Raw genomic sequence first — 53,870 nt, 5'->3', positions numbered from 1 at the left:
TCGGCAAGACCGGCGTGGTCGGCACGGTGCGTGTCGGCAACAACCCGCGCGCCATCGGCCTGCGCGCCGATATGGACGCGCTGCCGATGGACGAGCACAACACCTTCGAGCATCGCAGCCGGCACCAGGGCCGCATGCATGCCTGCGGGCACGACGGCCACACCACCATGCTGCTGGGCGCGGCGAGGTATCTCTCGGCGACGCGCAATTTCGACGGCACGGTGCACTTCATCTTCCAGCCGGCGGAGGAGGGACGCGGCGGCGCCGAGGCGATGGTCAAGGACGGGCTGTTCGACAAGTTCCCGTGCGAGCAGATCTTCGGCATGCACAACAGGCCCAAGCTCGACGTCGGCAAGTTCGCCATCCGCTCGGGCCCGCAGATGGCGGGCGGCGGCCTGTTCGACATCAAGATCACTGGCAAGGGCGCGCACGGCGCGCGGCCGGAGAGCGGCATCGATCCGGTGATCATCGGCACGCAGATCATCTCGGCGCTGCAGAGCGTGGTGTCGCGCAACGTGGCGCCGCTCGATTCGGCGGTGATCTCGGTGACGCAGATGCACGCCGGCGACGCCTACAACGTCATCCCGCAGGAGGCGGTGCTGCGCGGCACCATCCGCGCCTTTCGCAAGGAGACGATGGCGTTGGTCAAGGAGCGCATCGAGACGATCTCGAGGGGCATCGCCCAGACCTTGGGCGGCAAGGCCGAGCCCGACGTTCGCGTCGTCTTCCCGCCGCTGGTCAACGACCGCGACGCCGTCAAGTTCATCGCCGACGTGGCGGCCGAGATCGTCGGCGAGGAGAACATGAACCGCGAGGGGCCCTACGTCATGGCCTCGGAGGATTTCTCCTACATGCTGGAGAAGGTGCCGGGTGCCTTCATCAACATCGGCAACGGCGGCGGCGAGGGCGGCTGCGAGGTGCACAACCCGGGCTACGACTTCAACGACGAGATCCTGACGCTGGGCGCCACGCTGTGGTCACGGGTGGTCGAGAAGAAGCTGGCCAGGGACGCAAGATAGCCGATGCCGGCCACGGTCGTTCTGTGGAGCGACTACGTCAGCCCGTACGCCTATGTCGCCAAGGCATGGGCCTACGCGCTGGAGGCGGACTTCGACGTCGCGCTTGAGTGGCGGCCCTACACGCTCGACATCGCTTCCTTCCAGCAGTCGGTGGCCGAACGCGATCCGCATCACTGGCGGCGCGTGCGCTACGCCTACATGGATGCGCGGCGCTGGGCCGGCAAGCAGGGCCTCACGCTGATGGGGCCGAAGAAGATCTACTCTGCGCGTCCCGCCAATGCCGGGATGCTGTGGGCGCAACGGCACGGCGTGTTCCGCGCCTACAACGACCTGGCGTTCGACCGCTTCTGGCGGCGCGCGCTCGATCCTGAAAGCGTCGAAGCGGTCGACGCCGTGCTGGGCGAGGCCGGTGCGCCCGCCGGATTTCGCGCCTTCTACGACGGCGCCGGCGGCGCCGAGCACGACCGGCTGCGGAACGAAGCGGAGGCGTCCGGCGTTTTCGGGGTGCCGACCTTCGTCTTCGACGGCGAGCTGTTCTGGGGCGGCGATCGCATCGGATTGCTGCGCGAACGGCTCGGGGAGAAAGGCATCGGAATCCGCGTCCGAGAACAGGAGCCGACATGACCCGTTCGACCAGCAACAAGGCCGTCATGAAGCCGCGCCGCCGCGCCAGGCTGCCGGAGGCGCCTCGCCTGGCACGCAGGGCGCGCAAGACGCTGATCGTCGTGGCCGACAGTGCGCGGGCGCGCTTCTTCGAGCCCGGCGAGGGCAAGCTCGTTGTCGCGACGCGGTCGGAAATGACGGCGCCGCGGGCGCGCAAGCTCACCCGCGAACTCGTCACCGACCGGCCGGGCCGCGCCTATCGTTCGCCGGTCCGCGGCTTCAATCGCCACGCGCTGGAGCCCGCGCACGATCCGCAGAAGGTGGAAAAGCACAAGTTCGTCGCCGAGCTCGCGGGCGCGCTCGACGACGCCGTCGCCCGCTACGACCGTCTGATCGTCGTGGCGCCCCGGCGCACCCTCGGCGAGTTGCGTTCGCTGATGAGCAAGCGCGTCCAGAAGAGCGTGGCGCACGAGCTCGCCAAGGATCTCACCACCTCGACGCCGCAGGCGGTGTGGAAGGCGTTGGCCGCGGCCTTGCCGCTGCCTCTCTAGGCCGCTGCCTCTCTGGGCCGCCGTCGGGCGATCAGGGCTTTTTCGGTGGATCGGGCTGGGCCAGCGTCCGCTCGACCCTCTCGCGCAGGCGCTTGGTCTCGCCGCGCTGCTTGCGCGCGCGCTCCTTGAGCTGGCGGCCGGCACGGCGGAAGGCGTCGCCGACGGCGAACTGCGGGTCGATGAACCGCTCGTCGTCGTCCGACACGTGGTCGACGTTGATGTCGAGATGGCCGGGCAGGGCGAGGTGGATATTCACCGCGTAGCGCCCGCCGTGCGGCGGCACGCGCACATTGACGTGGCAGGCCGTGAGGCGGCCGTGGAACTTCTCGAGCGCCTCGACTTCTTCGGCGATCATCCGGGAGAGTGCGTCACTGGGCTGCGAGCCCTGGAAGCTGATCTTGAGCGGAGTTTCCATGGCAGGGAAAACGGCCCGTTCCGTGCGTGGTTGCTGTCTAGTTCTTCAGATGGGACGGCAGGCCGCGCTCCGCAAGGTAGGCCTCGAGCACGGGCGTCCACAGGCTCGGGGTGGCCGAAATGTAGTGGCCGTTGGAACCGGGCGGCGACGGCGCGAATTCGTGGAACGTGCCCTTGCCGCCGGCCGCCCGGAAGGCGGCGAAGTTCGATCGCGAATGCGACAGCGAATAGAACGAGTCGTTCTCGCCGTAGAGCCAGATCGACGGCAGGGGAAAGGCGGCGCCGCGCTTGAACAGGCTCTGGTTGATCGAGCTGGCGCTGGAGCATCCCGTGCCCATCCAGCCGCCCACGAAGTTGATCGCCGCGCGCGCCACCTGTGGCTGGCGTCCCGTCCAGGCGATGGTGAGAATGCCGCCGCGCGATTGTCCGCCGACGGCGATCCGCGTACGATCGACGAAGGGCTGGGCGAGGATGGCCGCCGTCGCCGCGTCGATGTCCTTCAGCGCGCGGTCAGCGCCTGGAATCGAGAACGGTTCCTCGCAGGTGTAGCCGCGGCCGCGATCGAGCCCGAATCCCTCGTCGTAGGTGCCCTCCGAGCCGCCGCGGCCGCGGCGCGACGGCAGGACGACGGCCCATCCGCGCGCCGTGAACCACTCGGCCAGCGAACGCGGATCGTAGACGCGGGCGAACAGGCCCGGATCGGTGCCGCGGCCGGTCGAGCCGTGATGGAAGATGAGCGTGGGGAAGGGCCCGCCGCCGGGCGGCTTGTAGGTGACGACGGCAAGCCGCAGGCTGGCGCCGTCGATCGTCGCCGCGAGGGTGCTGCGGTCCTGCGCCTGCGCCGGCCATCCCGAGAGGAGCAGCGCGAGGAGCGCTATTCCGCGGCGACCACCGCGGCCGCAGCGTCGTCGGAAGGCCGCACGCGGCGATGAGTTACCATGCGGTGATGCAAGGTGCGGATGGTGTCGCTGCCGCGGGTGAGACAAAGCCACGGAAAAAGACCATGCACGAAACAGGCGAGGGCGCCAACCAGCATGCGCCCGCCGAAGCCGAAGGCCATGCCGAGATGCTGCAGGTAGGTCTCGTCGACCGAGGCGGGATGGTCGGTGAAGCGGCGGAACATGCGGGCAGTATGCGTGGTTCGCCGGGAAGCGGGTTGCTCTGTTGGCGCCGTTCACGCAAACATCGACAATTACTTTGCGGGAGATGGCCCTTGCGTGAAAAAATATTCCTAGATCCGTTCGACCGGAAGATACTCGATTGCCTGCAGCATGATGCGGACATGCCGCTGGCCGAGATCGCCCGCCGCGTCGGGCTCTCCGCCACGCCGTGCTGGCGGCGCATCAATCGCCTGCGTGAGCGGGGGGTGATCCGCGCCAAGGTGGCGCTGCTCGATCGCAAGGCGGTGAATGCCGGGGTGACGGTGTTCGTGGCGGTGCGCACCAACCAGCACACGGCGCAGTGGCTGTCGCGCTTCGCGCGCGCCATCGCCTCGTTTCCGGAGGTCATGGACTGCTATCGCATGTCGGGCGAGATCGACTACCTGATCCGGCTCGCCTTGCCCGACATCGAGGCCTACGACGCCTTCTACAAGCGGCTGATCGCCAGGGTCGAGCTGAGCGACGTGACGTCCATGTTCGCCATGGAGGAAATCAAGTCTACCACCCGGCTGCCGTTGTCGTATCTTCCCTGACGAACAAAGGGGGGCAGGAGAACGATGAGCACGGGCAAGAATCGCAAGAAGGTGTTGATCGTCGGCCGCATGCCGCAGGCCGGAATAGACGTGCTGAAGCGGCGCGACGACGTCGACTACGAGATCCTGACGAACGATTCCGCCGCCTCGCTGCATCCCAGGCTCAAGGACGCCAACGCGGTGACGCTCGGCGCGACGCCGTTCCGCCAGGCCGAGCTCGATGTCGCGCCCGGCATGATGGTCGTGGCGCGGCTCGGCGTCGGCTTTGATGCCGTCGAGATTCCCGCGCTCAACAAGCGCAAGATTCCGCTGATGACCACCGGCATCGCCAATTCGGTGTCGGTCGCCGAGCACGCCATGTACATGCTGCTGGCCTCGGCGCGGCTCAGCCGCAAGCACGACCGCTTCGTGCGCGCCAACACGTGGGCCGAGCGGCTCAGCGATCTGCCGGCCGATCTTGCCGGCAAGGCGATCCTGGTGGTCGGCATGGGCCGCATCGGCTCGCGCACGGTGAAGCGCTGCGTCGCCTTCGAGATGGACGTCTACGTCATGGACCCCAACATCTCCGAGCCGGAGATCGCCAAGGCCGGGGCAAAGAAGGTGACCGACCTCAAGGCGATCCTGCCCAAGGTCGATTTCGTCTCGGTCCACTGCCCCAAGTCGCCGGAGACGGTGAACATGTTCAACGCCGAGACGATCGGGCTGATGAAGCCCGACGCCTTCCTGGTCAACACCGCGCGCGGCGGCATCGTCAACGAGGAGGCGCTCTACACGGCACTGACCAGCGGCAAGCTGCGCGGCGCGGGGCTCGACGTGCTCGACCGCGAGCCGCCCGATCCCAACAACAAGCTGTTCGGCCTCGAAAACGTGATCTTCAGCCCGCACATGGCCGGCGTCACCAAGGAGGCGAGCGACCGTATGGCGGTGACCGCGATCGAGAACATCCTCAGCGTCTTCGACGGCCGGCCCAACGTGGCCAACGTCGTCAACAAGGAGATCTTCAAGTAGCGAGGTCTTCGATCTCGTCGTCGGTCGGAAAACGCCCCGTCTTGCTGCGCGTGTATTTCAGGGCGCCGTCGACGGTGACGTCGAACTGGCCGGACTTGCCGGGGCGCAACTCGATGTCGGTTGCGCCCTTCTTCTGGAGGCTATCCCTCACACGGAGGGCCTGCGGCTTGTAGCCTCAAGCGCCGCAATATTCGATCAGGATCTTCATGGCGGGTAAGGTGGGCGTCTGTGCGTCCGCCAGCAAGGGGAATGGGAATGAAATATGGACCGCTCGGCCGTTCCGGCCTGATCGTCAGCCGCATCTGTCTCGGCGGCAATTCGTGGGGCGCCAAGGGACGGCGCGGCTGGGGCAAGTTCGACGAGGCCGAGGCGCCCGCCTACTTCAAGCGCGCGCTCGACGTCGGCATCACGTTCTTCGACACCGCCGACACCTATAATTTCGGCCGTTCCGAGGAGATCGTGGGCGCCACCCTGCTCAAGATGGTCAAGCGCGAGGAGATCGTGCTGTCGACCAAGGTGGGCATCCGCATGAGCGACGTGGCCAACGACGTCGGCACCGGGCGCAAGCACCTGATGGCGTCGGTCGACCAGCAGCTCAGGCGCCTGCAGACCGACTATATCGACGTCTACCAGGTCCATCGCCTCGACCCGCACACGCCGATGGAAGAGACGATGTACACGCTCGACCAGATCGTCCGTTCGGGCAAGGTGCGCTACATCGGCGGCTCGACCATGCCGGCCTACAAGTTCGCGCAGATGATCATGCTGGCGGACTGGAAGGGCCATGCCCGGCCGATCGCCATGCAGAACCTCTACAACCTCGTCCAGCGCGAGGAGGAGCGCGAGATGAACCGGCTCTGCCACGAGCAGGGCGTCGGCCTGATCCCGTACTCGCCGCTCGCCCGGGGCTTCCTCGCCGGCAACCGCAGCAAGGAGGGCGGCGGCACCACCGAGCGCTCGAAGAACGACGTCAACGTGCAGCCCGGCACCTATCGCGACTGCGACTGGGAGATCGTCGAGCGGCTGAAGAAGGTGGCGGCCGGCAAGAACGTGTCGCCGGCGCAGGCGGCGCTCGCCTGGATGCTGAGCAAGCCCTACATGGCCTCGCCCATCATCGGCGCGACCGGGCTCGACCAGCTCACCTCGGCGGCGCAGGCCACCGACGTCGCGATCACTTCCGAGGAACAGAAGCTTCTCGAGGAGCCCTATCAGTTCCGGGTGTCGCCGGCCAACTGAGCGCGCCTGCCGATCGCCCAGGCGAACCACACGGCGAGCAGCGGCAGGGTGATGGCCGCCGCCATGAAGATCGGCGGCGCGCCCCAGCGGTCGACGACGGGCGCGGCGAGCGGCACGCCGATCGCCTGACCCGTGAACAGGCAGAGCGAGAACAGCGCCAGCGCCGAGCCGCGCATTTCCGGCGCCATCTGCGTGCCGTGCGTCTGCAGCGTGTTGTGCAGCATGTAGAAGGAGACGCCCGAGAGGGCGATGGCGGCGAACGCCACGCCGGCCGACGGCGCGAAGGCCATGGCGGCGAAGGCGATGCCGAGCCCCAGCCCGCCCCACAGGCACAGGCCGCGTTCGCCGAGCAGCCGCACCAGATGCGGCGCGACCGTGACGTAGGCGAAGCCGCCGCCGCCGAAGGCGGCGACGGCGAGGCCGACGGTGGCGATGCTCAGGCCGAAGCGTTGGTGCAAGTCGGCGCCGACGAAGGTGAAGGTGCCCCAGAAGATGCCGCCCTCCAGGAGCACCACCAGGATCACAGTCCGCGCCCACGGCCGGCGCAAGACAGAGGCCATCTGGGCCGCCATCGAGCCGGCCGCGCGCGCCACGGGTCGTGCGAGATCGGTCCGGCTGCGCATCACGGCGAACAAGGCGCCGCCGGCGGCGAGATAGATCACCGCCAGCAGCCAGAAGACCGCCCGCCAGCCCAGCCAGTCGCCCAGAGCGCCGCCCAGCGCCGTGCCAGCCATCAGGCCCAGGGTCTGGCCGGCGAGGAAGCGGGCCAGCGTGGCCTGTCGTCTTTCGTAGCCGACGTTGTCGCCCACCCAGGCCATGGCGAGCGGAATGATGGCCGCGCTCGCGACCCCGGTCAGGAAGCGCGCCAGCGTCAGCATGCCGAGCGTTTCCGACAGGGCGCTCAGGATGCAGCAAAGCGCGGCTCCCAGGCATGCCAGGGCGACAACCGGCATCTTGCCGTGGCGGTCGCCGACGGGCCCGTACAGCAGGACGAACACGCCGTTGGCGAACAGGAAGGCCGTCGCCACGATCGACGCCTGTCCGACGGTGACGCCGAAGCTCGCCGAAAGCTGGACCAGGAGCGGATCGACCACCCGCATGTTGGCGGCCGCGGCGAAGGCGGCCACCGACAGCAGGACGATCGCCAATGTGGGAACGGGCCGCGGCGGCGCGGCGGAAGAGGACATCGTCAGGCGGCTTAGCGGCTGGACCGACCGATGGAAAGGCCCCTTGGCGCGAGGCGGCAATGTCCTATCTATGGGCCCATGGAAAACCTTCTCGCGCTCGCCGCCGATCCCAACGCCTGGGCGGCGCTGGTGACGCTCGTGGTCTTGGAAGTCGTGCTGGGCATCGACAACCTGATCTTCATCTCCATCCTGACCAACAAGCTGCCGGAACATCAGCGCTCGACGGCACGCAGAATCGGCATCGGGCTCGCCGTCTTCTTGCGATTGGGGCTGTTGACGGGCGTTGCCTTCATCGTCCAGCTCACGACGCCGCTGTTTTCACTGTTCGGCCACGGCTTTTCCTGGCGCGACCTGATCCTGATCGCCGGCGGCCTGTTCCTGATCTACAAGGCGACCAGCGAAATTCGCGATCAGGTCGTCGTCGACGAGGAAGCCGAGGCTGATGTTTCGGCGGCGGTCCAGGCGACCATGCTCGGCGTCATCGGTCAGATCCTGATCCTCGACCTGGTGTTCTCGCTCGACAGCATCATCACCGCCGTCGGCATGACCGATCACATCCCGATCATGGTCATCGCGGTCGTCGTCGCGGTCGTCGTGATGCTGCTGGCCGCCGATCCGCTGGCACGGTTCATCCACGACAACCCGACCATCGTCATGCTGGCGCTCGGCTTTCTGCTGATGATCGGCATGGCGCTGATTGCCGACGGCATGGGCGTCCATGTCCCCAAGGGATACATCTATGCCGCCATGGCGTTTTCCGCGCTGGTCGAGGGCTTGAATATGCTGGTGCGACGCGCGCAGCGAAAGCGCCGGCCGCTGCGCAAACGGCCGCGCTGAAACGTCCCGCGCTGACATGGGCGTGGCGGACACGCTAAGCTCGGTCCATGAAACTCAGGGATCGGGTCGCCATCGTCACAGGCGGAGCCTCGGGCATCGGCGCGGCGTCGGCCCGACTGTTCGCCGCCGAAGGCGCCAGGGTCGCGGTGGTCGACCAGGACGACGCGGGCGTCGCCGGAGTGGCCAGGGAGATCGACGGCCTCGCAATCGTCGCCGATGTCAGCAGCGATGCGCAGGCGAAGGACGGGGTCGCCCGGGTCATGCAGCGATGGGGCCGCATCGACGTGCTGCTCACCGCCGCCGGCATCTCGCTCGGCGGCACGGTCGATGCGGTGGAGGAAGCGGCGTGGGACCGGACCTTCGCCGTCAACGTCAAGGGCACCTATCTCTGGATCCATCACGCCATCAAGCCGATGCTCGCCGCGAAGTCCGGCGCGATCGTCACGGTCGGCTCGCAGCTCGCCCAGTCGAGTCCCGGCCGCAACGCCGCCTACGTCGCCTCGAAGGGCGCCATCGCGTCCTTCACCAAGACCATGGCGGTCGACCACGCGGCGCAGGGCATCCGAGTCAACGCGCTGATGCCCGGCGTGATCGACACGCCGATGCCGGCGCGTTCGCTCAAGCGCTACGCCGAGCCCGACGCGATGCGCGCCTATTGGAAGGAGCGCCATCCCATGGGCCGCATCGGGCAGCCGGAGGAGGTGGCGAAGGCCGCCCTGTTCCTCGCCAGCGACGATGCCTCGTTCATTACGGGGCATCTGATGTTCGTCGACGGCGGCTGGACCGCGCACTGACCATGCCCCCGGCGACGTACAAGAAGCTCTCGCCCGAGCAGGTCGCCCGCTACGAGCGCGACGGTTTTATCTGCCCGGTCGACGCCTTCTCCGCCGCTCAGGCGCGTTCCTGGCATGACAGGCTCGAGGCCTTCGAGCGGGCCGAAGGCCAGAAGATGACGCGCGGCCACAATTTCAAGCCGCACCTGCTGTTTCCTTGGGTCGACGAGATCGTCCATGCCCCCGAGGTGCTCGACGCCGTCGAGGACCTGATCGGGCCGAACATCCGGCTCTTCCATCTCACCGTATGGCCCAAGGATCCCGGCTCGGGCGCCTATGTGAGCTGGCATCAGGATGCGACCTACTTCGCGCTCGATCCGGTCTGCCACGTCACCGCCTGGGTGGCGCTGACCGACGCACCGATCGAGGCGGGCTGCATGGAGGTCGTGCCGGGCTCGCACAAGCTCGGCCAGCTGCGCCACGCCGAGATGCAGGATACCGAGAACCTGCTGTCGCGCGGCCAGACGCTGGCGGTCGACGTCGACCGATCGCGGACCGAATTCATGCCGGTGAGGGCCGGCCAGTTCTCGCTGCACCACACCCATCTCGTGCACAATTCGCGGCCCAACCGGTCGCCGCACCGCCGCGTCGGGCTCGGCATCAGCTACATCCCGACCCATGCCCGCTGCACGGCGCGCCGGCGCGTCACGGCGATGCTGGTTCGCGGCGAGGACAGATACGGCCACTTCGACGACGAGCGCCGCCCGCTCGCCGAGGCGGGTCCCGAGGAGCGCGCCTTCCATGCCCGCGCGGTCGCGACCTTCCGGGAGATGAATGCCAGCCTGAACGAGAGCGCCTGATGCACACGATCCGCCTGCCGTACCACGATCGCTACGCCTATTCGCCGATCACCGAGCGCAAGGACTATTCCTGGCCGGGCGGCAAGCGGCTCGCGGTCTATCTCGGGTTGAACATCGAGCATTTCGCCTTCGGTGCCGGCGACGGCCACCTGCTCACCGTGGCGGGCACGCCGCCCGACCCGCGGACCTTCGCCTGGCGCGACTACGGCAACCGGGTCGGCGTCTGGCGCTGCCTCGAGCTGTTCGACGAGCTCGACCTGCCGGCGGCGCATCTCGTCAACACGACGGTGTTCGACTACGCGCCGCAGATCGTGGCGGCGATCAAGGCGCGCGGCGACGAGTTCATCGGCCACGGCCGCACCAATGCCGAGCGTCACGGCCAGATGTGGGAAGCCGACGAGAAGCGGTTCCTCGAGGAGGTGCGCGACGCCATCGAGAAGGCGTCGGGCCGGCGGCCGCGCGGCTGGATGGCGCCGTGGATGAGCTCGAGCCATCGCACGCCCGACCTCCTGAAGGAGGTGGGCTTCGACTTTCTGATGGACTGGCCGGCCGACGACCAGCCGCTGTGGCTGAGGACGCGGTCGGGCCCGATGATGAGCGTGCCCTATCCCATCGAGATCAACGATTCGCCGCAGATCCTCGTGCGTCACCACACGCCCGAGCAGTTCCGCGACTTCATCGTCGGCCAGTTCGAGGAGCTGCTGCGCCAGTCGGCGCGGCAGCCGCTGGTCTGCGGCATCGCGCTCCACACGATGATCGTCGGCCAGCCCTACCGGCTGCGCTGCCTGCGCGAGGCGCTGCAGCACATCGTCAACCACCCGCAGAAGGACAAGGTGTGGTTCACGCGGCCGGGCGACATCTACGACCACTGCGCCGCGCTGCCCCAGGGCACGATGGTGCCGCCGCCGGCCTAGGCTGGCAGGGGACTTGCAGGGCAACGACCATGGCCTCCCGACCTTTTCATCTCGCCTGGTTCCTGTCGCAGGGCTATGGCCCCAAGAGCTGGCGCGGCGACTGGTCGGGCAGCGACACCGCGCGCTGGATGATGCCCGACTTGTTCGTCGACCTGGCGCGCGGCATGGAGCGGGCGTGCTTCGACTACATCATCATCGAGGATTCCTCGAACGTGCCCTACACCTACAGGGGCAGCCACGACACCTACCTCAAGTACGGCGCCAGCACGCCCAAGCTCGATCCCGCGGTGCTGGTGCCCTACCTCGCGCAGGCGACGACGCATCTCGGCCTGGTGCCGACGCTTTCGGTTTCGGAGTATCCGCCCTACCTGCTGGCGCGGCTGGTCAATTCGCTCGACCACGTGACCGAGGGACGCATCGGCTGGAACTGCGTGACCGGCAGCAACGACGGCGCCGCCCAGAACTACGGTCGCGACAGGCACTACCCGCACGACGAGCGCTACGACATCGCCGACGAGTTCGCCGATGTGGTCACGCGGCTGTGGGAGGCCTGGGAACCCGACGCCGTCGTGATGGACCGCGATGCGCCGCTGTTCGCCGACGGCTCGAAGGTCCATCCCATCCACCACGAGGGCAAGTACTTCCGGTGCCGCGGGCCGCTCAACGCGCCGCGTTCGCCGCAGGGCCGGGTGCCGATCTGCCAGGCCGGCGGCTCGCCGCGCGGACAGCGCTTCGCCGCGCAATGGGCCGATACGATCATCACCGAGGGCGGCGGCAGCGTCGCCAGCATGAAGGCCTATCGCGAGGAGGTGCGCCGGCAGGCCCGCGCGCTCGGGCGCGACCCGGACCGGATCAAGCTGCTCTTCCTCGCCTACCCGATCGTCGACACGACCATGGAGGCGGCGCACGAGCGGCGGCGTCTCGAACGTCTGGCGGCGGAGAAGAACATCGACATGCAGCTTTCCAGCATGTCGCGGCTGACCGGCATCGACTTCGCGCGGTTCGACCTCGACGAGCCGCTGCCCGACACGCTGACCACCAACGGCCACCAGTCGGCGCTGGCCAAGTGGATCGGCAAGACGCCGCGCTCGATCGTGCAGACCTATGCCAGCAAGGCCGGCATCGACTTCACCGGCACGGCCGACCATGTCGCCGGCATGATGCAGGAGATCATGCAGGAAGTGGGCGGCGACGGCTTCCTGATCTTCAACACCTACTTCGACCGCCGCTACGTCCTCGAGGTGTGCGACGGGCTGGTGCCCGAACTGCAGCGCCGCGGTGTCGTGCGCACACGCTATGCGCACAGCCACCTGCGCGACAACCTGCTCGAGTTCTGAGCCGGCGCGAACCCATTCGAGGCGCGTGCCAAGCATCTCGGTGTGCTCGCCCGATCGCCTTGCCAGATCGACGATGGCGCTGGCGCCCGAACAATTCTACAGAACGACGACCATGAACGACGCGACGCTGATCCACTGGCTCGCCGAGGGCGGCCTGCGCAACCTGCCGCTCGAGCGGATCGTCGACGGCTATGCGCGGCGGCTGAACGCGGCGGGCGTGCCGGTGGCGCGCGCCTTCGTCGGCACCAGCACCTTGCATCCCATGATCCGGGCCCGCAGCATGATCTGGGAAAGGTCGACCGGGCCGGCGACCCGCTTCGAGTTCCACCATTTCGAGATCGATGCGCCGCAACTCAGGCAGAGCCCCTTCATGCCCATGCTGAGCGACCGCGTCTTCGCGCGGCGCGTCGATCTGGCCGATCCGTCGGCCGTCGCCGGCGTGCCGGTGTTCGAGGAACTGCACGCCGCCGGCATGACGGAGTGGCTGGGACGGGTCTTCCCCTTCGGCGAGCTGACGCCGCGCATCGGCGATGCCGAGCATGTCCAGCATGTCGGTGAGCTGTGGTTCGTCTGCTCCTTCGCGACCGACCGGCCAGGCGGCTTCACCGCGGACCAGATTGCCGCCCTCGACGCCTCGCTTCCGGTGTTCGCCGTCGCCGCCAAGGCGTCGACCATGCTGTCGACCAGCCACGGGCTGCTCGCCGCCTATCTCGGCGACGATCCGGCGGCGCGCGTGCTCGCCGGATCGGTGCGCCGCGGCGAGGTGCAGAGTGTCGAGGCGGTGCTGTTCTTCGCCGACCTCCAGGGCTTCACCGCGCTGGCCGACGCCTTGCCGGGAGCGGCGCTGATCGACCTGCTCGACAGCCATCTCGGCAGCATGGTGCAGCCCGTGGTCGCTCATGGCGGCGAGGTGCTGAAGTTCATGGGCGACGGATTGCTGGCCACCTTCGCCGTCGTCGGCGCCGATCGCGAGGGCGTGTGCGCCGACGCCTTGCGGGCGGCCGGCGACGTCCTCGAGCGGGTCGAGCGGCAGAACGCGGCGCGCGCCGCCGCCGGCAAACCCACCGCCATCGTCGACATATCGCTGCATATCGGTCGGGTGCTCTATGGCAACGTCGGTGGCGAGGCGCGGCTCGATTTCACGGTGATCGGGCCGGCCGTCAACGAGGCGGCGCGCATCGAGGCGTTGTGCGGACCGCTCGACCGTCGGCTGCTGGTGTCGCAGGCTTTCGCCGCCGCCTGCGGCGCGGACCGCAAGCGGCTGGTGTCGCTCGGCCATCATCGCCTGCGCGGCGTGCGCGAGCCGGCCGAGCTGTTCACGCTCGCCTGAGCGGCGGGGTCAGATCACGAGCTGCACCATCGCCAGGGCCAGCCCCAGCGTCGCGATGTTCCAGCTGAAGGTGCGCAGCCACGGCACCCCCCAGGCATAGAGCGGCAGGAAGGCGATGCGGCCGGTGACGTAGAGAAGCGCGCCGGCGGCGCTGAAGTCGCCGGTGCGCCCGAGGACATGTCCCATCAGCACGGCGGCCACGAACACCGGGAAGGTCTCGAGGAAGTTGCGCTGCGCCCGGTCGAGGCGGCCGGCGACTCCCGTCGGCCGAAGATCCCCGTCGCGCGGGCCGACCGTGTAGCGATTGCCGACCTGCGCCTTGAAGGTGAAGGACGCCGCCGTCAGATGGACCAGCGCCAGCACCATGGCGACGAACAGGCATGTCATCTCGACGTTCATGTCGGTTGCTCCCGTTGGACTCCGGTCGGAGCGGTCAGGTGTAGTTGCCGCGCGCGGCGTCCTTGCCGTTGCCCTTGCCGGCTCGCGCCGTTTTCGCGGAAATCTTCTTCGGCTTGGTCCGGAGGAGCTTGCGCATCTCGGCACCCTTGGTGTCCCACCAGTCGGCGAGGATGCGCACGTCCCAGCCGATGCAGAAATGCTTCACGCCCATCGCCAGGTACTTGTCGGCCTGGCTCGGGTCGCGCAGCTCGACCCGCGGGTTCTTGCCCTTCTTCAGCGCCGTCCGGATGGTGTGCATCTCCGCCTCGACGACCTCGGGGTCGGTGTATTGCGCGGGCTTGCCGATGCTCATCGAGAAGTCCGACGCGCCGAACTGCACCATGTCGATGCCCGGCACCCGCAGGATCTCGTCGAGCGAGTCGACGCAGGATTTCTTCTCGACCATGATGGCGATCACCACGTCGTTCAGCGCGTCGACGTAGGCCGGCTGCCCGCCCTGCCGCACGACGCCGACGTCGCGCCGCATGCCGACACCCAGCAGGCCGCGGCCGCGCGCACCGCGCGCCATCGTCGTCTCGGCGCGCACGGCGTCGACCGCCGCCCTGGCGTCGTCGACGCTGCGGATGTCGGCGAACAGCACGCTCTGGAAGCCCGAGCCGATCGCGCGCATCGCCTGGTGCGTGTACTGCGTCTGCTCGATCTTGATCATGCCGCCCAGGCCGGCGACTTCGAAGGCGCGGCCGAGATTGTCGAGGTCGTGCAGGTCGAACGGCGCGTACTCGGCGGTGAACTCGACATAGTCGTATTGCCTGGAATGGCCGATCAGTTCGACCAGGGTCGGCCAGCAGGAGAGGATGTGGGTGCCCAGCGTCGGCTTGCCCTCGTTGAGCTTTTCTCGAAGCAGATTGCGGCGCATGCGGTTCCCTCCCCGGGGTCGATCGGGCTAGTGTCGCACCTCGCCCGAAGGGAGTCCCATGTTTCCGCCAAAAGACAAGCTGACGATCTGCTTTGCACACGCGGCATACCGGATGAAGGACCGGTTCGAGGCGCGCGGGACCGGCATCGGCAACTTCGAGGTCAGGGCCTACAACGACCTGCAGAAGCGCCTGCCGGAGGCCGACGTGCTGCTGGTCTCGGGCATGTGGAAGAACGACCTGATCGCGCACGCGCCGAAGCTGCGTTTCATCCAGTCGATCAGCTCGGGCATGGACCAGTATTCGAAGGAACAGCTCGGCGCCCGGGGCGTGCGGCTGGCGAGCGCCGCCGGCGTCAATGCGCGCGCCGTCGCCGAGCATGCGATGTCGCTGATGCTCGCCCTCGCGCGCCGCCTGCCCGAGGCGCGCGACAACCAGCACAAGAAGGCGTGGCGCGGCATGATCGGCGACCTCACGCAGCGCGAGGACGAACTCGGCGGCAAGACCGTCCTGATCGTCGGCATGGGTCGCATCGGCGCGCACCTCGCCCGCCTTGCCAAGGCCTTCGACATGAAAGTGGTCGGTATCCGCCGCGATCCGGCGCAAGGCGCCAACGGCGCCGATTCGATCCATGCCATGGGCGAACTGGTGAAGCTCGTGCCTCGCGCCGATGTCGTGGTGCTGGCCTGCGCGCTGACGCCCGAGACGACCGGGCTGATGAGCGCCGCCGCCTTCGCCGCGATGAAGCCGTCGGCCTTCTTCGTGAACGTCGCGCGCGGCAAGGTGGCCGACGAGGCGGCGCTCGCGGCCACGATGCAGGTGGCCAGGATCGCCGGCGCCGGCATCGACGTGACGGCCGAGGAGCCGCTGGCGCCGTCGTCGCCGCTCTGGACGATGCCCAACGTCTTTGTCACGCCGCATACCGCGGGCGAGACGCGCCGCTACGAGGACAACGTGCTCGACATTCTCATGGAGAATCTCGACCACCTATGGCGCGACGAGAAGGCCAAGCTGCGCAACCAAGTGCTCTAGAAACCCGAAGAGGAGAACCAATATGAGCGTTGCCGATGCCAACCGGACGATCATGACCGGCGAAAATCCCTTCATTCGACTGAGTGAGAAGGACGGCGATCCCAACTCGACCGATGCCAGCTACTGGCGGATCATCTGGTGTCCGGCCGGCCCCGGCCACGTGCTCTACGTCAAGAGCGAGGTGACCCAGGGCAAGTGGCGCATCTATTCCGACAACATCGCCATGGCGCGCTGGCTGCAGAAGACGGTGCAGGGCATGCTCAACCCGGAGCTGAAGGATCTTTCCATCCCCGTGACCGACGCCGCCTTCGACAAGTCGGGCGATGCGCGCGACTACTGGACGGAGCACGTCTCGGCGACCGACGCGGAGATCGCGCTCACCTGGTACGACATCGGCGAGCCGCTGCTGATCCACACCCAGCCCAACCAGCCGCCCAATCCCAGGCCCTATGGCGTCTGCACCTTGCTGATCCCGGCACTGTCGGCGCGGCTCACCGTGAACGGCACGCAGGCCAAGGGCCAGCCCTGGAAGCGCGAGCGCGAGGGCCGTCCCTTCAGCACCTGTGCCCTCGCCTTTTCGGAAAGCTGGACGGAGCCGCGCTAGTCAGAACGCCTTGGCGAGCTCGCTGTAGCTCTGCCGGCGGGCGTTCTCGTCGTGGGCCCAGGTGACGACGGCCATCTCGTCGACGCCGATTTGTGTCTTGAGCTCCTCGATGCGCGCCATCACCTCGGGCCCGGTGCCGACGAAGGCGCGTTCGCGGATTCTTTTGATGCGCTCCTGATCTTCGGATGCCAGCGCCTTGGCGGCGTCCTCGGGCGAGAGCAACGGCCCGAGCAGGCCCTGGTCGCGGCGGATGCGCGACAGTACGCGCGAAGTGTGATGATGCTGAGCCTCCTCCATGGTCGGTGCGGCCAACGCCCAGACGCAGAGGCCCGAATGCGGCTCGGGATGCCGCGCGCTCGGCTTGTAGGTGCGCTTGTAGAGCGCGATGGCGCGTTCGCCCACCTCGGCATTTCCGAAGAACCAGGCATAGCAGTAGGGCAGGCCGAGCAGGGCGGCGACCTGGGCGCCGTAGTCGGAGCTGCCGAGGATCCAGATCTCGGGCGCGGTCGGGCCCTGCGGGTAGACCTTGACGGACGCGAAGGGATGGCCGTTGCGCAACGGCTCGTCGTGCAGCCATGCCCTGAGGTCGACCACGTCGGAGGGAAAGTACTCCGGCCGCTCGTTGGCCTGCGGGTTGAGCGCGAATGCGGTGCGGCCGTCGGAGCCCGGCGCGCGCCCCAGCCCGAGATCGATGCGGCCGGGCGCCAGCGCGTCGAGCACGCGGAACTGCTCGGCCACCTTGAAGGGCGAGTAGTGCGGCAGCATGATGCCGGCGCTGCCCACGCGGATGCGCCCGGTCGTCGAGGCGATCGCGGCGATGACGATCTCGGGCGCCGTGCCGACGATGGTGGGATGGTTGTGGTGCTCGGACAGCCAGAAGCGCTCGTAGCCCAGCGCCTCGCAATGCTGCGCCAGGGCGACGGTGTTGCGGATCGATTCTTCGTGCGGCCGCCCGGCGACGGCGACGGATTGATCGAGAACGGAGAGACGCATTTCGGGAGGAACTTAGGAGAGGAGGGCGCCCATGTCCCGTGTCCAGTCCCGCGTGGCGGGCATTGACCACATATCGATCAGGGTGAGCGACTACGAGAAATCGAAGGCCTTCTACCACAAGCTTTTCACCTTCCTGGGCTTCGAGATCTCGGACGACTACGGCAGCACCATCGGCTGGACCAACGGCCGCACGCGCTACTGGATCGCCGAGGCCGAGGGGCGGAAGAAATACCGGCTTGGCGACGTCGGCCTTCACCACTACGCCTTCCAGCTCCGCAGTCGGAGGGACGTCGACGCGCTGCAGGCCTTCCTCGAGAAGGAGAAGGTGCGGATCGTCGACCCGGCCGACGAATACTACGAAGACTACTACGCTGTGTTCTTCCTCGATCCCGACGGCATCAAGCTCGAAGGCATGAAGTACGGCGAACGGACAGCGCGAAAGAAGCGCAAGTCCATGAAAAAGACCAGGAATTAGACAGCATGACAGGTTATTAAGAATTACTTGCAAAGATGGCAAACATCGTCATATTAGAAACGTTCTAATAAATTCCATGGAGCGTTTCATGCTGACGATTGGCGACAGGTTCCCCTCTTTCGATCTCAAGGCCGCGGTGAGCAACGATCCCAAGACCGCCTTCAAGCAGGTTTCGGACAAGTCGGACGCCGGCAAGTGGAAGGTCGTGTTCTTCTGGCCGAAGGACTTCACCTTCGTCTGCCCGACCGAGATCGCCGCCTTCGGCAAGCTCAACAAGGCGTTCAACGAGCGCGACGCGGTCGTCTACGGCGTCTCCACCGACAGCGAATTCGTCCATCTCGCCTGGCGCCAGAACCATGCCGACCTGAAGGCGCTGCCGTTCGCCATGCTGGCCGACATCAAGCGCGAGCTCAGCCAGTCGCTCGGCATCCTCGACAAGGCCGAGGGCGTGTGCCTGCGCGCCACTTTCATCGTCGATCCCGAGGGCGTCATCCGCTTCGTGTCGGTGAACGACCTCTCGGTCGGCCGCAATCCGCAGGAAGTGCTGCGCGTGCTCGATGCGCTGCAGACCGACGAACTCTGCCCCTGCAACTGGCAGAAGGGCGAAGAAGTCCTGAAGGCGGCCTGAGGAGGCGATCGCCATGTCCCTCGACATCCTGAAGGACCGGCTGCCGGACCATGCGCGCGACATCAAGCTCAACCTGTCGAGCCTGGCATCCGAGCAGATCCTGACGCCGCAGCAGCGGGCCGGCTGCTTCATCGCCGCCGCATTCGCCGCCAATCACGCGCCGACCACGCGGGCGGTGGTCGACGCCTTCTCCCCCGAGCTCGCGCCCGAGGCACTGAACGCGGTCAAGATCGCGGCCACCTTGATGGCGATGAACAACGTCTACTACCGGTTCGTGCATCTCGTGCACGCAGCCGACTACAAGACCCTGCCGGCCAGACTGCGCATGACGGCGATGGCCCGGCCCGGCGTCGACAAGGCCGACTTCGAGCTGTGGTCGCTCGTCGTCTCGGCGGTGAACGGCTGCGGCATGTGCCTGGAGAGTCACGAGAAGGTCGTGCGCGAACACGGTCTTTCCGCGGAGCAGGTCCAGGCGGCGGTGCGGATCGCCGCGACCGTGCACGCCGCGGCGCGCACATTGGCGGCGGAGGAGGCGATGGCGTCCGCCCCCTTGGCGCGGGCGGCTTGACCCGCGGGCAAGGATCTCACTTCAGGCTGCGAATGCAATTCTCGAGGGGGCCGTTCATGGCACTGGTCCCCTCGAGGCCGAGGCGCCACTCGGGCAAGAGGCCGCCAAACCTGATCAGCATCAGGCTGCTGTCGCGGAACTCACGACGGAAGCGGTCGAGCTCGCTGCGGTTGATGGCGAATTCGATCCCGGGATCGCCGTCATCGAAGCGAAAAGCCGTGGCGGTGGCGCGCCACGTCGGTTGGGTGTCGTATTGCAGCGTCAACCCGACCTTCTGGTCCTTCGCGAGCTGCCAGGTCTTCTCGCTCATCTGGATGTCGAAGGAGTTCTGGCCGGCGAATTGCTTGAGCCCGAAATATCGGTTCCCGATTTCCGCAGAAATCCCGCACACTCCCGTGCCGTCGCGCGCCGTGCCGCCGAATGCCTGCCAGCTTCCGGCCGTTGCGATCACCTTCGTCTCGGCGTGACCGATCGACGCGTGAAGACAGACCGCGAGCAAGCTCGCCGCCACTGCATGAAGCCTTCCCATTGTCCCCTCCCCGAGCAGCCCCGCCAGGATGCTGGCCGATTCGCCGGCCCGGCGCCAGACTTCAGACGGCTTGTCGGCAGTCGGCATGCGGGCTACTTGAGGCGCTTCCCGAGATGTAGACGGGGATCCCAATCCAATGACCGCCATCCAGACCAAGCCTGCCGCCCCAGGCGGCACCTACCAGCCCAAGGGCATGCTGATCGACGGCAAATGGGTCGAGGCTAAATCGGGCCAGCGCTTCGCCGTCGAGAATCCCGCCAGGCGCGCGCCGATCGCCGAGGTGCCGCGCGCGGGCGAGACCGACGTCGACGCGGCCGTGAAGGCCGCGGCCAGGGCGCAGGTCGAGTGGCGCAAGGTCGTGCCGCGCGAGCGCGGCAAGGCGCTGCTCAAGGTCGCCGAGGCGATCCAGGCGCGCGCCGAGGAGCTCGCCCGCACCATCGCGCTTGAGACCGGCAACGCGCTGCGCACCCAGGCGCGCGGCGAGGCCAACATGACGGCCGACATCTTCCGCTATTTCGGCGGGCTCGCCTCGGAGCTGAAGGGCGAGACCGTGCCGCTCGGCGAGGGCGTGCTGTCCTACACCCGCCGCGAGCCGATCGGCGTCGTCGGCGCCATCATCCCGTGGAACGCGCCGGTCATGCTGGGCGCACTCAAGATCGCGCCCGCCCTGTGCGCCGGCAACACCATCGTCATCAAGGCCGCCGAGGACGCGCCGCTCGGCGTGCTGCTGATGGCCGAGATCGCCCAGGAGTTCCTGCCGCCCGGCGTGTTGAACGTGCTGACCGGTTTCGGCCAGGAATGCGGCGGCCCGCTCGCAAAGCATCCCGGCATCGGCAAGCTCTCCTTCACCGGCTCGACCGAGGTCGGCAAGGTCATCATGCGCGCGGCGGCCGAGCGCATCGTGCCGGTGTCGCTCGAGCTCGGCGGCAAGAGTCCGTCGATCGTCTATCCCGACGCCGATGAGGAGTGGGCGGTCGACGGCATCGTCGCCGCCATGCGCTTCACGCGGCAGAGCCAGAGCTGCACGGCGGGCTCGCGCCTCTTCCTGCACGAGGACATCTTCGATTCCTTCCTCGGCAAGCTCGAGAAGAAGACGACCGCGCTCAAGATCGGCAATCCGCTCGACGAGGCGACCGACATCGGCACCATCATCAACGACAAGCAGTTCACCAAGGTCTGCAAGTACGTGCAGGACGGACTCGCCCGCGCCGACGCGCGCCTGGTGTTCGGCGGCCTGCCGCCCAGGGCGGGCCCGCTGAGCGAGGGCTACTACGCCCTGCCGACCGTGTTCGCCGACCGCTCCAACGACTGGCGCCTCGCCCGCGAGGAGATCTTCGGGCCGGTGCTGGTGGCGATCCGCTGGAGCGACGAAGCCGAGGCGATCCGCATGGCCAACGACAGCCACTACGGTCTCGCCGCCTATGTCTGGACGCACGACATCGGCCGCGGCCTGCGCGCCGCGCATGCGATCGAATCGGGCTGGGTGCAGGTCAACCAGGGCGGCGGCCAGACGCCCGGCATGTCCTACGGCGGCTTCAAGCAGAGCGGCATCGGCCGCGAATTCTCGCTCGAGGGCATGCTCGACAGCTTCACCCAGCGCAAGAGCGTGACGGTGAATCTGGCGGTGTAGGGGCTCTCGCCAGGACTCCGTCTTTGATTCATTATGCAGCCATGAGGGGCAAAGCCTTCTCCGACGACATTCGAGGCCATGCGGCCTACTCCCTTGCCGAAGCAGCCCGCTACGTGAAGGTAGCGAGCGCTACCTTGCGTTCATGGGTCGTCGGCCGGCCCTACCCGAGGGCCGATGGTGTTGGCCACTTCCGTCCCCTGATTCATCCTCCCAAGCGGCAGCCTCCGCAGCTTTCATTCTGGAACCTGATCGAGGCTCATGTCTTGCGCTCATTGCGCACTGAACATGGCGTGTCGCTTGGCGACGTACGCAAAGCGATTGCGTTTGCAGAAAAGCAGTTGGGAATCGAGAGCTTGCTACGCAGCAAGGATCTACGAACCCAGGGCGGCGAACTGCTACTCGAGCGCTACGGTCAGTTGATCGATCTGTCGGCCTCGGGGCAACTGGCCATGCGGCGGCTGTTTCGCGAGCACATCGAGCGTGTGGACTGGGATGAATGGCAATTCCCGGTTCGTCTATATCCCTTTGTTTCGGGAGATCTGCCATCAAGTGAGCGGCCGATAGCCATCGATCCTAAGATCGCTTTTGGCCGACCGGTCGTTGCCCGCCTCGGCGTCACGACAGAGACGATCGCCAGTCGTCTCGATGCCGGTGAAGACCTCGAGGACATCGCCTCGGACTATGGCTTGAGTCCCGCTGAAGTCGAGCAGGCGATCGTTTACGAGCGGGCCGCTTGAACCTTGTCTATTTCACGGATCGCGATCTCGGCAATCGCTTCCCGGACACGCTGACGGCAGCTGGCCTGAGAGTAGAGCGTCATCACGACCATTTCTCTCCAGACTGTCCTGACGACGAATGGCTGGCCGCGATAGGCTCGAAGGGTTGGGTTGCCATCACCCGCGATCAACGCATTCGCTACAAACCCAACGAGCTGGCGGCTGTCATTCGCCATCGCGTCCGCCTGCTGGTGGTGATCGGCAAGGCGTCGTTTGCGGAACTGGCGCGCAATTTCGTCGTGACAGAGCCGAAGATTGCAGCCCTCCTTGCGACTCAGTCACCGCCGATGATAGCCAAGATCTATCGACCAACGCCGAGCGAGCTCGCGGCAAACGCCGCGGCATCAGGACATGTGACGCGGTGGTACCCATAAGGGCAGCGCAGGGAGGAACTCAATGACCGTCGCCCAGCTCGACAGCCTGATCACGCTGCTGACGTCCCGTCCGGCGCCCGACAAGCCCGACGTCGCCCAGTCGCGGGCGCGCTACGAGAAGCTCGCCGCGGTGCTGGGCGGCGCGCCCGACGCCAGGTGCGAGAAAGTCGATGCCGATGGCGTGCCGGCGGAGTGGGTGGCGGCTCCCGGCATCGATGCGCAGCGCGCGGTGCTCTATCTCCACGGCGGCGGCTATGCCATCGGCTCGCTCGATACGCACCGCCGGCTCGCCTACGACATCTCCGCCGCCTCGGGCGCGCGCGTGCTGGTGATCGACTATCGGCTGGCGCCGGAGCATCCGTTTCCGGCGGCGGTCGAGGACGCCGCCAAGGCGTGGCGCTGGCTGCTGGCGCAGGGTCTTGCGCCGAACCGGCTCGCCATCGCGGGCGATTCGGCGGGCGGCGGGCTGACCGTCGCCACCCTGGTCGACCTGCGCGACCGCAAGTTGCCGTTGCCCGCCTGTGCGGTGGCGATCTCGCCGTGGGTCGATCTGGAGGGCACGGGCAACAGCATCGTGGCGCGCGCTGCGCAGGATCCGATGGTGCAGAAGGATGGCCTGCTGTGGATGGCCGGCATGTATCTCGAGGGCCAGGACCCGAAGACCCCGTTGGCGGCGCCGCTGCATGCCGACCTCGCGGGGCTGCCGCCGGTGCTGGTCCAGGTCGGCACGGCGGAGACGCTGCTCGACGACGCCACGCGGCTTGCCGAGAAGCTGCACAAGGCCGGTGTCGAGGTGAAGCTCGCGGTCTGGCCGAACATGCTGCATGTCTTTCCGTTCTTCGCGCCCGTCCTGTCGGAGGGTCGCGACGGCTGCGTCGAGATCGGCACCTATATCCGCGGCAAGACCGCGTAGGCCGGCGAGAGAGTCAGATTCGCGTCCGGTGCCGGAATCGGGGGGTCGAATCGCCCTCCGATGCAGACGCCATCGGCATCGGACCGAATCCATCGACCCGATTAGGTGCTCGCCGGTGCGTCGAGGTAAAATACGCGCATGAGCACCCTGACCACACCCGGCCGCGAGGGCCTTGCGGGATTTCCCGTATCGACGTTCTGCTTCGCCAATCGTCCGCCGACCCGTCCTCCCGACCCGTGACCGGAGGTTTCCGCAGTTCCCGCAGTTTGCGCAACGCATTCCGGCAGAGAGCAGGCACACCACCCTGAGGGCGTCTCGGGCGGGTGCCCGCGACGTCGATTGTCCGGCGACACCCCGCCGGAGGTTTCCGAGGTTTCCGAGGTTTCCGAGATCGATTTCCGCGATTTGCGCGATTTCCGCGACGGGGTGCGCCCCAAAAGTGAGACAGGGAAACTCCGGCAACTCCGGCCGGCGTTTTTGCTCGTGTGCATGCGGTCTTTCCGATCGGCCGGCCCAAAGTGCCGGGCCGCGCGGCGACTCATCAGATGGGGAATCGGCCGCCGTTATTTTCCGTTCTTATAACGAGAACCGACCATATGCAGGTTCACCGAGTGCCGGGCACCGCTCTCTCTCCCCGCACCAGCCGGCCGGGCAGTGCGCCGGTGAAGACGCCGTCGCGATAGGTGACCTGGCCGCCGACGATCGTGGCGCGATAGCCTTCGGCCTTCTGCTCGAGCCGGCGGCCGCCACCCGGCAGGTTGTGCACCGGATGGGGCGCGGCGACGGCGAGCCGGTCGAGATCGATCACGTTGATGTCGGCCTTGCAGCCGGGCGCCAGCCTGCCGCGGTCGGCGAGGCCGACCAAGCGGGCCGGCACATCGGTAAGCTGCCGCACGGTCCACGGCAACGGCCAGCGCTCGCCCTTGCGGTCGCGCGTCCAGTAGGTCAGCGCATGCGTGGTGTAGCTCGCGTCGCAGATCAGCCCGTAATGCGCGCCGCCGTCGCCGAGCGCGATCACGGTGTGCTCGTGGCGCAGCATGTCGGCCATGCCGGCATCCGAGCAGCCGGTGTAGTTGGCGCCGGGATGGAACAGGATGGTGCGGCCGTCGCCGCCGGTCAGCAGGTCGTAGGCCAGTTCGAGCGGCGTGACGCCGAGGCGCGCGGCGCGCGCATCGAGCCGCCGGTCGGCCGGCGGCGTGTAGTCCGGCGGGTCGCCCAGCACGAACATGTTGGCCGCGTTGCGCATGAAGGCCAGCATGTTGGGGTTGTGGTAGACCGGCTCCTCGGCGAGCAGCCGCGCGCGCAGCGCGGGATCGCGCAGGCGGGCGAGCTTCGCCTCGAGCGGCAGGCCGTCGACCTCGCGATAGCTCGGGCAGGTCGAGAAGGGATGGAACGACAGTTCCAGCCCGTACAGCACGGCGACCGGCCGCGCCGCGACCTGGCCGCGGATGGCGAGGCCGTCGCGGTTGGCGCGCTCGATCTCGCGCAGCAGCGTCCGCCAGCGTCCGGGATAGATCGAGATGTCGAGCAGGGTGAAGGAGAGCGGCCGCCCCGAGAGCCCGACCAGCCGGCGCAGCATGGCGAACTCGGTGGAGCCTGCTTCCGTGGTGTCCTCGAAATCGTCGAGCAGCTGGATCACGCCCTTGCCGGCGCGGGCCATGCCGCGCGCGATCGCTGCCAGCTCCTCCTCGGCGGCGGTGATGGTGGGCGTGAGCGCACCCTCGGAGGTGCGGTGGAACAGCGAGCGCGAGGTCGAGAAGCCGAGCGCGCCGGCGTTCAGTCCTTCCTCGACGAGGGTGGCCATCTGGTTCATGTCGGCCGCCGTCGCGCGTTCGCGGTCGACGCCGCGGCGGCCCATGACGAAGACGCGCAGCGGCGCGTGCGGCACCTGGGTGGCGAAGTCGATGTCGCAGCGCCGCCGCTCGAGCGCGTCGAGATACTCGGGGAAGCTCTGCCAGGTCCACGGCACGCCCTCGCGCATGACGATCTCGGGGATGTCCTCGACGCCCTCCATGACCTTGATCAGCGTGTCGCGGTCCTGCGGACGGCACGGCGCGAAGCCGACGCCGCAATTGCCCATCACCACCGTCGTCACGCCGTGGCCGGACGACGGCGTGAAGCGGTCGTCCCAGGTAGCCTGGCCGTCGTAGTGGGTGTGAACGTCGACGAAGCCCGGCGTGACCAGCGAGCCCCTGGCATCGACCTCCTCGCGGCCGGCACCCTGGACCCGGCCGACCGCGGCGATGCGACCGTCGAGCACGGCGATGTCGGCATCGCGCGGCTCGGCGCCCGTCCCGTCGACGACGGTGCCGTTGCGCACGATGAGATCGAAACGTTTGGCCATGACTTGACCATGGTCGGCCGATCGAGCGCACTTGTCATCGCCAAACCGGGAGAACCGCATCATGAAATTCGGTGTCACCGTCGTGCCGCGCGCATCGGACTGGAAGCTGTTCGTCGAGCTCGAGCAGATGGGCTACGACGCCGCCTGGGCCGCCGATTCGCAGATGCTCTATTCCGACGCCTATGCGGTGCTGGCGCTGGCGGCGGCCAACACGTCGCGCATCCGGCTGGGCACCGGCGTGTCGGTCGCGGGCGTGCGCCTGGCGCCGGTGACGGCGCATTCGATCGCCACCATCAACCGGCTGGCGCCGGGGCGCGTCTTCCTCGGCATCGGCACGGGCCACACGGCGATGCGCGTGATGGGCCAGGACCCGATCAAGGCCGGCGCCTTCCGCGAATATCTGCGCGTGCTGCGCGCCTTGCTGCACGGACGGGAGGTCGACTACGAGCTGGCCGGCACGTGCCGCGACATCCGCTTCCTGCATCCCGACATGGGCTTCATCGACGTCGCCCGTCCGGTGCCGATCTATGTGGCGGCCGACGGGCCGCTCGCGCTCAAGGCGGCGGGCGCCTACGGCGACGGCCGCATCTGCTCGCACAACCAGACCCGCGCGCGCCTGCAGAAGAGCCTCGAGGCGATGCGCGACGGTGCGGCCGCGGTCGGCCGCGCGCTGCCCGACGGCTTCCACACGGCCGCGCTCACCTATGCCTGCGTCCTCGAACCGGGCGAGGGCATGACGTCGGACCGCGTGATCGACACGGTCGGGCCGATGGCGGCGGCGACGCTGCACTACTGGTGGGAGCTCTATCAGAAGGACGGCGACACCAGCACCGTCGCCGCGCGCTGCCGGGACCTGTGGGAGGAATACCTCGCCTTCACCGAGCGCATGGAGACGCCGCCCGCCCGGCGCTACCAGCAGGTCCACCATGGCCATTGCGCCTTCCTGCCCGCCGAGGAGCGCCGCTTCATCACCGAGGATCTGATCCGCGCGACGGGCGGGCTGGTCGGCACGCCCGACGAGATCGTCGCCATGCTGCGCGAGCGCGAGGCGATGGGCCTGAACGAGGTCACTCTGCTGCCGGCGATGGACCATGCCCGCCGCACGCTGCGCGACTTCGCCGAGCAGGTGATCGCGCGCTACTAGGCCGGCACCCTGAGGTGATGCTCCGTCGCCTCCTGGAAGGCGTGGCCGATGCGATAGCAGGTCGCCTCGTCGAACGGCCTGGCGACGAGCTGCAGGCCGATCGGAACGCCGTTGCCGTCGAAGCCGCACGGCACGGAGAGCGCCGGCAGCCCCAACGTGTTGAAGGGCCGCGTCAGCCCGGTGAAGCGCGCGACCATGGCGAGCGTCGCCGGTCCGCCTTTGGTCTCGACGTCGGTCTCCTCGATCGTCGGCAGCGGGAAGGGAATCGAGGGCAGCAGCACGGCGTCGACGTCCGCCATCGCCGTGGCGAGGAACTCCGCGACGAAATGCGCGCGCAGCCGCAGCGCGTCGATGTAGTCGGTCGCCGGGATGAACAATCCGGCCTCCATGCGCGTGCGCACCTGGTTGGCATAGGAACCGGGCGTGGCCTTCATCCAGGGGCCGTGCATGGCCGCCGCCTCGCACTTCACGATCACCTCGGCCGCGCGATAGAGCGCGGTGAAATCGGGGATCGTCGCCGGTGCGATCCGCGCGCCGAGCCCGCCCAGCACGTCCGCCGCCGCGCTCACCGTCCCGCCGATCCGTTCGTCGACCGGCACCAGCGCGTGCGGCAGGGTGAAGCCGATCCTCAGTCCCGCGACACCCGCGGCGAGAGCCGCCTCGTAGTCCGGCACGGCCCGCTCGCTGGTCGTCGCGTCGCGCGGGTCGTGGCCGGCGACGACTGCCAGCATGCGGGCGTTGTCGCGCACGGTGCGTGTCAGCGGCCCGACGTGATCGAGGCTCCACGAGCGCGCCGCCGCGCCGAAGCGGCTGACGCGACCGTAGGTCGCCTTCATGCCGACCACGCCGCAGGCCGACGCCGGCAGGCGGATCGAGCCGCCGGTGTCGGAGCCCAGCGAGCCGTGCACCATGCGCGCCGCCACCGCGGCGCCCGAGCCGCTCGAGCTGCCGCCGGTGACCCGCCTGCCGTCCCAGGGATTGCGGCAATGCCCGTAATGGACGTTGTGGCCGGTCGGGCCGGCGGCCCATTCCGCCATGTTGAGGAAGCCGAGGTCGACGGCGCCCGCCTCGTCCAGTCGCTCGATCGCCGTGGCCGTCACCGGCGCGCGCCAGTCGCGGCGGATGGCGCTGCCCGCCGTCGAGAGCGCGCCCTTGCGGTAGTAGAGATCCTTGTGCGCCATCGGCACGCCGTGCAGCGCGCTGCGCCGCCTGCCCGAGGCGATCTCTCCGTCCATGGCGCGGGCGCGACGCAGCGCTCCGTCCCGGTCGATGCGCAGGAAGGCGTTGGTGCGCGGCTGCCACGCCTCGATCCGCGCCAGGCAGGCCTCGGTGGCCTGCACCGACGTGATGCGACGGGCGGCGATCGCGTCGGCCAGTTCGCTCAGCGGCAACAGCGCCGGATCGATCATTTTCCCTCGCGCTCCATGAGGCTCGCGAAGGCGGCCGGCTCGTCGTCGAAGGCGAGGCGGGCGCGGGCAGCCTCGCGCACCGCCTCGGTCAGGGTGCGGACCTCGGCCTCGATCTCCTCCCGCCGCGCCGCGTCGAACTGCTTGGCGTCCATCGGTCAATCCTCATGCGAACGGGCGCAGCTTGCGCGCCGTGAGTCGGACACGTTCCGCTTCGGTGAAGGCCATGATCTTGCGGACCCTCTGGTCGAACTTCATGCCGACCGCCTCGGCGCACGCCGCCAGCGTGCCACTCTCCCCGTCGAAAAGAAAATGCGTGAACTTCAGTATCTTGTCGGAGAAGTCGGCGAGACCGCTCATCACCACGGCGAGGTCGCCGGCGCGCAGCGGGCCGCGGTAGTGGCTCAGCATCTCGACCACGACCGATCCTTCCTGGTGTTCCTGCATCGCCGCGCGATCGAGGCCAAGATGGTTCCACAGCAGCGGCGCGCCGTCGGAATAGCGGCCGAACTGGTGGCGCGGCAGGAAGGCGCCGGCCTCGTCGCACTCCGCCGGCTTGACGACGCTGCGGCCGATCTCGATCAGGCCGATGCCGCGCGCCGCGTCGAGCGTGAGCGCGGGTACGGCGAAGGTGCCGACGCTGCGCGGCCGGGCTTGCGCGGGCAGGGGCAGCAGGGCGGCCTCGGCACGGGCCTGGAAGGCGGCGGGCCACGGCCGGTCGCACTCGATACGGCGGGTGACGGTCGAGGCGACGGTGCCGTCCGAGGCGTTGCGGATCTCGTGATACAGCATCAGGTGATGCTCGCCGAGCTCGACCGGCGCGGAACGCACCTCGATCGGATCGACCACCCGGAACTCGCGCAGGTAGCGGACATGGTCGCTGGCGGTCGTCACGGCGAGGCCGGCGGCGTGGCGGGCGCGAGCGCCGAGGCCGAGCGCAGCCAGCAGATGGGCCGACGCCTCGTGCCCGAATTCGGTGTAGAATTGAACGTTCAGATGGTCGTTCTCGTCGCACTGCCAGGTGTTCACGGCGGTGCTGTAGGTCGGGATCAATTCGGGCTCGGGCACGCGGACCACTCTCTGCAACCTGTGGATGGCCGTTCCAAATGGCCGAAAAAGCCCCAGAAATCGACATTTTTCGACGTTTCGGCTCTTGCGGGAGCGCAATTCGTGGATAACCTTGGGATCGCCAGCGCGACCCTGGGGCGTCAGGAAAGACGCTGGTGCAACGAAAAATTCAAGGGACCCCTCACAATGGCTACCAAACCCTCCGTTCCAACCATCCCGCTGAGCAAGGTCGCGGCCGAACTGGCCGAGAAGACCGGCATGACCAAGAAGGACGCAACCGGCGCCCTCGACGAGTTCATCGGCCTGGTCGTCCGTCACCTGAAGAAGGGCAACAAGGTCCGCATCACGGGCCTCGGCATCCTCCAGGTCCGCAATCGTCCGGCGCGCATGGGCCGCAATCCGGCGACCGGCGAGGCGATCAAGATCAAGGCGTCGAAGAAGGTCGCCTTCCGCGTCGCCAAGGACCTCAAGGAAGCGATCTGACCGACGTCGGAGTCGGAAGAGTCGGGCGGGCCGGTGCGAACCGAGCCCGCTCTTCTTTTGCCTGGGGCGATGCGCTGATATAGGAGCCGTTCGGCGTCCATGGACAGCTTCGTACTTCTCAAGTTCCTCGCCCACCTCGTGCTGCCGCCGGCGTTCATGGCGGCCGGGCTGGTGGTTGCACTGCTGCTCGCCCTGTTCGGTCGGCGCCGGCTTGCCTGGGTGGCGGCGATCGTCGCCGTAGGCCACACACTATTGCTGTCAATTCCGGCGGTCGGCGATGTGCTGATGGAGTCGCTGCAGCGAGAGGCGCGCGCCCAGTCCGCCGCCGCCAAGCCGTGCTGCTACGATGCCATTGTGTTGCTCGGCGGCGCGATCGCCCCGGCGATGCCGCCGGAGCTGCCCTACCCGCAGCTCACGGACTCCGCCGATCGCATCTGGGAGGCGGCGCGCCTGTATCGCGCCGGAATAGCGCCGCGCATCATCGCCTCAGGCGGCGCCTTTCCCGCCGAAGGCGGCCCGCCGGCGATGAGCGAGGCGGAAGCGATGCGCATCTTCCTCGTGGATCTCGGCGTGCCTGCCTCCGCCGTCGTCGAGGAGGGCGAATCGCGCAACACCATCCAGAACATCCTGTACGTGCGCCGGCTGGTGGGCGACAAGCCGGTGGCGCTCGTGACGTCGGCCTACCATATGCCGCGGGCGATGCGGCTCGCCCGCCGCCTCGGGCTGAACGCTTCGGCATTCCCGACGGCGTGGATCGGCGGAGCGGAAAGCCGCCCGTCCTGGGAGAATTGGTTGCCGACGGTCAATGCGCTGAGCACGTCGTCGGTGGCGTTGTGGGAGTTGATGGCATTGGCTTTCGATCGACGCGGTCCGGGAGGGCCTTCGTGAGATGAGTGCAGCCTTTCGCCTCGACCGGCGCGCGGTTCTCGGCCTGGCCGCGGGCGCGCCGCTGCTGGTGCCGCTCGCCCGCCGGCCGCGCGCGCAGACGCTCGACAGGCTGTCGTTCCACACCGACTGGCGGGCCCAGGCCGAGCACGGCGGCTACTACCAGGCCATCGCGGCGGGCATCTACCGGCGCTACGGCATCGAGTGCGACCTGCGGCAGGGCGGACCGGCCCTGAACATCGGCCAGCTCCTGCTGGCCGGCCGCGTCGATATGATCATGTCGAACAGCTTCGAGGCCTTCACCTTCGTGCGCGAGGAGGCGCCCTTCTTCACCATCGCCTCGATCTTCCAGAAGGATCCGCAGGTGATGATCGCCCATCCCGAGTCGGACGTGGACTCGTTCGACAAGCTGAAGGGCAAGACGCTGCTGATCTCCAACGGCAGCCGCGTCACGTTCTGGCCGTATCTCAGGAAGAAGTTCGGCCTGTCCGATTCGCAAGTGCGGCCCTACAACTTCAACATGGCGCCGTTCCTCGCCGACAAGAACGCCGTCCAGCAGGGTTTCCTGTCGTCCGAGCCCTATTCGATCGCCCAGGCGTTGGGCCGCGAACCCAGGGTGCTCCTGATCGCGGACGCGGGCTTCAGCGCCTATCAGACCACCATCGCCATTTCGCGCAAGCTGGCGACCGAGAAGAGGGACCTCGTCCAGCGCTTCGTCGACGCCTCGCTCGAGGGCTGGGCGCAATACCTCAAGGGCGGACCGGCGATCGAGGGTGCCAATGCCCTCATCAAGAAGCACAATCCCGAGCAGACCGACGATCGCATCGCCTATGCCATCAAGGTGCTGAACGAGCGGGGCATCGTGATGTCGGGCGACGCCGTGACGGGCGGAATCGGCGCCATGAGCGCTGCGCGCTGGCAGGGCTTCTATGACTCGATGGTCGATGTCGGCGTCTTGCCGGGTGGGCTGGACGTGACGCGGGCCTATACGCTCGGCTTCGTGAACAAGGGCGTCGGCAGGCCCTAGGAGGAAACCATGGACGGGATGTTCAAGGTCACCGAAGAGCATCGGATGCTGCGCGACCTGGTGAGGAAGTTCGTGCGCAACGAGCTGATGCCGCTGGAAAAGAACATCCTCGATCGCTTCGCCGCCGGCCAGCCCGCGGCGCTCTCCGACGAGGAGAACGGGCGGCTCTTCAAGCAGTGCAAGGAGCTCGGCCTGTGGGCGCTCGACGTACCGGAGGAGGCGGGCGGCGCCAACCTGCCATGGACGGCGCTGGTCGGCGTCAACGAGGAGCTGGGATACACCGCGGTGCCCTTCACGTTTCCGCCGGACTCGCCCAACCTGCACATGCTGCTGGCGACGGCGAGCCCCGAGCAGCGCAGGAAGTACCTGGAGCCGTACGCGGCGGGCGAGACGACGTCGGCCATCGCCATCTCCGAGCCGGGCGCCGGCGGCGATCCGGCCGGCATGAAGACGCGAGCGGTCAAGGACGGCAACGACTGGGTGATCAACGGCCGCAAGATCTGGATCAGCCGCATCGCCAAGGCCGACTTCACCATCGTCATGGCGGTGACCGATCCGGAGAAGGGGGCGCGCGGCGGCATCACGGCGTTCCTCGTCGACAAGGGCACCAAGGGCCTGGTCGTGGCGCGCGCCATCCCGATGCTGGCCGGCCAGCGCACCTACGAGGTGGTGTTCGAGGATTGCCGCGTGCCCGACACCCAGGTGCTGGGCCGGATCGGACAGGGCTTCGCCCCGATGCAGCTGCGCCTCACCGTGCGCCGCCTGCAGATGGGGGCATGGTGCATCGGCATGGCGCAACGCGCGCTCGACATGCTGGTCGAGCACGCCAACCAGCGCGTCACGTTCGGTCAGAAGCTCGCCGATCGACAGGCGATTCAATGGTGGGTGGCCGACGCGGCGACCAAGCTGCATGCCTGCCGGCTGATGGTGATGGACGCCGCCGTCAAGCAGGACGAGGGCCGCGACGTGCGCATGGAGGCCTCGATGATCAAGGTATTCGCCACCGAGATGGCGACCGAGATCATCGACCATGCGCAACAGGCCTTCGGCGCCATGGGCGTCACCCAGGAGCTGCCGCTGTCGTGGCTGGCGCAGAAGGTGCGCACCATGCGGGTCTACGAAGGGCCGTCCGAGGTGCATCGCATGGTGATCGCGCGCCGCCTGCTCGGCGGGCGGTAGGCCACGTGGCGTTCTGGCTCGCCTGCGCCGGCGCGCTCGGCAGCGGCACGGTCGGCGGCATCTTCTTCGCCTTTTCCAACTTCGTCATGGCGGCGCTCGGGCGATTGCCGCCGGCGCAGGGCGCCGCCGCCATGAACGCGATCAACGTCACCGTCCTGAATCCGCTCTTCTTCGTCGTCTTCTTCGGGACCGGCTTCCTCGGCCTCGCCTTGCTCTTCGTCTCGATCATGCTGTGGCCCGAGCCGGGTGCCCGATGGCTGCTCGCGGCGGCCCTGACCTATCTCGTCGGCTGCATCGGCGTGACCATGGTCTTCAACGTGCCGCTGAACAACGCGCTGGGTGCCGCGCCGAACGATGGCGAGCTGTGGACGCGCTACAGGCGCGTCTGGACGGCCTGGAACACGGTCCGCACGCTGGCGTGCATCGCCGCGAGCGGCCTGTTCGTCGCCGCGCTGATCTCGCTGACCTAACTCAGGCGCGCCGCCGCCTCCTGGTTGGCCTTGCGACGGATGTCGAGCATCGGCGCCAGGCGTTCGCGCATGCGCTTGACCAGCGCCGGGTCGGCCTTGTCCGGCGAGCCCGAATCGAACGGCGGCTGCGGATCGTACTCGAAGCTGAGCTGCAGCGTCCTGGCGACGTCCTCGCCGGCGAGCTCCGCCGCCAGCGTCAGGCCGAAATCGATGCCCGCCGTCACGCCCCCGCCCGAGATGCGGTTGCGATCGCGCACCACCCGCTCGGCGACCGGAACCGCGCCGAAGTCCGTCAGAAGGTCGCGCCACGCCCAGTGGCAGGCCGAACGATAGCCCTTCAGCAGGCCGGCGGCGCCGAGGACCAGCGATCCGGTGCAGACCGACGTCACGTAGCGTGCGGTCTCGCCTTGCTCGCGCAGGAAGGCGAGCGTCTCGGGATCGGTCATCAGGGCGACCTGGCCGAAGCCGCCCGGCACGCAGATCACGTCGAGCCTGGGGCAGTCGGCGAAGGTCGTGGTCGGTACGATCGAGAAGCCCGCGTCGGTCGGCACCGGGTCGCGCGTCTTCCAGATCATGTGCAGCTTGGCGCCCGGCAATCGCGCCAGGAACTGCGCCGGACCCGTGGCATCGAGCTGGGTGACGTCGGGATAGATCAGGATTCCGATCTGGAGCGTGTCGGACATGCGTGGCTCTCCGTTGTTCGGGCGACGCTATCCTTGGCGGCGTCTGGCAGGAATGACAAAGAAATGCTAATTTCTGCCAATGACCCGTGCGCACCGCGTTCGCATCCTCGCCTACGAAGGCTGCCAGTTGCTCGACGTCACGGGGCCGGCCGCCGTGTTCGGGGCGGCCAACGAAGGCCGGCAGCAACCCCTCTACGACGTGCAGATCCTGTCGCCCGACGGCGGCGCCGTGACGTCGAATTGCGGCGTCGCCCTGAGCAGCCGCAGGATCGGCGGCCAGCCCGATACGCTGCTGGTCGCCGGAGGCTCGCGCGGCCTGAAGGTGGTGATGCGGCGCGAGGACGTGCTCGCCTGGCTGCGTCGCGTGGCGCCGAAGGCGAGGCGCTACGGTTCGGTGTGCACCGGTGCCTTCGTGCTGGCGGCCGCCGGGCTGCTCGACGGCAGGCGCGTCGCCACGCACTGGGCGAGCTGCAGCAGGTTGGCCGACAGGTTTCCCGCGCTCGAGGTCGACGCGCAATCGCTCTACGTCGTCGACGGCAAGGTCTGGACGTCGGCCGGCGTCACCACCGGCATCGACATGGCGTTGGCAGTCGTCGAGGCCGACCACGGTGCCGCGCTCGCCAACCTGATCGCGCGCCATTTCGTGCTCTATGCGCGCCGACCGGGCTACCAGTCGCAGTTCAGCCCGCTGCTGATGGCGCAGAGCGAGGCGGCATCGCCGTTCGCCACCCTGATCGACTGGATGCAGGACAACCTCGACCGGCCGCTCGATGTCCCGGTTCTGGCAGCCCGTGCCGGGCTGAGCGAGCGCAGCTTCTATCGCAGGTTCAGCGAAGCCACCGGCAAGACACCGGCCCACTTTGTCGAAAGCCTGCGGCTGGAGGCGGCGCGCACGCTCATCGCCAGGGGCCTGTCGCTCAAGTCGATTGCCGGAAAGGTCGGGCTGAATTCATCGGCACGACTCGGCGCCGCGTTCGAACGGCGCTTCGGCATGTCGCCATCGCTGTTCCGCGAGATGCACGCCTGAGCGCGTCAGGCGGCGCGCATGGTCGCCATGCGCTGATTGCGCTGCATGTCCTCGAGAGTCGTCGTGCCGGTATTGCAGGCGCCGAGCATCGCCGTGAGTGCCGCGACCAGGGCCAGGGTACGCATCAACATGGAATACATTATCGCAGGCGAATCCGCAGGCTGCCAATCACAAGCGCGATAGCGGCGAAGAAGGCGCCAAGCCACAATGCCGCTCGCGCCGCATCGGCCGCACCGCCGCCGGAGAAATCGAACAGGCCGAACACCACCGCGACCAGGGCGGCGCCCATGGTCTGGCCGAGCGTGCGCGCGGTGGCGATGATTCCGCCGGCGCTGCCGCTGCGCTCGCGCGGCACCGCGTTCATCATCAGGCGGTTGTTCGGCGAGGCAAAGATGCCGAAGCCCGCGCCGCACAGGACCAGCCGCCACATGATGTCGAGCGTCGACGGGTCGGTGGGAAGCAATGCCGTCAGCACAAGCCCTGTCGTCATGACGGTGAGGCCGATCGCGCCAAGCAGGCCCGCATGGTGCCGATCGGCGAGGCGTCCCGCGATGGGGGCGATGCCTGCCAGGGCCAGCGGCCAGGCAGTCAGCAGGATGCCGGTGTCGGCTGCATCGCGGCCGAGCACGGTGTGGAAGAAGAACGGAAGCGAGACGAAGGCGAGCCCTTGCGCGGTGAAGGTGCAGCTCGAGGCGCTGATCGACAGTGAGAAGATCGGCCGGCGAAAAACCTCGATGGGCATCATGGGATCGGCGAGGGTCTCCTGGCGCAGGACGAACAGGGTGCCGAGCACGGCCGCGGCGGACAGCTCGACGACGACGATCCACCAGGCGTGGCCGTGGGCGATGCCGTCGATGCCGAAGATGAGGAGCCCGAAGGTGCTGCCCGACAGCACGGCGGAAATCACGTCGAACGGCCGCCTGACATGCGCGGTGTGTGGCAGGTAGCGCCCGGCCAGGATGAAGGAGACGATGCCGAGCGGGATGTACGCGCCGAACAGGATCGGCCACGAGGCAACGGAGAGCAATGCGGCGCCGAGGCTCGGTCCGGCGGCGAGCGACGTCGCCACCACGGTCGTGTTGAAACCCAACCCACGCCCCAGCATGTTGCGGGGATAGATCGAGCGAACCAGCGCGGGCTGCACCGCCATGATCGCCGAACCGCCCAGGCCCTGCAGCGTTCGCGCCGCGATCAGCCAGCCGAGATCGGGCGCCAGTGCGCAGCCCAGCGAGGCGAGGCAGAAGAGCGCGAGGCCGGCGCGATAGACGTGGCGATAGCCGACGATGTCGGCCAGCGCCGCCACCGGCAACAGGAACACCATCAGGGCGATCTGGCTGGCATTGACGATCCAGATCGAGCTTTCCGCGGAGATGCGAAGGTCGTCGGCGATGTAAGGCAGCGCCAGGTTCGTCATCGAGTTGCTCAGCACCGACATGCTGAGGCCGATGGTGATCGTCGTCACCGCGAGCACGCGCGGCAGGCCGGGAGGCATTCCGTCGGTTGGGACTCCCTCCCCCGTCTTCGGGGGAGGTGTCGGCGTCATACGCCGACGGAGGGGTCATGAGCGCCTATCGGACGCTTATGACCCCTCCGTCGCGGATTACCGCAACACCTCCCCAGTAGACTGGGGAGGCGAAGGCTCGTTTGCCTCACTGAACAACCGTCGGCGCGTCGCCGCCGATGGTGGTGCGCTGCATGAAGCGCTTGTACCTGACGGCGTCGTAGTAGGTGGCGCGGTGCAGGACGGCCCGGTTGTCCCAGACGATGACGTCGCCTTCGCGCCAGGCGTGCGACAGCCGGAACTCGGGCTGGTCGGCGCGCTGCGTCAATTCGTAGAGCAGGGCCTCGCCGGTCGCCTTCGGCCAGTCGACGATGAAGCCGGCATGGGCCCCGACATAAAGCGCGCGCCGGCCGTTGACGGGATTGTCCTGAAAGAGCCGCTGTTTCACCGGCGGCAGCTCCTTCAGCGTCTTGTCGTTGAGGATCCCCTTCTGCACGCGGTCGCGCGAATACTGCAGCGAGTGCTCGGCGATCAGCGGCTGGATGGTCGCCTGCAACGCCGGCGGCAGCGCGTTCCAGGCGGCGCGCATGGAGAGGAACTCCGTGTTGCCGCCCTCGGGCGGACAGATGCGCGCCGTCAGGATCGAGCACAGCGACGGGATGCGTTTGAACGACGAGTCCGAATGCCAGAAGTAGTTGGCCTTCTGGTAGATCATGCGCATGTCGTCGGGCGGGATCGGCTCGCCCGTCATGATGTCGAGATTGGACTGGCGCTGGAACTTGGTGCCGGCCGCCGGGTTCGAACTCGACGTCGTCTCGAGCGGGCCGAACAGCTCGCTGAACCGCACCTGCTTGTCGTCGTCCATTGGCTGGTCGCGGAAGAGCAGCACCGAGTGCTCCTCGAACGCCGCCCGGATCGGTCCGAACTCGCGTGCCGACAGCGGTCGCGTGATGTCGATGCCCGACACCTCCGCGCCGAACAGCGGATGCAGCTTGCGGACGGTGATCGGCCCGGTGTTCCTCATGGTCAGTCGACGACCGCCTGGTAGGTGAGCACGCGCAGTTCGCGGCGGATCGGGTAGGTCGAGGAGGGCATGAGCTGGGTCAGCAGCACGACCGCCATGTCCTCGGCCGGGTCGCACCAGAAGGCGGTCGACGCCGCGCCGCCCCAGGCGTATTCGCCGGGCGAGCCCAGAATCTGCGCCTTGGCCGGATCGAGCATCACCGAGAAGCCGAGCCCGAAGCCGATGCCGAGATAGGTCGATTCGGAAAATTTCGGCGCGCCCATGTCGCCCATGTCGCCCTTGAGGTGGTTCGACGTCATGAGCTCGACCGTCTTGCGGCCGAGCAGGCGCACGCCGTCCAGCTCTCCCTTGTTCAGCATGAACTTGCAGAAGCGCAGATAGTCCGACGCTGTCGACACCAGGCCGCCGCCGCCGGAGTTCACCGTGCGCGGAGCGAGGTAGCGGCTCTTGGTCGGGTCGTCGATCAGGTTGAGCCTGCCACCGGGACCGACGCCATAGTTGGCGGCCAGGCGATCATGCTTCTCCTTCGGCACGTGGAAATCCGTGTCGACCATGCCGAGCGGCTTGATCACTTTCTCGAGCAGGAACTTCTCGAACGGCTGGCCCGAGATCACCTCGACGAGATAGCCCAGCACATCGGTCGAGATGCTGTAGTTCCATGCCTTGCCGGGCTGGGCGATCAACGGGAAACTCGCGGCGCGCTCGACGACTTCCTTGAGTGTCGCGGTCGAGGTCTGGAAGTCGACGCCGCCTTCCTTCTGACGATAGAGCGCGTCGACGGCGTTGGCTTCCATCATGCCGTAGGTCAGGCCGGAGGTATGCGTGAGCAGGTCGCGGAACGTGACGTCGCGCTCGGCCGGGACGAGGTCCATCTTGCCGCGGCTGCCGCCGGTGAAGACGCGCTGGTTGGCGAATGCCGGGATGAACTTCGAGATCGGATCGTCGAGCTGAAAGCGGCCCTCCTCGTAGAGCATCATGATCGCCGTCGAGGTGAGCGGCTTGGTCATCGAGTAGATGCGGAAGATCGTGTCGGCGCGCTGCGCCTTGCCGCGCTCGACGTCGGCCTTGCCGTAGGTCTCGGCGAAGGCGAGCTCGCCCCGCCGCATGACGGCGACCGTCACGCCGGGCAGTTTCCCGCTGTCGACCCAGCCCTTCATCCATTTGCTCACGCGCGCGAGCCGCGCTGCGGAAAGGCCGACCTGTTCGGGCGAGACCAGCGGCAGGGTGTCCATGGCGATCCTCCTCTTTGCCCCGCTAGACTAGCGCAACGGGACCGGGTCCAGACACGCAAAAGACGGGAGGGAGCAATGGCAAGATTGTGCGAAGGCAGGGTGGCGATCGTCACCGGCGGCGCCCGCGGCGTGGGGCGCGAGCATTGCCTCATGCTGGCCGAGCACGGCGCCAAGGTGGTGGTGAACGACCTCGGCGGCGACCGCGCCGGCAAGGGCCACGACGTCGGCCCGGCCCAGCAGGTGGTCAACGAGATCAAGGCCAGGGGCGGCGAGGCGGTGGCCAACGGCGACGACGTCTCGGACTGGAACGGCGCCAAGCACATGATCGACCAGGCAGTGGCGACGTTCGGCAAGCTCGACGCAGTCGTCCTGAACGCCGGCATCCTGCGCGACCGCATGCTCGTGAACATGAGTGAGGACGAGTGGGACGCCGTCATCAAGGTGCATCTGAAGGGCACCTTCGCGCCGGCCCGGCATGCCGCCGCCTACTGGCGCGACCAGGCCAAGGCGACGGGCGGCACGGTCGACGCCCGCATCGTCACCACCACCTCGGTGTCGGGCATCTACGGCAACATCGGCCAGACCAACTACGGCGCCGCCAAGGCGGGCATCGCCGCCTTCACCGTCATCGCCGCCCGCGAGCTTGGCCGCTACGGCATCACTGTGAATTCGATCTCGCCGAGCGCCTTCACGCGCATGACCGAGGACCTGCGCGTCTACACCGACGAGGACAAGGAAACGCGCAGCCCGAAATGGATCGCGCCCGTCGCCACCTGGCTTGTGAGCGAGGACAGCAAGGACGTCACCGGCCGCGTCTTCCAGGCGGGCAACGGCCAGTTCGCCGTCGCCGAGGGCTGGCACAAGGGGCCGGAGGCCAAGCCCATCCTCGATCCCTACCAGGCGGGCAAGATCCTGCGTGAACTCGCCAAGAAGGCACGCAGGAACGCCGGGATGAACGGCCTGGATCTGGATTGATCATCTTCCTCCCCCGTATGACGGGGGAGGAAGATGAAGAGAGATGACCATGGATGCCTTCATGGAGGCGGCCATCGACGAGGCCCGGCAGGGTCTCGCCGAAGGCGGCATTCCGATCGGTTCGGTCTTGGTGCACCGGGGCCGGATCGTCGGTCGCGGCCACAACAGGCGCGTGCAGAAGGGCAGCGCCATCCTGCACGGCGAGATGGACGCGCTGGAGAACGCCGGCCGGCAGCCGGCATCGGTCTATCGCGGCGCGACGATCTACACGACCCTGTCGCCGTGCTCGATGTGCAGCGGCGCCATCCTGCTCTATGGCATCCCCCGGGTGATCGTCGGCGAGAACCGCACCTTCATGGGCGAAGAGGAGCTGCTGCGCTCGCGCGGCGTCGAGGTCACGGTGCTGCAGGACGAGACCTGCATCGACCTGATGCGCCGCTTCATCTCCGCCAGCCCCGGGCTGTGGAACGAGGATATCGGCGTCTGACTGTCAGAGCCGCGCCAGCGTCTCCACGACCTTCGCCTGGGGCCACGTCCAGCCGCTGGTGCTCTCGTAGGCGCGCATCGCCTTGAGCACGAGGAAGTCGGCACGCGGCGGACCCACGATCTGCAGCCCGACCGGCAGGCCGGCCGTGGTGAGGCCGGCCGGCATGGAGGCGGCGGGCTGGCCGGTCAGGTTGAAGGGGTAGGTGTAGGGCGCGCCCTTGGTCCAGCGCGGGAAGGCATCGGTGTTGTAGAGCGTGTCGGCGGTCGGTGCCGCCGTCGGTGTGACCGGCGACAGCAGCAGATCGTAGGTTTCGTGCCATAGCGCCCTCTCGCGGGCGAGCCGGGAACGCGCCTCGTAGGCGCGCGCGTAGTCGGCCAGCGTGATCGCCAGGCCCTTCTCGGCCACGGCACGGAAGCCCGGATCGAGCTTGCCGTGGAGCTGCGTCGGTATCTGCCTGAGGCGCGTGGCGAAGGCGCCGATCCAGATCGGCTCGAACGTCTGCTGCAAGGGGTCGAACAGCGGCCCGACTTCCTCGACGCGGGCACCGAGCTCTTCGAAGCGCCGCGCCGCGTCGGCCACCAGCTGGCGCACCTCAGCGTCCGCCGTTACGTGGCCGAGATCGAGACTGAGCCCGACGCGCAGGCCGCGCACACCGTCCTCCAGGCCGACCGTGTAGTCGCGCGGATCCTCCGGCAACGAGCGGAAGTCGCGCGGATCCGGGCCGGCCATGGCGTTGAGCGCGATCGCCGTGTCGAGCACGGAACGCGCCAGCACGCCCTGGCTGATCACGTCGGTGAAGGGAGCGTCGGCCGGATGCTGCGGGATGCGACCATAGGAAGGCTTCAGCCCGACCAGTCCGGTGTGGGCCGCCGGGATGCGCACCGAGCCGCCGCCGTCGTTGCCGTGATTGAAGGGGTTCACGCCCGCGGCGGTGAGCGAGGAGGCGCCGCCCGAGGAGCCGCCCGGAGAATGCCCGAGGTTCCACGGGCTGCGCGTCGTGCCCTGCAAGGGCGAGTCGGTCAGCGCCTTCCAGCCGAATTCCGGCGTCGTACTCTTGCCGAGGAATACCATGCCCGCCTCGCGCAGGCGCCGCGTGACGGCCGCGTCCTCGGCGGCCGGTGTTTCGTCGGTGGCGTGGCTGCCGTAGCGCGTCGGCCAGCCTGCGACGTTGGTGGTGTCCTTGATCGTGGTCGGCACGCCGTCGAGGGGCGACAGCGGCGAACCCTTGCGCCAGCGCTCCTCGGCCGTGCGCGCCGCCGTCTGCGCGGCCTCGGCGTCCATGATGACGAGCGCATTGAGATGCGGCTGCAGCCGCCGGGCACGTTCGAGGAAGAAGGCAGTGACCTCGACCGGGGACAGCTCCTTGCGCCGGTAGCGCCGGGAGATCTGCTCGGCCGTCGACCAGATCAGTTCGTCAGTCATGTGCCATCGCCCGGTTCCTCGAAAGCGCCAGTCATACACGAAGCCTCGTGCTCCCGAACCGGCGCATCTTTCGCCGGGCGATGGGAGGGCGCCTGTTCGGCCGCATCCGCGGAGGCTAAGCTTTTCCTTGTACCGGAGGAAACATTGTCGAAGTGAAGCCGGGCAGTGGCACGACATCCCAAGGTCGTCGGCCGCCACGCTGCGCTTCAGCCACCAGGAGGAGGAAACGATGATCTACGAACTTCGCATCTACCGCTGCATTCCGGGCCGTCTGCCGGCGCTGCAGAAGCGCTTCGAAACGATCACTCTCAAGATTTGGGAGAAGCACGGCATCAAGCAGGCCGGCTTCTGGACGACCCTGGTCGGCGAATCCAACCAGGAGCTCATCTACCTGCTCGCCTGGGAGTCGCTCGCCGACCGCGAGAAGAAATGGAACGCCTTCCAGGCCGATCCGGAATGGATCTCCAAGCGGGCCGAGACCGAGAAGGACGGCGCGATCGTCGCCAATGTGGCGAGCCAGTTCCTGGTGCCGACGGCCTATTCGTCGGTGAAGTAGGGGCAAGCGTGTGTGCGCAGTAGCGTAGAGGAAGGATCAGTCATGAAGCGTAGGACTTTCGTTGGAGTGGGTGCCGCGTTCGGCGCAACGGCGGCTTTGCCGGCATGGGCGCAGAAGATCCCGGGCGATGCCCGGATCCTGTGCGGCTTCCCGCCGGGCGGCACGGCCGATTTGCTGTGCCGCATCCTGGCCGAGGCGGCCAAGCCCGAGGTGGGACACAACGTCATCGTCGAGACCAAGTCGGGAGCGAGCGGCTTCATCGCTAACGAGACCGTGGCCAACGCCGCGCCCGACGGCCGCACGGTCGGTCTCGCCGCCATGGCGGCGATGTGCGTCTCGCCGGTCATGCCCGGCCAGAAGCTGCCGATCAACGTCGACACCGACCTGACGCCGATCGCCAACGTCGCCGGCGTCTACAACATGCTGGTGTTCGGCAAGCACGTGAAGTTCCGCACGGTGCCCGAACTGATCGAGGAAGCGAAGAAGAACCCCGGCCGAATCTCCTACGCCTCGGCGGGCAACGGCACGTCGCAGCACCTGGCGGGCGAGCTGTTCAAGAAGCTCGCCGGCGTCAACCTGCTGCACGTGCCCTATCGCGGCGGCGCGCCCGCCATCCAGGACATCGTCGCCGGCAACTGCGACATCATGTTCGGCAACATGCCGGAGTTCCTCGGCCAGATCGGCGGCAAGAACCTGATCCCGATCGCCTTCGGCTCGCCGCGGCCGTCGCCGCTGTTCCCCGACCTGCCGCTGCTGTCGACATTCGTGCCGGGCTACGAAGTGGTGAACTGGTTCGCCATCTTCGGGCCGCGCGGGCTGTCGGCCGACCTCACCGGGGCGTGGAACCGGATCCTGCGCGCCGCCGTCGCCAAGCCCGAGGTGCAGAAGCGCTTCGTCGAAAGCGGCATCGACACCGTGATCGGCTCGCCCGAGCAGCTCAAGGCGACCATCGCGGCCGATCGCAGGAAGTGGCAGGAGGTCATCCAGGCCGCCGGCATGCGTGCCGACTGACCGATGCTGCATCACGAGGTCGTCGACCATCGTGCGCCGTGGCAATCCGAGCGGCTGCCGATCCTGTTCCATCACGGGATCGGCGGCAGCGCGGGCATCTGGGCGGGGTGGTTGCCGGCCCTGATCGATGCGCACCGGATCGTGACCTTCGACATGCGCGGCTGCGGCCGCTCGACGGTGCCGCCGCCCGACGCGCGATGGTCGATGGAGCAGCTGGTCGACGACGTGTTCGCCGTCGCCGACGCCACCGGCCTGGCGCGCTTCCATCTCGTCGGCGAATCGATCGGCGGCACGATCGCACTCGCCGCGGCGCTGGCGCGTCCCGGTCGCGTCGCCACGCTCACCGTCAGCAACGGCGCCCATCTCGGCGCCTCGATCCAGGGCGTGAAGGCCTGGCGCAGCGAGCTCGAGCGGGGCGTCAAGGTGTGGTCCGACACGTTCATGCGCGACCGCTTCCATGACGGCGCGCTCACGCCGGAGCGCCGCGCCTGGTTCGCCGCCCAGCAGGAGGCGTGGCCGCCGCACTCGATCCTCAACGCGCTGTCGGTCCTCGTGGGCGCCGACCTCACGCCGCGCCTCGGCGGCGTCGCCTGCCCCGTCCTCCTGCTGCACCCCGACGCGAGTCCCTTCATCCCCGTGCCGGTGATGGCCGAGCTGCATCGCCTGCTGCCCCGCGCGGAGCTTCACGTGATCGGCCACGCCCGGCACGGCCTGCCGTTCTCGCACGATCGTGAATGCGCGGCGCTCTTGCGCCGTTTCCTCGACGCTCGCACATAGAGACGGCGGAGGGAGGCACGATGGCGAGGGCGGGCGTCCTGGTACTGGCTGTTCTGGCGACGATCGGCCTTGCCGCCTGCGCGGACGCGCCGGGCGCCGACGGGCGTTATGCCTCGCGCACCGGCAATCGCGGCGAGGCCAATGTCGGCCTTCCGCCCACGCCCTACGTTCCACGCTAGGCCCCGACCCTCGGCCTGGGCTCGTCGAGAACCCGGCGCAGCGTTTCGGCCAGCTCCTGGCGGCGGAACGGCTTGCTCAGCAGCACGACGCCGGGGTCGAGGCGCCCGTGGTGGACGATGGCGCTCTCCGTGTAGCCCGACATGAAGACGAGGCGGGTGCCGGGCCAGCGGCGCGCCACTTCGTCGGCCAGCGAGCGGCCGTTCATCTGGCCCGGCATCACGACGTCGGTGAGCATGAGATCGACCGGACGGTCGGCGGCGTCGAGCAGGGCCAGCGCCGCCGCCCCGTCGGAGGCCTCGCTGACGTCGTAGCCGAGCGAACGCACCTGCGATGCCACCGTCTCGCGGACCTGCGGGTCGTCCTCGACGACCAGGACGCGCTCGCTGCCGCGCGGCAGGGCGGGCCGCTGGACGACTTCGTCGGCCGCCTCGCGGCCGCTGTTTCGCGGCAGGTAGATCCGGATGGAGGTGCCGTGCCCAGGCTCGCTGTAGATCCTGACATGGCCATGCGACTGGCGCACGAAGCCGTAGACCATGCTCAGCCCGAGCCCGGTCCCCTGGCCGACGTCCTTGGTGGTGAAGAACGGCTCGAAGACCTTGTCGAGGATTTCCGGCGCGATGCCGGTGCCGGTGTCGGTCAGCGCGATCATGACGTGCTCGCCCTCGGCCGCATCCATGTGGTTCAGGGCATAATCGCGGTCGAGCACGACGTTGCGGGTCTCGATCAGCAGCCTGCCGCCGTCGGGCATGGCGTCGCGGGCGTTGATGCAGATGTTGACCAGCGCCGACTGGAGCTGGCCGCGGTCGACCTCGATGGACCAGATGCCGGCGGTCAGGTCGGTCTCGATCTCGATCGCCTCGCCGAGCGCACGGCGCATCAATCCGGCGGTGCTGGCCACCAGCGCGTTGACGTCGGTCCGGCGCGGCCGCAGCGCCTGGCGCCGCGAGAACGCCAGGAGCTGACGGGTCAGGTCGGCGGCGCGCTGGGCGGCGCGGTCGATTCCCTCGATCTGCGCGCCGAGTTCGTCGGGCAGCCGCGGATGCTCGCGCAGCGCCTCGACGTTGGCCAGGATGACCATGAGGATGTTGTTGAAGTCGTGCGCGACGCCGCCGGTGAGCTGGCCGACCGCCTCCATCTTCTGCGCCTGCCGCAACTGGGCCTCGGTGCGGTCGATCTCGGAGACGTCGCGGCCGACGAAATAGTGGCGACGGTCGGCGTGCGACCACACGCCCGTCCAGACGAACGGGATCGCACGGCCGTCCTTGTGCAGGTAGCGGGCGCGGAAGTTGGCGACGTGATGGCCGCGCCGCGACCGGCGCATCACCTCCCGCGTCGCCTCGAGGTCGTCCGGATGGCTGAAGTCGGCGCCGCTGCGGCCGACCATCTCCTCCGGCGTCCAGCCGAGGAGACGACCGACGCTCGGGCCGACGAGAAGGAAGCGGCCGTAGCTGTCGGTGATGAAGATCAGGTCCTGCGACGTCTCGACCAGCCGCTGGCTCAGCCGCTCGGCCTCCTTCCTCGCGGTGACGTCGATGATGAGCGCGATGCGCGCCGGCGCGCCCTCGAAGTCGATGTCGCGCAGATAGACCTCGACTTCCAGCGTGCGGCCGTCCCTGGTGAGGTGCCGCCATTCGGTGGTGTGGAAGAGGGGCAGGCGCTCGGGCGTCAGCCATTCGCGCAACTTCGGGATCTCTTCCGGGGGACGGATGTCCTCGATCGTCATGGCGAGGAACTCGTCGTGGCTGTAGCCGTACCTGGCGATCGCCGGGTCGTTGACCTCGAGGAACCGGAGCGTCTCGCGGTGGTAGACCCATTGCGGCAGGGGCAGGTTGCGGAAGCGGTAGCGGAAGTTTTCCTCGCTGCGCGCCAGCCGCTCCTCGCGCCGTCGCGCCTCGGTGACGTCCGAGTAGGTCATGACCCCGCCGCCCTCGGGCAGCGGATTGAAGACGACGGAGAGGATCCGCCCGTCGCGCCGCCGCCGCTCGCCCTCGAACCGCTGCCCCGCGCGCACCAGCGCCACGCGCGCGGCGACGGCGGCCTCGACCTCCTCCGTGCCGAACTCGCCGCGCTCGGCGAGCCGCCGCACGATGTCGACGTAGGAGGCGCCGCGCCCGTAGCCGGCACCCTCGAGCTCGAGCCATTCGACGAGCCGGCGGTTGTAGGCGGCGACCCGCAGGTTCCTGTCGAGCAGGACGACGCCCTGGTCGATGTTCTGCAGGATCGACTCGAGCTTGTGCGCCTCGAGTACGGCCTCCTGCTCGCGTTCGCGCAGCTCGGTCAGGTCGTGGCCGACGCCGATATAGCCCTCGAACGTGCCGTCGGCGCCGAACAGCGGCATGCCGCTGATCTTGACCGGGCGCGACCGGCCGCGCGCGTCGACGAAGCTGGTCTCGAAGTCCCGGAAGGGCCGGCGGTTGTCGAGATCGTCGAGATGGCGGCGCCACGACGGATCCTCGTAGTCGGTGCGCGGCACGTCCGTGCGCAGCTTGCCGACCAGCGCCGTCGTGGACACGCCGAAGACCTCGGCGAAACGGTCGGAGAAGAAGGTGAACCGCAGGTTCGCGTCCATCTCCCACCACCAGTCGGAGGCGATGCTCGCCAGCACCGATAGCTTGTCCGCCATGCCACACCCATGTTGGGCAGCGACGCCTGGACCGCGGGACTCGCCGGGGAGCCGCCTCCCCGGTACCGTCGGTTTGGCGCATTGTACGATGCGAATTCCCACTCCGATAGGAGGGTGCACGTCTCGCGACGGTGGTGGATCGGGATGCGGGGCGTCGTCCCAGGTGGCGTCGACGGAAGCGCGGATCATCGGCTCAGAGCCTTCCTCCCCTTGGCGGAGCCCGCCAAGGGGAGGAAGGGGTTGATGCAGGTCACTCATTCCTCCACCACCTGGAGCTCCGGGCGGGCGTCGAGGAACAGCATGACGACCTCGCTCATGCCCTGGAGCGGGGTGAAGGTGACGTAGACGATGCCGTCGGTCGTCATGGTGCGCACGACGCACTCGGTGTAGACGGCGAGCGAGGGCTCCTCGTCGAGCCAGATCACGTCCTGCTCGGTGCCCTCGAAGGCGGTGCGGCCCTGCTCGTAGGACTTGAACTGCAGCAGCGAGGTGCCGCCGCCGGCATGGCGCACGCTCACCGTGTCGGCGAAATCGGCGATGCCGTGGCGCCAGCTCACCCGCTCGATCAGGTGGCCGGGGATCAGGCCCGAGCCGTCGAACGTCTTGCGTCCGCCGCGCAGGGTCGGCCGGCCGAGCAGCTTGGCCTGCACGATGTCGCGCGTGGTGATCGAGGTCCGGCCGGCGACCCAGGCGCGGATCGGCTTGTCGAAGCGGCGGCCTTCCCACCAGTGCGGATAAAGCCCGATGAGATGCAGCGTCGTCTCGTAGCCGCCGATGCCCTCGGTCTTGCCGATGCGGTTGGCGGCCAGCATCATCCGCTCGCGGACCGTGCGGCCGAGGCGGAAGAACCGGAGATGCTTGACGTAGAGCTCGCGCCGCAGCGGGCCCGTGTCGGGATAGAACGACGCGAGCCGCGACGTGCCGCCGGGACCGCCGGCCTTCTCGGCGAGGATCGAGCGCGCTGGCGCGAGCGAAGCGGGCGGCGCCTGCCGAAGCTCCGCGATGAGCTCCCGTGTCATCTGACACGAATCAGACACGGATCTGACAGCGGGTGCGCTTGCGAAGCGCCCGGAGGGAAGAGGGAAATCGTCGACCATGCCGGGCAGGCTATCCGCGTGCGCGGCGGATTCCCAATCTGGTTCACCGGGTCGGATTCTTCCCTTGAATCTCCACGAGAATTTCGCGGGCGGTGAACCAAATTCGATTCCGGCTCGTCGTCGGCTCATTGTCGCGCCCTCATCAACCACCGGAGGACGACATGACCTTTCAGATCGGCAACACGCACGGCAAGGGCCGCATCAAGGGCAGCCGGAACTGGTCGACCCTGATGAAGGAGCATCTGCGCAGCGACTGGCCGCAGCTCGCGGCGGCGATCCTCGACAAGGAGCTGGAAGGCCGGAGCCGCTGGGCCTTCGACGCCCTGAAGGGCATGAATGCGCGCCCGCGCGGCGAGGAGGTCGAGTTCGACTTCAGCGAGGTCAGGACCATGGCCGACGTTCTGAGCGCGCAGAACGAGGTGATGCGGGCGCTCGCCGGGCGGTGCATCAGGACCAGCGAGGCGCAGGAGCTGATGGCCAACCTGGCGGCCATCCGCCAGACGATCCAGTTCGTCGGCGTCGAGGAGCGCATCGACAAGATCGAGGCGAGCGATGCCCGGAAGGCGCGGCTCCGGAAGGCGCTGGAGAAGGCGACGAAGCGATGATTCGAGCCCTGCGCCGCCGTCTCGACCGCCTGGAGCTGGCGCGCGAGCCCGGCCTCGGCACCGGCGACTACCTGGCCGAGGTGCTGGAGGAGTTCGCCGCGACCGCCGACCCGGAGGCGTGCGCGCGGGTGCGCGAGCTGATCGACCGGGTGGCGGCGGAGCGGGGCGATGGGGAGATCGACCCGCAGACCACGGCCGTCACGCCGGCCACCGTGCCGGAGCCACCCGCCGCCCAGCCCGCTCCCCCTCCCGCTCCCGCTGCCGCCCCGGCGCGGACGCCCCGCGAGCCGCCGCTGATGATTCTCGACCCTTCGGACCCGAGGAACGATTGGATGCTCGTCATCAACAAGCCGCCGAACGGCCCGCGGCCGCCACCGCCGCCGCCCTATCGCGACGATCCGGACGACGACGATCCGCTGGCGCGCTTCGAGCGAAGCGGATGGTAGAGCCGGCGTGCCGTCGGCGAGGATGCCCGACGCGGCCTGTTGCTGGCCAATTGCACAACCGGGGTTGTCGACGCCGGCCCTAGCGGAGAGGCGTGGGCTGGCTTCGGTCGCGTATCGATTGCGAGTTTGCGGACAGCATCGACATATACCGCTCACGTTTCTCCGCCGATCCCTCGCAAACCTCCTCGAATACCGTATTTCCCATCAGAGCGGCATGTTGGCCGTATTCGTTGCCGCCGCCACGCGGGGTGAAACGACCACTGGTTCGGTACGATTCTCCCTTTGGTGCGTAGTCGTAGGAGGAGTCTTCGGGAACACCGTCGATGAAGGTGTTTCGAATCCTCACGGATTCGCCCGAACGGTTTCTCATGACCAGGGTGAGGTTGCCGGTCTTGCCCGGCGGGCACTGCAACTCGATCCGAGCCGTGACTCACCGAGACCAGGCCCGATTTGTCATCGACGGCATGACCGCAGCCAACGATCTTGGTTTGACGACTGCCGTGCCGGCGCGCATCGAGGTCCTGACTGATGCCCGCCTGAAGCCGATCAAGCTCGGCGCGCAGGAAATCCACTTCAAGCCGGCAGCACCAAGCCGCCTCTATTGGGCAGGCCGACCCGCCATGCGCGTAGTTCAGGCCCTTCATTGGCTGCAAGATGTGCTGGCGAGCCCAGAGGAGCGTGACCGAGTGACCCGTCGGCTGCGCAAGCTTTTCGCCGATCCAGACCATGGGCCGGAAATCCAAAAGGATCTTCATCACGGACTCTCCGCCCTTCCCATCTGGATGCAGGATTTCTTACGCTCGCTCATCTCCACAAAGGCAGAGGGCGAGGGCAAGACGTGACCGTTGAAGCTTATCGAGAGGTGATTGCTGCCCCGCCTCGAGATCGCCTCGATCTCTTCCTGGCCACCGCCAATTGGCTGCTGATGTTGCCCTTGCAAGTGATTGCGTCAGCCATGCCCGCATGTTCTTCGATCGAACGGACTTCGATCTCGTCTCCGCCAAGCCAGGCTCCTTCACCATCATGCCCACGAGGGAGATGGCGGAACAGCTTCACCGAGATTACGCAAACACGAAGGGCATGATCTTCGGCGCTCCGCCTGAATTCGACGAAGTCCTAGCATCCATTGCGCGTCTGCAAGACGTCGCAAATCGCAATACATCGCAATGAGCCTGGGTGCTCCCGCTTACCATTCTCAGCTGGGACCATTGGGGCGCGCCCTTGGTCGTAGGTCGAACGGCGTTGCAGCGTTAAAAAAATTGGTGCGAGTGACCATTGGCAACGGAAGCCCGATGACACCGGCCACGATAAGGATCAGCCGTCAGCAGCGACCTACATGGGTGAAGATCTGAGAATCTAGATAGCGTTGGTCTCGATGATGCACCGGCTTAATTTTGCGAGGAACGTTCACGCATGCAGGAAAGAAGAGAGTGAGAGAGACGCAGGAAATCCCATGACGGATTGGAGGTCGAAAGAAAGTCTCCCGGCCGTCCGTCGCGGAGTGTTTCCCATGGCAAAGGCCGTTCAGAAGATCACCCTCAGCGCCTCGCGCGACATCCCTTTCAACAAGCTGGTGCTCAGTCAGTCGAACGTGCGGCGTCTGAAGGCCGGCGTCTCGATTGAGGACCTGGCTGAGGACATTGCCCGTCGTGGGCTGCTGCAGAGCCTCAACGTCCGGCCAGTCCTCGATACCGAGGGCGCCGACACCGGCATGTTCGAGATCCCGGCCGGCGGCCGCCGGTACCGGGCACTCGAGCGCTTGGTGAACCAGAACCGCCTTTCGAAGACGGCGCCGATCCCCTGCATCGTGCGCGATCCGGCGGTCGAGGTCTCGGCGGAGGAGGATTCGCTGGCCGAGAATGTCCAGCGTGTCGCCCTGCATCCGCTGGACCAGTTCCGCGCCTTCAAGACGCTGCGCGACCAGGGTGCCGGCGAAGAGGAGATCGCCGCCCGCTTCTTCGTCGCCCCCGCCGTGGTGAAGCAGCGGCTGCGCCTGGCATCTGTCTCCGAGAAGCTGCTGGGGATCTATGCCGAGGACGGCATGACCCTGGAGCAGCTGATGGCCTTCACGGTCACCACCGACCACGCCCGGCAGGAGCAGGTGTGGGAGGCATTGCAGCAGTCCTATGACAAGGAGCCCTACTTCATCCGCCGCCAGCTCACCGAGAGTGCCGTACGCGCCACGGACCGTCGGGCGCGGTTCGTGGGACTCGATGCTTATGAGGCAGCGAGATGAACGTGTCGCCGGCCGCTTCGCCCGTGTTGGTGGAAGGGACGGCCAGCGACACGTACACGCCCGTGGGCGAAGCGAAATACGAAGCATAGTCGAAGCCCGCGCCGCCATTCAGCACATCTGCGCCGCCGTTGCCCCGCAACGTGTTGTTGCCGGAGTCTCCGATCAGGACGTCGGCAAGGGCCGAGCCCGCCAGGCGTTCGATGGAGATATAGCTGTCGCCGGCGGCCTCGCCGGTGTTGACCGCCGGATTGGCAAGCGATGCAGTGACGCCCGCGCTCGCCGCGACATAGCTCGCATAGTCCGCGCCGGTTCCGCCGTCCAGGACGTCGGCTCCTGGGCCGCCAATCAGCACGTCGTTGCCGGCCTGGCCATGGAGATCGTCGTTTCCCGCGCCGCCCACCAGGGTATCGTTGCCGCTGGTCCTCTGCACGGACTTTGCTGCCGTGCCGCAGACGTTCAGTTCTGAAAGGGCATCCGCCGCTCAGCCGGCGGCATCGTCCCAGCCGCGCTCGATCGCGCGGGCGCGCGCGAACTTGTTGGGATGCGAGCGCGTGTCGAACTCCGTGCCGATGGCCAGGATCGATGCGCTCGCCGCGGGGCGGGCGGCGCCCAGCGCGCCGAGCGCGCGGCCGCTCCAGTAGTCGGCGTCCAGTTCCGACTGGTGCGGGTCGTCCCACCGCCCCAGATGATGGCCGACCTCGTGCGCCAGCACCTGGATCGCCGCCCACTTGGTCGAGGCCCAGCGGTTGACGTTCTGCAGGAAGCCCACGTCGATGGTCATGATCCGCCGCCCGTTCTCGATCGTGGTCGAGGCGTTGTCCTGGCCTTCGGTGATCCGGATCTCGAAGGAGTCGGCAAATGACAGCGCCCGCACGATGCGCCGCGTCGCCTGCGGCACGCCCGAGGGATCGTCGGGGCCGGCCACGCGCAGGAGCGTGTAGCCGCTGGCCGGCGAATGACTCCAGCCCTCTCGCAGCGAGTAGCGGCAGAACGGCCCGTGCGGCACGGCGTGGCCGGCGCAGGCGTTGCCGAGGAGAACGGCGGCGGCTCCGGTGCAGCGCAGGCAGGCGCGGCGGCTGATGGTCTTGGTCATGGGCGGTACCCCTCCGGTGTCGTGGGAATCTCGATGGCGACGGTGCGCCCGGGCGCGGCCGGCGGCGGATCGCTGGGCCGCGGCAGCGGCTGGCGCTGTGGTAGCGGTTGCGGCACCGGTGCAGGGGCCGGCGCCGGCTGCAACACGATGGCGTTGCACTGCCGCTCGATCTCGGCGTGGAGCGCCCGTGCGCGCTGCACCTGCTGGCCGTACCAGAAGTTCAGCCGGCCGATCCACCAGTTGCCGCAGCGCCAGTCCGGCCCGCAGCGCATCGGGATGTTGCGATAGGCCTCGGCATCGGCGAACGCCTTCACGCGCGCCATGTAGACGGCGACCTGGCGATGCGCCTGATCGCAGGTCATGTAGGCGCTCGCGGGCTCCACGCCCGAGCACGCCGCGAGCGCGACGCCCGCCAGCGACGATCTTGCCGTGGTGACGATGGTGCGGAGAGTTCTCGACATCGCGTGCTCGCTTCCGTGATCGATGCCGCAACCTACGCGCCGTCCGACGCCGGTCCGGGGCTTGCAACGTTGCAGTGCTCGCGCTCACATCTTCCTCGCCCGCGCCGCGATCAGCCGGTCGAGTGTCGCCGCCGACAGCGCGCCGATCCACGGCAGGCACCTGAGGTGCATGATCGTCCCGAGATTGGCGCCGCGCTTGGGACGCCGGTCGGGGTCGCTCAGCCGAGGGCCGTCGAGCACCGAGGCGAGCGTGCCGATGGCCATGCCGCCTATGCGCGCGGCGCCGCGCAGGCTGAGCCCTCGGCGGCGCATGTCGCGCGCCAGGAGCCGCCGCACGGCGCGGTGGGCGCGCAGGCAATCGTGATGCATGGCGGTCTCGCGAGGCAGTTGCTGGGCACGCCTCGCCTCTACTCGCCCGGCACCAGCCGGGGGTGACGCGGCTCGTTGGACGTAGCGGCGGGCTGTTGTGCGCGGGGCTGCGAGGCGCCGTCGATCGCTTCGGCGGCGAGTCGCTGCTGCGCTGATGCACGTTCGGCCTGCTCGCGCGCCGTCTCCTCCAGCGCCGCGGCAGCCGCAGCCAGGCCGGCGATGCGCCGTCCCGTTGACGAGAGGTGCGGCACAAAATGCAGGATGAAGTGCCACAGCATGCCGATGCCGACCGCGACGACGGCCGCCATCACCGGCGGCACCACGTGCCCCTCCAGCCCTCCGGACATCATGGCGCGCAGGCCGAAGAAGGTGGCAAAGCCGGCGGCGATGAGGACGATGTTGGAGCTGCGCTTGATGTTCATGTCAGTCTCCGAGGGGTCAGTCGATGACTGCCTAACCCTG

Annotated in this window: 62 protein-coding genes and 1 pseudogene (1 of these 63 cut by a window edge); 38 read left to right on the top strand and 25 right to left on the bottom strand. The window is 68.0% G+C overall.

Translation table 11 applies throughout. The annotated features are described in order from the left end of the window. The 3 genes in view from KIT25_17370 to KIT25_17360 are tightly spaced (at most 3 nt apart) and all read left to right on the top strand, a layout consistent with a single transcriptional unit that may run on beyond the window. A protein-coding gene (locus KIT25_17370; protein UYN93811.1) for an amidohydrolase crosses the window boundary here: on the top strand, positions 1–1,019 show its 3' portion. Its footprint begins 157 nt before the window's first position; 1,019 of the gene's 1,176 nt are visible here — the last part of the coding sequence; its start codon lies beyond the left edge, outside the window; it ends in the stop codon at positions 1,017–1,019. A 3-nt stretch (positions 1,020–1,022) separates the two neighbouring features. After that, positions 1,023–1,643: a DsbA family protein gene (locus tag KIT25_17365; protein ID UYN93810.1), complete on the top strand. Its 621-nt coding sequence runs from the start codon at positions 1,023–1,025 to the stop codon at positions 1,641–1,643. Next, positions 1,640–2,173, top strand: coding sequence for a host attachment protein (locus KIT25_17360; GenBank protein ID UYN93809.1), 534 nt, complete (start codon positions 1,640–1,642; stop codon positions 2,171–2,173). The genes KIT25_17365 and KIT25_17360 overlap by 4 nt, the downstream gene beginning before the upstream one ends. A 31-nt stretch (positions 2,174–2,204) precedes the next feature. Here KIT25_17360 and KIT25_17355 read toward each other — a convergent pair whose 3' ends face one another. Genes KIT25_17355 through KIT25_17345 form a run of 3 tightly spaced genes read right to left on the bottom strand, consistent with a single transcriptional unit; the run spans position 2,205 to position 3,710 of the window. Then, entirely contained in the window at positions 2,205–2,588 is a 384-nt protein-coding gene (locus KIT25_17355) for an HPF/RaiA family ribosome-associated protein (GenBank protein UYN93808.1), read from the bottom strand. Between the two features lie 37 nt (positions 2,589–2,625). Beyond that, on the bottom strand, positions 2,626–3,579 hold the full coding sequence (locus tag KIT25_17350) for an alpha/beta hydrolase (protein UYN93807.1): 954 nt from the start codon (positions 3,577–3,579) through the stop codon (positions 2,626–2,628). Further along, on the bottom strand, positions 3,462–3,710 hold the full coding sequence (locus KIT25_17345) for a hypothetical protein (protein UYN93806.1): 249 nt from the start codon (positions 3,708–3,710) through the stop codon (positions 3,462–3,464). The genes KIT25_17350 and KIT25_17345 overlap by 118 nt, the downstream gene beginning before the upstream one ends. A 9-nt stretch (positions 3,711–3,719) precedes the next feature. Here KIT25_17345 and KIT25_17340 point away from each other — a divergent pair, with 9 nt between their 5' ends. Both KIT25_17340 and KIT25_17335 read left to right on the top strand, forming a co-directional pair. Further along, a complete protein-coding gene (locus KIT25_17340) occupies positions 3,720–4,280 on the top strand; it encodes an Lrp/AsnC family transcriptional regulator (protein UYN93805.1) in 561 nt (186 codons plus the stop codon). A 24-nt stretch (positions 4,281–4,304) separates the two neighbouring features. After that, positions 4,305–5,288 carry a hydroxyacid dehydrogenase gene (locus KIT25_17335; protein ID UYN93804.1) on the top strand — a complete coding sequence of 328 codons (984 nt, stop codon included), beginning with the start codon at positions 4,305–4,307 and terminating at the stop codon, positions 5,286–5,288. Here the strand turns inward: KIT25_17335 and KIT25_17330 are convergent. Then, a complete protein-coding gene (locus tag KIT25_17330) occupies positions 5,281–5,439 on the bottom strand; it encodes an Rdx family protein (GenBank protein ID UYN93803.1) in 159 nt (52 codons plus the stop codon). The two genes, KIT25_17335 and KIT25_17330, sit on opposite strands and share 8 nt — an antisense overlap. Positions 5,440–5,543: 104 nt before the next feature. On the opposite strand from KIT25_17330, the gene KIT25_17325 reads away from it, so the two are divergent. Next, complete coding sequence (locus KIT25_17325) at positions 5,544–6,524, top strand: aldo/keto reductase (GenBank protein ID UYN93802.1); 981 nt, start codon at positions 5,544–5,546, stop codon at positions 6,522–6,524. On the opposite strand, the gene KIT25_17320 is transcribed toward KIT25_17325, so the two are convergent. Further along, the gene (locus tag KIT25_17320) at positions 6,497–7,711 is read right to left on the bottom strand and encodes an MFS transporter (protein UYN93801.1); all 1,215 of its coding nucleotides are present in this window, start codon (positions 7,709–7,711) and stop codon (positions 6,497–6,499) included. The genes KIT25_17325 and KIT25_17320 overlap by 28 nt on opposite strands. Positions 7,712–7,789: 78 nt before the next feature. Here KIT25_17320 and KIT25_17315 point away from each other — a divergent pair, with 78 nt between their 5' ends. The 6 genes from KIT25_17315 (at position 7,790) to KIT25_17290 (ending at position 13,762) form a co-directional block, all read left to right on the top strand. After that, a complete protein-coding gene (locus tag KIT25_17315; GenBank protein ID UYN93800.1) occupies positions 7,790–8,548 on the top strand; it encodes a TerC family protein in 759 nt (252 codons plus the stop codon). A 47-nt stretch (positions 8,549–8,595) separates the two neighbouring features. After that, entirely contained in the window at positions 8,596–9,342 is a 747-nt protein-coding gene (locus tag KIT25_17310; GenBank protein ID UYN93799.1) for a glucose 1-dehydrogenase, read from the top strand. Positions 9,343–9,344: 2 nt separating this feature from the next. After that, a complete protein-coding gene (locus KIT25_17305) occupies positions 9,345–10,181 on the top strand; it encodes a phytanoyl-CoA dioxygenase family protein (protein ID UYN93798.1) in 837 nt (278 codons plus the stop codon). Then, the gene (locus tag KIT25_17300) at positions 10,181–11,095 is read left to right on the top strand and encodes a polysaccharide deacetylase family protein (GenBank protein ID UYN93797.1); all 915 of its coding nucleotides are present in this window, start codon (positions 10,181–10,183) and stop codon (positions 11,093–11,095) included. The genes KIT25_17305 and KIT25_17300 overlap by 1 nt, the downstream gene beginning before the upstream one ends. Positions 11,096–11,124: 29 nt before the next feature. Further along, positions 11,125–12,432: an NtaA/DmoA family FMN-dependent monooxygenase gene (locus tag KIT25_17295; protein UYN93796.1), complete on the top strand. Its 1,308-nt coding sequence runs from the start codon at positions 11,125–11,127 to the stop codon at positions 12,430–12,432. A 112-nt stretch (positions 12,433–12,544) separates the two neighbouring features. Then, the gene (locus KIT25_17290) at positions 12,545–13,762 is read left to right on the top strand and encodes an adenylate/guanylate cyclase domain-containing protein (GenBank protein ID UYN93795.1); all 1,218 of its coding nucleotides are present in this window, start codon (positions 12,545–12,547) and stop codon (positions 13,760–13,762) included. Positions 13,763–13,771: 9 nt separating this feature from the next. Here KIT25_17290 and KIT25_17285 read toward each other — a convergent pair whose 3' ends face one another. Together KIT25_17285 and KIT25_17280 are read right to left on the bottom strand one after the other, a co-directional pair. Then, positions 13,772–14,161, bottom strand: a complete 390-nt coding sequence (locus KIT25_17285; protein UYN93794.1) for an MAPEG family protein — start codon at positions 14,159–14,161, stop codon at positions 13,772–13,774. Positions 14,162–14,195: 34 nt separating this feature from the next. Beyond that, positions 14,196–15,077, bottom strand: a complete 882-nt coding sequence (locus KIT25_17280) for a hypothetical protein (GenBank protein ID UYN93793.1) — start codon at positions 15,075–15,077, stop codon at positions 14,196–14,198. Positions 15,078–15,135: 58 nt separating this feature from the next. On the opposite strand from KIT25_17280, the gene KIT25_17275 reads away from it, so the two are divergent. Then, on the top strand, positions 15,136–16,107 hold the full coding sequence (locus KIT25_17275) for a D-2-hydroxyacid dehydrogenase (GenBank protein ID UYN93792.1): 972 nt from the start codon (positions 15,136–15,138) through the stop codon (positions 16,105–16,107). Between the two features lie 22 nt (positions 16,108–16,129). After that, a complete protein-coding gene (locus KIT25_17270) occupies positions 16,130–16,711 on the top strand; it encodes a hypothetical protein (protein UYN93791.1) in 582 nt (193 codons plus the stop codon). On the opposite strand, the gene KIT25_17265 is transcribed toward KIT25_17270, so the two are convergent. Continuing rightward, complete coding sequence (locus KIT25_17265; GenBank protein UYN93790.1) at positions 16,712–17,704, bottom strand: LLM class flavin-dependent oxidoreductase; 993 nt, start codon at positions 17,702–17,704, stop codon at positions 16,712–16,714. Between the two features lie 31 nt (positions 17,705–17,735). Between KIT25_17265 and KIT25_17260 the strand changes: the two genes are divergently transcribed. From KIT25_17260 to KIT25_17250, 3 genes are all read left to right on the top strand, one after another. Beyond that, entirely contained in the window at positions 17,736–18,179 is a 444-nt protein-coding gene (locus KIT25_17260; protein ID UYN93789.1) for a VOC family protein, read from the top strand. A gap of 88 nt (positions 18,180–18,267) precedes the next feature. Then, complete coding sequence (locus tag KIT25_17255; protein UYN93788.1) at positions 18,268–18,807, top strand: peroxiredoxin; 540 nt, start codon at positions 18,268–18,270, stop codon at positions 18,805–18,807. 13 nt (positions 18,808–18,820) lie between these two features. Beyond that, positions 18,821–19,375, top strand: coding sequence for a carboxymuconolactone decarboxylase family protein (locus KIT25_17250; GenBank protein UYN93787.1), 555 nt, complete (start codon positions 18,821–18,823; stop codon positions 19,373–19,375). Positions 19,376–19,391: 16 nt separating this feature from the next. Here KIT25_17250 and KIT25_17245 read toward each other — a convergent pair whose 3' ends face one another. After that, the gene (locus tag KIT25_17245) at positions 19,392–20,060 is read right to left on the bottom strand and encodes a hypothetical protein (protein UYN93786.1); all 669 of its coding nucleotides are present in this window, start codon (positions 20,058–20,060) and stop codon (positions 19,392–19,394) included. Here KIT25_17245 and KIT25_17240 point away from each other — a divergent pair. The 4 genes from KIT25_17240 to KIT25_17225 are packed head-to-tail and all read left to right on the top strand — an operon-like array spanning position 20,041 to position 23,597. Further along, entirely contained in the window at positions 20,041–21,534 is a 1,494-nt protein-coding gene (locus KIT25_17240) for an aldehyde dehydrogenase family protein (protein UYN93785.1), read from the top strand. The genes KIT25_17245 and KIT25_17240 overlap by 20 nt on opposite strands. 41 nt (positions 21,535–21,575) lie before the next feature. Beyond that, positions 21,576–22,271: a DUF433 domain-containing protein gene (locus KIT25_17235; protein UYN93784.1), complete on the top strand. Its 696-nt coding sequence runs from the start codon at positions 21,576–21,578 to the stop codon at positions 22,269–22,271. After that, complete coding sequence (locus KIT25_17230; protein UYN93783.1) at positions 22,268–22,684, top strand: hypothetical protein; 417 nt, start codon at positions 22,268–22,270, stop codon at positions 22,682–22,684. The genes KIT25_17235 and KIT25_17230 overlap by 4 nt, the downstream gene beginning before the upstream one ends. Before the next feature lie 22 nt (positions 22,685–22,706). Next, positions 22,707–23,597, top strand: a complete 891-nt coding sequence (locus KIT25_17225; protein ID UYN93782.1) for an alpha/beta hydrolase — start codon at positions 22,707–22,709, stop codon at positions 23,595–23,597. Positions 23,598–24,201: 604 nt separating this feature from the next. Here the strand turns inward: KIT25_17225 and KIT25_17220 are convergent. Then, positions 24,202–25,941: an amidohydrolase family protein gene (locus tag KIT25_17220; protein ID UYN93781.1), complete on the bottom strand. Its 1,740-nt coding sequence runs from the start codon at positions 25,939–25,941 to the stop codon at positions 24,202–24,204. Between the two features lie 61 nt (positions 25,942–26,002). On the opposite strand from KIT25_17220, the gene KIT25_17215 reads away from it, so the two are divergent. Continuing rightward, on the top strand, positions 26,003–27,085 hold the full coding sequence (locus tag KIT25_17215; protein ID UYN93780.1) for an LLM class flavin-dependent oxidoreductase: 1,083 nt from the start codon (positions 26,003–26,005) through the stop codon (positions 27,083–27,085). Here the strand turns inward: KIT25_17215 and KIT25_17210 are convergent. The 3 genes from KIT25_17210 to KIT25_17200 are packed head-to-tail and all read right to left on the bottom strand — an operon-like array spanning position 27,082 to position 29,559. Beyond that, positions 27,082–28,494, bottom strand: coding sequence for an amidase (locus KIT25_17210; protein ID UYN93779.1), 1,413 nt, complete (start codon positions 28,492–28,494; stop codon positions 27,082–27,084). The genes KIT25_17215 and KIT25_17210 overlap by 4 nt on opposite strands. Beyond that, positions 28,491–28,646, bottom strand: coding sequence for a hypothetical protein (locus tag KIT25_17205; protein ID UYN93778.1), 156 nt, complete (start codon positions 28,644–28,646; stop codon positions 28,491–28,493). Before KIT25_17205 ends, KIT25_17210 begins: the two co-directional genes overlap by 4 nt. A 10-nt stretch (positions 28,647–28,656) precedes the next feature. Next, positions 28,657–29,559 carry an acyl-ACP thioesterase gene (locus tag KIT25_17200; protein UYN93777.1) on the bottom strand — a complete coding sequence of 301 codons (903 nt, stop codon included), beginning with the start codon at positions 29,557–29,559 and terminating at the stop codon, positions 28,657–28,659. Positions 29,560–29,745: 186 nt separating this feature from the next. On the opposite strand from KIT25_17200, the gene KIT25_17195 reads away from it, so the two are divergent. From KIT25_17195 to KIT25_17175, 5 genes are all read left to right on the top strand, one after another. Continuing rightward, positions 29,746–30,042: an HU family DNA-binding protein gene (locus tag KIT25_17195; protein ID UYN93776.1), complete on the top strand. Its 297-nt coding sequence runs from the start codon at positions 29,746–29,748 to the stop codon at positions 30,040–30,042. Between the two features lie 99 nt (positions 30,043–30,141). Further along, a complete protein-coding gene (locus tag KIT25_17190; protein ID UYN93775.1) occupies positions 30,142–30,930 on the top strand; it encodes a YdcF family protein in 789 nt (262 codons plus the stop codon). Position 30,931: 1 nt separating this feature from the next. Next, complete coding sequence (locus KIT25_17185) at positions 30,932–31,954, top strand: ABC transporter substrate-binding protein (protein ID UYN93774.1); 1,023 nt, start codon at positions 30,932–30,934, stop codon at positions 31,952–31,954. Positions 31,955–31,963: 9 nt separating this feature from the next. Further along, the gene (locus KIT25_17180; protein UYN93773.1) at positions 31,964–33,133 is read left to right on the top strand and encodes an acyl-CoA dehydrogenase family protein; all 1,170 of its coding nucleotides are present in this window, start codon (positions 31,964–31,966) and stop codon (positions 33,131–33,133) included. A gap of 5 nt (positions 33,134–33,138) precedes the next feature. After that, positions 33,139–33,603 carry a DUF1772 domain-containing protein gene (locus tag KIT25_17175; GenBank protein ID UYN93772.1) on the top strand — a complete coding sequence of 155 codons (465 nt, stop codon included), beginning with the start codon at positions 33,139–33,141 and terminating at the stop codon, positions 33,601–33,603. On the opposite strand, the gene KIT25_17170 is transcribed toward KIT25_17175, so the two are convergent. Beyond that, positions 33,600–34,286, bottom strand: a complete 687-nt coding sequence (locus KIT25_17170) for a DJ-1/PfpI family protein (GenBank protein ID UYN93771.1) — start codon at positions 34,284–34,286, stop codon at positions 33,600–33,602. The genes KIT25_17175 and KIT25_17170 overlap by 4 nt on opposite strands. Positions 34,287–34,365: 79 nt before the next feature. Here KIT25_17170 and KIT25_17165 point away from each other — a divergent pair, with 79 nt between their 5' ends. After that, complete coding sequence (locus KIT25_17165; protein ID UYN93770.1) at positions 34,366–35,313, top strand: GlxA family transcriptional regulator; 948 nt, start codon at positions 34,366–34,368, stop codon at positions 35,311–35,313. A 139-nt stretch (positions 35,314–35,452) separates the two neighbouring features. On the opposite strand, the gene KIT25_17160 is transcribed toward KIT25_17165, so the two are convergent. The 3 genes from KIT25_17160 to KIT25_17150 all read right to left on the bottom strand — a co-directional run bounded on the left by KIT25_17160 (position 35,453) and on the right by KIT25_17150 (position 39,070). Beyond that, the gene (locus tag KIT25_17160; protein UYN93769.1) at positions 35,453–36,805 is read right to left on the bottom strand and encodes an MFS transporter; all 1,353 of its coding nucleotides are present in this window, start codon (positions 36,803–36,805) and stop codon (positions 35,453–35,455) included. 157 nt (positions 36,806–36,962) lie between these two features. Further along, on the bottom strand, positions 36,963–37,838 hold the full coding sequence (locus KIT25_17155) for a TauD/TfdA family dioxygenase (GenBank protein ID UYN93768.1): 876 nt from the start codon (positions 37,836–37,838) through the stop codon (positions 36,963–36,965). Between the two features lie 2 nt (positions 37,839–37,840). Next, positions 37,841–39,070, bottom strand: a complete 1,230-nt coding sequence (locus KIT25_17150) for a beta-lactamase family protein (protein ID UYN93767.1) — start codon at positions 39,068–39,070, stop codon at positions 37,841–37,843. A gap of 75 nt (positions 39,071–39,145) precedes the next feature. On the opposite strand from KIT25_17150, the gene KIT25_17145 reads away from it, so the two are divergent. Next, positions 39,146–40,045 (top strand): SDR family NAD(P)-dependent oxidoreductase, encoded by a 900-nt coding sequence (locus tag KIT25_17145; protein UYN93766.1) that lies wholly within the window; start codon positions 39,146–39,148, stop codon positions 40,043–40,045. Between the two features lie 49 nt (positions 40,046–40,094). Beyond that, complete coding sequence (locus KIT25_17140; GenBank protein UYN97968.1) at positions 40,095–40,532, top strand: nucleoside deaminase; 438 nt, start codon at positions 40,095–40,097, stop codon at positions 40,530–40,532. A gap of 3 nt (positions 40,533–40,535) precedes the next feature. Here the strand turns inward: KIT25_17140 and KIT25_17135 are convergent, their stop codons facing one another. Further along, a complete protein-coding gene (locus KIT25_17135; GenBank protein ID UYN93765.1) occupies positions 40,536–41,954 on the bottom strand; it encodes an amidase in 1,419 nt (472 codons plus the stop codon). Positions 41,955–42,183: 229 nt separating this feature from the next. Here KIT25_17135 and KIT25_17130 point away from each other — a divergent pair, with 229 nt between their 5' ends. Genes KIT25_17130 through KIT25_17115 form a run of 4 tightly spaced genes read left to right on the top strand, consistent with a single transcriptional unit; the run spans position 42,184 to position 44,477 of the window. After that, the gene (locus KIT25_17130) at positions 42,184–42,510 is read left to right on the top strand and encodes an NIPSNAP family protein (GenBank protein ID UYN93764.1); all 327 of its coding nucleotides are present in this window, start codon (positions 42,184–42,186) and stop codon (positions 42,508–42,510) included. 42 nt (positions 42,511–42,552) lie between these two features. Continuing rightward, positions 42,553–43,521, top strand: coding sequence for a tripartite tricarboxylate transporter substrate binding protein (locus KIT25_17125; GenBank protein UYN93763.1), 969 nt, complete (start codon positions 42,553–42,555; stop codon positions 43,519–43,521). A 3-nt stretch (positions 43,522–43,524) separates the two neighbouring features. Further along, positions 43,525–44,298 carry an alpha/beta fold hydrolase gene (locus KIT25_17120; protein UYN93762.1) on the top strand — a complete coding sequence of 258 codons (774 nt, stop codon included), beginning with the start codon at positions 43,525–43,527 and terminating at the stop codon, positions 44,296–44,298. A gap of 20 nt (positions 44,299–44,318) precedes the next feature. Next, positions 44,319–44,477 carry a hypothetical protein gene (locus tag KIT25_17115; GenBank protein UYN93761.1) on the top strand — a complete coding sequence of 53 codons (159 nt, stop codon included), beginning with the start codon at positions 44,319–44,321 and terminating at the stop codon, positions 44,475–44,477. Here the strand turns inward: KIT25_17115 and KIT25_17110 are convergent. Together KIT25_17110 and KIT25_17105 are read right to left on the bottom strand one after the other, a co-directional pair. Then, positions 44,474–47,101 (bottom strand): PAS domain S-box protein, encoded by a 2,628-nt coding sequence (locus tag KIT25_17110; GenBank protein UYN93760.1) that lies wholly within the window; start codon positions 47,099–47,101, stop codon positions 44,474–44,476. The two genes, KIT25_17115 and KIT25_17110, sit on opposite strands and share 4 nt — an antisense overlap. 254 nt (positions 47,102–47,355) lie before the next feature. After that, positions 47,356–48,120: a terminase family protein gene (locus KIT25_17105; protein UYN93759.1), complete on the bottom strand. Its 765-nt coding sequence runs from the start codon at positions 48,118–48,120 to the stop codon at positions 47,356–47,358. A gap of 239 nt (positions 48,121–48,359) precedes the next feature. Between KIT25_17105 and KIT25_17100 the strand changes: the two genes are divergently transcribed. From KIT25_17100 to KIT25_17085, 4 genes are all read left to right on the top strand, one after another. After that, positions 48,360–48,803: a hypothetical protein gene (locus KIT25_17100; protein ID UYN93758.1), complete on the top strand. Its 444-nt coding sequence runs from the start codon at positions 48,360–48,362 to the stop codon at positions 48,801–48,803. Continuing rightward, entirely contained in the window at positions 48,800–49,249 is a 450-nt protein-coding gene (locus KIT25_17095; protein ID UYN93757.1) for a hypothetical protein, read from the top strand. The genes KIT25_17100 and KIT25_17095 overlap by 4 nt, the downstream gene beginning before the upstream one ends. A gap of 323 nt (positions 49,250–49,572) precedes the next feature. After that, positions 49,573–50,091 (top strand): hypothetical protein, encoded by a 519-nt coding sequence (locus tag KIT25_17090; GenBank protein ID UYN93756.1) that lies wholly within the window; start codon positions 49,573–49,575, stop codon positions 50,089–50,091. A gap of 668 nt (positions 50,092–50,759) precedes the next feature. Next, on the top strand, positions 50,760–51,485 hold the full coding sequence (locus KIT25_17085; protein UYN93755.1) for a ParB/RepB/Spo0J family partition protein: 726 nt from the start codon (positions 50,760–50,762) through the stop codon (positions 51,483–51,485). A 283-nt stretch (positions 51,486–51,768) separates the two neighbouring features. On the opposite strand, the pseudogene KIT25_17080 reads toward KIT25_17085, so the two are convergent. From KIT25_17080 to KIT25_17060, 5 genes and pseudogenes are all read right to left on the bottom strand, one after another. After that, positions 51,769–51,945 (bottom strand): annotated as a pseudogene (locus KIT25_17080) (calcium-binding protein). 21 nt (positions 51,946–51,966) lie between these two features. After that, the gene (locus tag KIT25_17075; protein ID UYN93754.1) at positions 51,967–52,578 is read right to left on the bottom strand and encodes a hypothetical protein; all 612 of its coding nucleotides are present in this window, start codon (positions 52,576–52,578) and stop codon (positions 51,967–51,969) included. Then, a complete protein-coding gene (locus KIT25_17070) occupies positions 52,575–53,039 on the bottom strand; it encodes a hypothetical protein (GenBank protein ID UYN93753.1) in 465 nt (154 codons plus the stop codon). The genes KIT25_17075 and KIT25_17070 overlap by 4 nt, the downstream gene beginning before the upstream one ends. Before the next feature lie 84 nt (positions 53,040–53,123). Further along, the gene (locus KIT25_17065) at positions 53,124–53,408 is read right to left on the bottom strand and encodes a hypothetical protein (GenBank protein ID UYN93752.1); all 285 of its coding nucleotides are present in this window, start codon (positions 53,406–53,408) and stop codon (positions 53,124–53,126) included. 38 nt (positions 53,409–53,446) lie between these two features. Further along, the gene (locus tag KIT25_17060; GenBank protein ID UYN93751.1) at positions 53,447–53,830 is read right to left on the bottom strand and encodes a hypothetical protein; all 384 of its coding nucleotides are present in this window, start codon (positions 53,828–53,830) and stop codon (positions 53,447–53,449) included. Positions 53,831–53,870: the final 40 nt, after the last annotated feature.

Origin of the sequence: Enhydrobacter sp. (assembly GCA_025808875.1) — a bacterium.
Classification (GTDB): domain Bacteria; phylum Pseudomonadota; class Alphaproteobacteria; order Reyranellales; family Reyranellaceae; genus Reyranella.
Note: the sequence above shows the minus strand (reverse complement) of the source record. Positions and strands in the feature narration are given on the sequence as shown.

Bases quoted from the DNA above. Each gene is read 5' to 3' on its own strand.
- KIT25_17365 (UYN93810.1), top strand. From the start codon at position 1,023: ATGCCGGCCACGGTCGTTCTGTGGAGCGACTACGTCAGCCCGTACGCC.
- KIT25_17360 (UYN93809.1), top strand. From the start codon at position 1,640: ATGACCCGTTCGACCAGCAACAAGGCCGTCATGAAGCCGCGCCGCCGC.
- KIT25_17355 (UYN93808.1), bottom strand. From the start codon at position 2,588: ATGGAAACTCCGCTCAAGATCAGCTTCCAGGGCTCGCAGCCCAGTGAC.
- KIT25_17345 (UYN93806.1), bottom strand. From the start codon at position 3,710: ATGTTCCGCCGCTTCACCGACCATCCCGCCTCGGTCGACGAGACCTAC.
- KIT25_17340 (UYN93805.1), top strand. From the start codon at position 3,720: ATGCGTGGTTCGCCGGGAAGCGGGTTGCTCTGTTGGCGCCGTTCACGC.
- KIT25_17335 (UYN93804.1), top strand. From the start codon at position 4,305: ATGAGCACGGGCAAGAATCGCAAGAAGGTGTTGATCGTCGGCCGCATG.
- KIT25_17325 (UYN93802.1), top strand. From the start codon at position 5,544: ATGAAATATGGACCGCTCGGCCGTTCCGGCCTGATCGTCAGCCGCATC.
- KIT25_17320 (UYN93801.1), bottom strand. From the start codon at position 7,711: ATGTCCTCTTCCGCCGCGCCGCCGCGGCCCGTTCCCACATTGGCGATC.
- KIT25_17315 (UYN93800.1), top strand. From the start codon at position 7,790: ATGGAAAACCTTCTCGCGCTCGCCGCCGATCCCAACGCCTGGGCGGCG.
- KIT25_17310 (UYN93799.1), top strand. From the start codon at position 8,596: ATGAAACTCAGGGATCGGGTCGCCATCGTCACAGGCGGAGCCTCGGGC.
- KIT25_17305 (UYN93798.1), top strand. From the start codon at position 9,345: ATGCCCCCGGCGACGTACAAGAAGCTCTCGCCCGAGCAGGTCGCCCGC.
- KIT25_17300 (UYN93797.1), top strand. From the start codon at position 10,181: ATGCACACGATCCGCCTGCCGTACCACGATCGCTACGCCTATTCGCCG.
- KIT25_17295 (UYN93796.1), top strand. From the start codon at position 11,125: ATGGCCTCCCGACCTTTTCATCTCGCCTGGTTCCTGTCGCAGGGCTAT.
- KIT25_17290 (UYN93795.1), top strand. From the start codon at position 12,545: ATGAACGACGCGACGCTGATCCACTGGCTCGCCGAGGGCGGCCTGCGC.
- KIT25_17285 (UYN93794.1), bottom strand. From the start codon at position 14,161: ATGAACGTCGAGATGACATGCCTGTTCGTCGCCATGGTGCTGGCGCTG.
- KIT25_17280 (UYN93793.1), bottom strand. From the start codon at position 15,077: ATGCGCCGCAATCTGCTTCGAGAAAAGCTCAACGAGGGCAAGCCGACG.
- KIT25_17275 (UYN93792.1), top strand. From the start codon at position 15,136: ATGTTTCCGCCAAAAGACAAGCTGACGATCTGCTTTGCACACGCGGCA.
- KIT25_17270 (UYN93791.1), top strand. From the start codon at position 16,130: ATGAGCGTTGCCGATGCCAACCGGACGATCATGACCGGCGAAAATCCC.
- KIT25_17265 (UYN93790.1), bottom strand. From the start codon at position 17,704: ATGCGTCTCTCCGTTCTCGATCAATCCGTCGCCGTCGCCGGGCGGCCG.
- KIT25_17260 (UYN93789.1), top strand. From the start codon at position 17,736: ATGTCCCGTGTCCAGTCCCGCGTGGCGGGCATTGACCACATATCGATC.
- KIT25_17255 (UYN93788.1), top strand. From the start codon at position 18,268: ATGCTGACGATTGGCGACAGGTTCCCCTCTTTCGATCTCAAGGCCGCG.
- KIT25_17250 (UYN93787.1), top strand. From the start codon at position 18,821: ATGTCCCTCGACATCCTGAAGGACCGGCTGCCGGACCATGCGCGCGAC.
- KIT25_17240 (UYN93785.1), top strand. From the start codon at position 20,041: ATGACCGCCATCCAGACCAAGCCTGCCGCCCCAGGCGGCACCTACCAG.
- KIT25_17235 (UYN93784.1), top strand. From the start codon at position 21,576: ATGAGGGGCAAAGCCTTCTCCGACGACATTCGAGGCCATGCGGCCTAC.
- KIT25_17225 (UYN93782.1), top strand. From the start codon at position 22,707: ATGACCGTCGCCCAGCTCGACAGCCTGATCACGCTGCTGACGTCCCGT.
- KIT25_17220 (UYN93781.1), bottom strand. From the start codon at position 25,941: ATGGCCAAACGTTTCGATCTCATCGTGCGCAACGGCACCGTCGTCGAC.
- KIT25_17215 (UYN93780.1), top strand. From the start codon at position 26,003: ATGAAATTCGGTGTCACCGTCGTGCCGCGCGCATCGGACTGGAAGCTG.
- KIT25_17210 (UYN93779.1), bottom strand. From the start codon at position 28,494: ATGATCGATCCGGCGCTGTTGCCGCTGAGCGAACTGGCCGACGCGATC.
- KIT25_17205 (UYN93778.1), bottom strand. From the start codon at position 28,646: ATGGACGCCAAGCAGTTCGACGCGGCGCGGCGGGAGGAGATCGAGGCC.
- KIT25_17195 (UYN93776.1), top strand. From the start codon at position 29,746: ATGGCTACCAAACCCTCCGTTCCAACCATCCCGCTGAGCAAGGTCGCG.
- KIT25_17190 (UYN93775.1), top strand. From the start codon at position 30,142: ATGGACAGCTTCGTACTTCTCAAGTTCCTCGCCCACCTCGTGCTGCCG.
- KIT25_17185 (UYN93774.1), top strand. From the start codon at position 30,932: ATGAGTGCAGCCTTTCGCCTCGACCGGCGCGCGGTTCTCGGCCTGGCC.
- KIT25_17180 (UYN93773.1), top strand. From the start codon at position 31,964: ATGGACGGGATGTTCAAGGTCACCGAAGAGCATCGGATGCTGCGCGAC.
- KIT25_17170 (UYN93771.1), bottom strand. From the start codon at position 34,286: ATGTCCGACACGCTCCAGATCGGAATCCTGATCTATCCCGACGTCACC.
- KIT25_17165 (UYN93770.1), top strand. From the start codon at position 34,366: ATGACCCGTGCGCACCGCGTTCGCATCCTCGCCTACGAAGGCTGCCAG.
- KIT25_17160 (UYN93769.1), bottom strand. From the start codon at position 36,805: ATGCCTCCCGGCCTGCCGCGCGTGCTCGCGGTGACGACGATCACCATC.
- KIT25_17155 (UYN93768.1), bottom strand. From the start codon at position 37,838: ATGAGGAACACCGGGCCGATCACCGTCCGCAAGCTGCATCCGCTGTTC.
- KIT25_17150 (UYN93767.1), bottom strand. From the start codon at position 39,070: ATGGACACCCTGCCGCTGGTCTCGCCCGAACAGGTCGGCCTTTCCGCA.
- KIT25_17145 (UYN93766.1), top strand. From the start codon at position 39,146: ATGGCAAGATTGTGCGAAGGCAGGGTGGCGATCGTCACCGGCGGCGCC.
- KIT25_17140 (UYN97968.1), top strand. From the start codon at position 40,095: ATGGATGCCTTCATGGAGGCGGCCATCGACGAGGCCCGGCAGGGTCTC.
- KIT25_17135 (UYN93765.1), bottom strand. From the start codon at position 41,954: ATGACTGACGAACTGATCTGGTCGACGGCCGAGCAGATCTCCCGGCGC.
- KIT25_17130 (UYN93764.1), top strand. From the start codon at position 42,184: ATGATCTACGAACTTCGCATCTACCGCTGCATTCCGGGCCGTCTGCCG.
- KIT25_17125 (UYN93763.1), top strand. From the start codon at position 42,553: ATGAAGCGTAGGACTTTCGTTGGAGTGGGTGCCGCGTTCGGCGCAACG.
- KIT25_17120 (UYN93762.1), top strand. From the start codon at position 43,525: ATGCTGCATCACGAGGTCGTCGACCATCGTGCGCCGTGGCAATCCGAG.
- KIT25_17115 (UYN93761.1), top strand. From the start codon at position 44,319: ATGGCGAGGGCGGGCGTCCTGGTACTGGCTGTTCTGGCGACGATCGGC.
- KIT25_17110 (UYN93760.1), bottom strand. From the start codon at position 47,101: ATGGCGGACAAGCTATCGGTGCTGGCGAGCATCGCCTCCGACTGGTGG.
- KIT25_17105 (UYN93759.1), bottom strand. From the start codon at position 48,120: ATGACACGGGAGCTCATCGCGGAGCTTCGGCAGGCGCCGCCCGCTTCG.
- KIT25_17100 (UYN93758.1), top strand. From the start codon at position 48,360: ATGACCTTTCAGATCGGCAACACGCACGGCAAGGGCCGCATCAAGGGC.
- KIT25_17095 (UYN93757.1), top strand. From the start codon at position 48,800: ATGATTCGAGCCCTGCGCCGCCGTCTCGACCGCCTGGAGCTGGCGCGC.
- KIT25_17090 (UYN93756.1), top strand. From the start codon at position 49,573: ATGAAGGTGTTTCGAATCCTCACGGATTCGCCCGAACGGTTTCTCATG.
- KIT25_17085 (UYN93755.1), top strand. From the start codon at position 50,760: ATGGCAAAGGCCGTTCAGAAGATCACCCTCAGCGCCTCGCGCGACATC.
- KIT25_17075 (UYN93754.1), bottom strand. From the start codon at position 52,578: ATGACCAAGACCATCAGCCGCCGCGCCTGCCTGCGCTGCACCGGAGCC.
- KIT25_17070 (UYN93753.1), bottom strand. From the start codon at position 53,039: ATGTCGAGAACTCTCCGCACCATCGTCACCACGGCAAGATCGTCGCTG.
- KIT25_17065 (UYN93752.1), bottom strand. From the start codon at position 53,408: ATGCATCACGATTGCCTGCGCGCCCACCGCGCCGTGCGGCGGCTCCTG.
- KIT25_17060 (UYN93751.1), bottom strand. From the start codon at position 53,830: ATGAACATCAAGCGCAGCTCCAACATCGTCCTCATCGCCGCCGGCTTT.